The organism is Rossellomorea sp. YZS02, from assembly GCF_033963925.1.
GTDB lineage: Bacteria > Bacillota > Bacilli > Bacillales > Bacillaceae_B > Rossellomorea.
In genome coordinates this window covers 115344-173014 of the sequence record NZ_JAXBLY010000003.1, presented here as the reverse complement: position 1 = coordinate 173014, position 57671 = coordinate 115344, and the positions used below count along the sequence as shown (strand labels likewise).

The following is a 57671-nucleotide window of genomic DNA, read 5'->3' as shown; positions in this document are numbered from 1 at the left end:
GACCCGCTTGGAAGTGAAGGTTCCCGTAGTGGAGAATGAAGGTGAAAAGAATGATTAAAGTAGTATTTGTCGATGATCATGAAATGGTGCGGATCGGGGTGTCTTCCTATTTGTCTGCCCAGGTGGATATCGATGTCGTCGGGGAAGCATCCGATGGTAAGGAAGGGGTCCAACTGGCCCTTGAACTTCGACCGGACATCATACTGATGGATCTTGTAATGAAAGAAATGGATGGCATCCAGGCGACGAAGGAAATCATACAGAAGTGGCCGGATGCGAAGATCATCATCGTCACCAGCTTCCTGGATGATGATAAGGTGTATCCCGCACTTGAAGCGGGGGCAGTCAGTTATATGCTGAAAACCTCCAAAGCAAGTGAGATTGCAGAAGCGGTGCGTAAAACCTATAACGGACAGTCGATCCTTGAGCCCGAAGTAACGGGGAAGATGATGACCCGGATGAGACAGAAGACCGTTTCCCATCCACATGAGGAGCTGACGAACAGGGAACTCGAAATCCTTCTTCTCATGACCCAGGGAAAAACCAATCAGGAAATCGCAGATGAGCTGTACATCGCACTGAAAACCGTGAAGACCCATGTGAGCAATATTCTCTCAAAGCTTGACGTACAGGACCGGACACAGGCTGTCATCTATGCCTTTAAACATGATTTAGCGAAATAATAAAAGAAAGTGACCCAAAGTGAAAACTTTTGGGTCACTTTTTCGTATAGAAAGATGATAACCACTTTGAGACGGACATGAAATGGGAAAACGACCATAGGCATGTAAAGTAGTTGCCGTTCGGAAACAAGTGTAGAGAAATGACAAAATTTTCATCATTTGGAGGAGGAATAATGATAAAATAAGCGATATATTGTCAAATTTTGAAAAAAGAGATTAGTAGGGGGATCAGAACATGGACGCTCAATTCAGCAAACCAAAAAGATTCGGTGAAATTCTGGATCACACATTTCGATTAAGCAAGAACCGCTTTAAAGATTTTTTCCTCATTTTCCTTGTTTTACTTGGGCCTGTATATTTGCTGCAGGCACTCATTGAACTGGCGGCAGGTGTCAGCTTCTTTAGAACCGTCGGTACGGGAGAGACCTGGTTTGAAGGGATCATCAACAGCTTTTCGGGAGAGATTACCACTGAACCCGGGCAGGAAGTGAACCTGGCGGCGGAAATGGGTACGGGTCTTATAGGGCTGATCACCATGATCCTTACGCCGATTGCTCAAGCCGCCATATTATTCAGCCTGAATCATATGAGGAAAAATGAAGATTATTCAGTGAAGCTTGTCCTTAAGGAAGCATTCTCACGGTTTTGGCCGGTCATCGGAAGCAGCATTCTATTCTATTTAATTGTTTTCGGATTGATATTCATCCCGGTTGTTTCAGGTATCTTTGCGGGAGTATTCGGTGCTGCACTCCTTGAACCGGGTGTCGGTGTCATCGTCACTGCGATCATCCTGTTTTTGGTCTTCGCTCTCATCATCGCTTATTTATTGACACGTTGGAGCTTCTACTTGGGAGCAGCAGCGATCGAGCAGGATGCTCCAGGACTCGGAAGAAGCTGGAGATTGACGAAGAAGCGTGTATTTACCATCATTGGATTATATATTGTATTCGGATTGATCATCGGGATTGTCAATACGGCATTCGAGTTCACGTTTGGCCTCGTATTGGGGAACAGTGTCCTCTACGGAATGATCATCAACGTGGTCACGTTATTTACGTCAATGCTTGGTGCTGTCGCGTTCGGAGTCATCTTCTTTGATCTGAAAACAAGACATGACGCAGATGATCTAAATGAAATGATCGATGACTATACGACGATTTAATCAAGGAATTAACCAGTCTGGCCCGGGGTTCCGGGCTTTTGATCTGAAAGCTAGGTGAAGAAATTGTTGAATGAAGACAGAGCAAGGGATCGACTTGAGGAAATCCTGGATGGAGATGAATACCAGGCCTATTTGAGCAATGATAAGGGACTGTTCGCCGGCTGGTGGGAGAAAGCGAAGGAATGGATCAGGGAGCTACTCGGTAACATCAATCCGGCACTAGAACCGACAGGCAGTGGTGCATCCGGTATTTTGATCATATTGATTGTGCTCGTCGTGGTCATCCTCCTGTTGTTCGCCTTTAAGGCTTTCCAGAACGGAGTGAGAAGGAGGAAGTTCCGTAGCAATAAACCCCTGCAGTCCCTCAATGAGATGGAATGGTCCTACTCAAGACACTTAGAGGAGGCCGAGAAGCAGGAGTCTGTTGGGAACTATTCGAAAGCGACCCGTCACATGTTCCTGGCACTGCTGCTTTATTTTCATGAAAAGGAGTATCTGGAGGCAAGGGTGTGGAAAACGAACTGGGAATATTACGACGAACTGCGCAAAGTGAATCAAAAGTGGGCGGATCGATTTTTCCGGCTGGCCCTATTTTTCGACGAGGCTGCCTATGGTGAACGTGATGTAACGGAAGAGGAGTATGTTCACTATAAAGAGGAAGCACAAGGCTTCCTGGAGAGTGAAGATTCATAGACGAGCAGTTTAAGAGAAAGGAGGTAGGAATGAGCATTGAAGTCAACGGTTAAAGCTTGGATGTGGCTCCTGGGGATTCTTGGCTTATTCATCGGGATCGGGGTCATTGTTTCTCCCGAGAAGCTGAAGGAGTATCCGGCATATGTATCGGAATCCCCTTCCCCTACGGGATTGAAAGCACTGTATACGTACTTGGATGATGAAGGAGAATCGGTTCGGCGCTGGACGCTTTCGCCGGATCGTCTAAACAAAAAAGGAACCGGACAGCTGTTAATCATGGCAGGGCCGTTCACCATTCCGGATCAACAGGAGATGGATGAGTACGAGGATTTCATGAGGAGCGGAAATACCATCCTTCTACTAATGGACAATCCGAAAGGGATGTTCGGTACGAAGGCCGTCCCCGGCGGTGAGGGGATAGGAAGTTCCGTCATCCGTGATGGAGATGGTCATACATATCAAGCCGAAATGTTATCGGACGTCCGTTTGGAAGAGGCTGACGGTGATACGGTCTTACTGGACGATGTGTCAGGAACGATTGCATACAAGTCTGAGGTGGGGGAAGGTCAATTGATTGTCTCCACCACTCCGGCGTGGATGACGAATGGGAATATTCTTAAGAAGGATCACCTGTCCATGATTCTCCTCCTGTTAAAAAACGGGGAAGCGAGTGATGGCCCCATCCTGATCGATGAATATCTCCACGGCGGAGAAAGCGGGGCAACCCTTACGACCCTCTATCCTGCGTGGCTATTGCTTCTCCTCCTTCAATTGGCGATCTTTATCCTTCTGACGCTGTGGATGCAGGGGAAAAGGTTTGGAAGCATCCTTGTGCCCCGGGAAGAGATGGTCCGTTTCAGTGATGAACGAATCAAAGCCCTTTCAGCCTGGTATTTGAAAGGGAAACAGTACAAGGCATCTCTTCTAATTCAGTCGGATTATATAAGGCTTCTGTTCCAGGAACGCTGGGGGATCCCAACGAGTAAAGAATGGTCAGAATTGAAAGGCCCATTGGAAAGAAGATTACCCGCTGTTTCAGGCAAGGAAATCGATGCTTTCTTAACAGGAATGAAAGGTCTGTTAAATAGAGAACGAATCAGTAAGCAGGAATATGTATTATGGTCGAAAAAGATTGAGATATTCAGGAAAGAGGTGGAGGATCGTTGAAACCAGAAATCACATCCTTAATGGAGAAATTTGAAGAGCGCATCATCGGGCAGGGGACGAATCTTAAACTCCTCTTGTCTTCCATTCTGGCAGGAGGGCATGTATTGATTGAAGGAGTGCCCGGGACCGGGAAGACCCAGATGGTGAAGACCCTGTCCCATTTACTCGGGGGAAGCTTTAACCGAATTCAGTTCACCCCGGACCTATTGCCGAGTGATATAACAGGCAGTACCATCTATAACATGAAGGATAACAGCTTCCAAACGATCAAAGGACCGATCTTCACCAATGTCCTTTTAGCCGATGAAATCAATCGGACACCGGCGAAGACTCAGGCTGCATTACTGGAAGCCATGGAAGAAAAGCAAGTGACGATCCAGGGGGCGACGTATTCCCTAGAAGAGGTATTCTTTGTCGTGGCAACACAGAATCCGATTGAATTCGAAGGGACGTATCCACTTCCGGAAGCCCAGCAGGACCGATTCCTGTTCAAGCTCACTATTGACTTCCCTTCATTTGAAGAAGAGAAATCTGTCTTGAAACAAGTGATTGAGAACCATGTTGACAGGAGTGAAGTGGAGGCTGTACTCGATATTGACACCTTCTTATCCATCAGAAAAGAAATAGAGGAAGTCACCCTGAGTGATGCAGTGTTGGATTACATCATGCAGATTGTAAGGAAGACCAGGGAGACGGAATCCATCCGTTTCGGAGCGAGCACAAGAGCGGCGATTTCCATTGGGAAAGCAGGAAGGGCGTGGGCCTATCTGTCAGGACGGGACTACGTCACACCGGATGATATCAAGATGGTGGCAAGACCGGCTCTTAGACATCGGGTACAGCTATCGCCGCACGTAGAATTGGAGGGACTGACCATTGACCAAGTCATCCAGGAGCTTATTGGGTCGATTACTGTTCCAAGATAAAGGGATCCTTCCTACGTCAAGGCTTTTGCTGGTGTATGCGGGCTTTTCAGCTCTCCTGTTAGTGGGGACGTTGATCGGATTGACATGGACATGGATCTTCGTATCGAATGCTTTGTTTATTGGATTGAGTCTATTTGATCTACTAACCTCTCCCTCAAAAAAGGAAATCGAGGTGAAGCGGAGCATCCCTGACCAAATGGAGAGGGGTCTTACTTACAAGGTTGGCCTTGAAATAACGAACAACTCTCCCCGTGATATGACGTTTCGCCTTCTGGACGGGACACCTCAAAGTTTTCAAACGTCCTTACCCCTGAAAGGCCCTCTTCACGGCCATTCAGTCGGGACCGGGTCCTATGAAGTGATAACACCCGTCAGAGGAGACTACGTATTGAACAGACTATACTTCCGTTACAGAAGTCCCCTCGGCTTATGGGAGAAACAAAAAACGGTGGAAAGTCATGACCAGGTGAAAGTCATTCCGGATCTCACCGAAACGAGAAAGGTCCTGGAAGACGCCCAGCGGTTTTTATTGTACGAAGGAGTTAAGATCAGGAAGCAGCAGAGTGGTGCAGGGGAGTTCTCGAAGATCAGGAATTATGTCGTCGGGGATGACCCGAGAAAGATCAACTGGCGTCAAACGGCGAAGCTAAGAGAAGTGATGACGAACGAATACGAGCCTGAACATGGAAAGTATATTACGATTCTCATTGATTGTGGAAGAATGATGGGGGCAGAACTAAAGAAAGGGAACCGGTTGGAAAAATCCCTTGAAGCTGCCATGACCGTTGCAGCCGCTGCACTTCAGAACGGGGATTATGTGTCGGTTCTTGCCTATAGTAAGACGGTGAAGGTTTATATTCCCCCTGCCAAAGGGATGGCACATCTGCAGACGATTCTCAACCGCATTTACAATCTTGAGGTGGACGCCGCAGAATCCAATTATGCTGCAGTCCTGCATTATGTTCAGACCGTACAGAAGAAGCGGAGCCTGCTGCTATTATTCAGTGACATCCATACATTCCTCCATGAAGATAACGCTCTATATTATCTTCAGAGGTTAAGAAGGCAGCATCTCTTTTTAATGATTGGGATAGAAGATGAGATGTTGATGAAGCAAATCAAAGCGGAGCCTGTTGACGACATCAAGTCAATGATGAAAAGCATGGCCCAGAAACAGATGCTTGTCAAGAAGAGGGAGAAGGCAAAGTGGGAGAAACAGGGCCTCCTGATGGTGGAGGCCCGTGAAGAGAAACTGGCAAGTACCGCCGTTTCGCATTATATCGATATGATGAACCGCGGGTTAGTGTAGGACTACCTTGTTCAGGCGAAGTTTACCGACGATCATGTACAGGAGCAGGCCGATGACCGTCAACAGGGCAACCATATATTTTGCACCAAGTGGAATCGCGGCCGGTGTGATGAAGCCTTCAATGATTCCTGCGATCACGAACAGCGGAATCGTGCCCAGGAGAAGCTGGACGGAGCGTTTCGCCTGTTCCTTTAATTGATATCCACGGGTGAAACGTCCTGGAACAAAGAGCTTATAGCCCATCAGCAGTCCCGCTCCGCCGGCGATGAAGATGGCCGTAAGCTCGATCATCCCATGGGGCACGATGTACGCCCAGAATTCGTAACTCATACCCTGATGCCAGAAGACGGCTGCAAGGGCACCGACAATGATTCCGTTATACACCAGCATATAGACCGTTAATAAACCAAATGTGACACCGCCTGCAAAAGCCAGGAACGCCACTTGAATATTATTGGTCATGATGCCCGCGGACATGATGGAAGAATCGACCTGACCGTCACTTTTCCCCAGGTTACCCGGATCCACTCCCTGTGACATTTCTGGCGGCAGGATGGAATAAAGGTGAAGGGGATCATTCATCACGGAAAGAAAGGCACCAATGGCACCAACCGTAAATAGCATCATGGCGATGATAATGAACTTCCACTGCCCGAGAAGCAGTCCGATAAACGTGGTGGAGAAAAAATGCCTGACTTGTTTTCCACTGGAGATTTGATCCTTGTATAATAGATTATGAGATTTCGACACAAGTCCGTTCAAATAATCGGTCACTTCTTCATTGGGAAAATACGTCTGGCTGTAAGACAGGTTTTGAGCAGCCTTTTGATAGAGGCGGTTGAACTGATCGATGGAGCTTCCCGTCATGTTCTTCTTTTTGCGAAGGGTTCCGAGGAGATCTTCAAGTGCCTTCCAATCGTCCCGATGCTGTTTGACAAATTGCTTCACATTCATTGTGACACCTACTTGTTTATTTTTCTTATCTCTTATTATAGTAAGTTTAGAAAAAAATAGAAACTGTTAAAGGTAAATTCAACCAAAAGGAGGGCTATCGATGCAAGAAGGACAAGTGGATATCAAGACCCCCGAATATGTTTCCCTGCAGTTCCAGCCAGCTGGTTTAGGAAGCCGGGCAGCTGCTCTGATGATGGATCAAATTATCTTAAGCATCCTCAATATTCTCATTGTAGTAATCCTATTTTTCGCTACCACGGGTAACAACAGCCCATTTGGCTTCTATTTGTTCGAACTCAACTCAACTCTGTGGGGAGTCGCCATCGTTGCCCTGTTTGTCCTGAACTGGGGATACTTCTTCGCCCTGGAATATTTCTGGGGTGGAAAGACGCTTGGTAAACGACTGCTCGGGATTCGTGTGATGCAGGAGAACGGTCACAGTGTGACACTCCTCTCCTGCTTCATCCGCAATCTATTAAGAATCATCGATATGCTGCCGGCCTCGTATTTCCTTGGAATGATCATGATCTTCCTTCATTCAAAGCATAAGCGCGTGGGGGATATCGTAGCGGGAACCATCGTCGTTCATGAGAGGCGTGTGAAAGGTAAACGAAAAGAAATAGCTATTGAAAAGGAAATGCGTAACCGGGGTCTTCGAAAAGAAGATCTGTCAGTGGAAGCGTGGGCGCTTAAACAGCTTGGTACAAAAGAATGGAGTCTGGTAAAAACATATGCCAACAGGTTTTCGCAGCTGCCAAGGTCGGAGCGGAATCAGCTGAGCAAAAAACTGGCGGATATTCTTTTCCCGAAACTTGGGCTCAACATGGAAGGCAAAACGTATAATGAGTTGGAAGATACGCTTCTTCTTCTGTATTTGGAGATGAGGGATGAGTGGGAATATGAATTGTAAAGGCAAAGTCTGAAAAGGACTTTGCTTTTTTGGTTCTTTATACCTAAAAGAAGTTCATTCCAATAAAATTAGGTGTTTCTTTCGGGGAAGTGTGAAAAAAGTAGTAAATATAGTAAGAATCATAGGGATATAGTGTTAGCTGTTTACATGTAATTTATAAAATTTACAAAATTATAAGAAAAGTCATGTCCATTCTCCCCTTACATTACAAAATGCGACAAAATATACTTGTACTGTAATCATTCTTATATATTCGTATTATGAAAGGGGAAAGGGTATGAGGACAAAAAAGGTATCATTATCGATTATCAGTATGCTGTTTTTACTGACTGGAGGATTGGTTCAACCTCAGGGTGAGTGGAACAAACGTGCGGAAGCTGCGACTCAGTCCGCTGTCATCAACGAAGTGGCCTGGATGGGTACAACGGGCTCCTATAACAATGAATGGATCGAATTACATAATCCTGCCTCAGCCGATCTGTCTTTGGATGGATGGGTGCTTGAAGCACAGGATGGATCACCGAGCATTGCCTTAAGTGGAACGGTCCCGGCACAGGATTATTTTTTACTTGAAAGAACAAGCGACAGCACGATTTCGAACGTAGCAGCCGATCAGATTTATACAGGAAGCCTTGGGAATTCCAATGAAGTTCTGTATTTAAAAGACGCATCAGGCGCTGTGATCGATGAAGTGAACAGCTGGTATGCAGGGGATAATACGACGAAAGCTACAATGGCACGAATCGATTCCTCTTTCAGCGGAACCGTTTCTACGAATTGGAGTACCGCAACGACGTCATATGAAGGTGGATTTGGAACACCCAAAGCTGCTAATAATACGGCTGCGTCCGGTAGTGGCAGTGAATCCCTCACGAACGTGAGTGAGGAACTTGGCGCGATCAACGTCTATTTCAATAAGAGTGCTTCGACTCAATATGCGATGCCTGGTAATGAAGCGAATTACAATGTCAATCTTGAGGATCGCTTGCTGAAGCGTTTAAACGCGGCCACGACATCCATTGATTTGGCCACTTATGAAATCAATTTACCACGAGTGATCGATGCGTTGATGAATAAAGCAGCACAAGGGGTAGACGTGCGTATTCTTGCCGATGCAAAGGACGCAACGGACCCTCATTATACTGAACGTTATGAAACGATGCGCTTATATTTGGAAAAGCTTGTCCGCGGTCAGGATGGCGTAGTCGGAACAGGTGATGATGCCCATATCTTATCGGATTCGCCTATGTTTGTCGTAGAAGATCCAACGAAACGGGCGGCATACGATCTGCCGGCAAGTTTCACAGACTTTCCACAACGAAATGTAACAGTCGGAAGCACAGCTACAACCGGCTATATGTTTGTGGAAGGGGAATACAAAGACACGGACAGCTACTATTCTCCCGGCAATCAAATGCATAACAAATTTGCCGTGATCGATGGGGAATGGGTCTTTACGGGCAGCTGGAACTATACAGTGACAGGACTTTATGGCTCAGAAGAAAACATGAATCAGGGAATCCTGGACGGAAACCAACAGCATGTTGTAGAAGTCCACTCTCCGGAACTTGCTGGAATATACAAAACGGAATTCGAAGAAATGTGGGGGAGCGGGACAACAACCCCTGATAATACCGTTTCAAATTTCAGCACCCGTAAAATCGATAACACACCTCATTCTCTTACAATCGGTGAGGATACGGTAGAAATTTATTTCTCTTCTGGTGATGACGCTGTCGGACGCATGACGGAACTTGTAAAAACAGAAGCGGACGAGAATGCATACTTCACCATCTTCGCCTGGAGTGATCAGGCATTAGTGGATGAATTGAAGAACAAATGGGAAGGAAGCTATGTGGATAATCAGGGGACGCTGACAGGCTTTGATGTAAAGGGCTTATTCGACCCAAGCTTCTGGAATCAATGGTGGTCGGCAAGTATAGAAATGACAGGAAGAACAGCTTCGCAAACGAGTACGAATAACCCTAACACACGCTGGGCAAATCCGGCACCAGTGTACGCAGCGAACGAAAGCCGCAAGCTGCATGCCAAAACGATGCTGATCGATGCAGACACAAACAGCGATCCAACGGTAGTGGTCGGGTCCACCAACTGGAGTGAAAACGGCAATAACGTAAATGATGAAAACATGCTTATCATCCATGATGATGCCATCACGAATCAATTCCTTCAGGAGTTTAACGCAAGGTACGTGAATGCCGGCGGAGTTGTGCAGTAATAAATTTGAAAAAGGATGATTCTCATTTCGAGAATCATCCTTTTTCAATTCACTCCATCCCGGGAGCCTTCTGTATTTCAAAAATAAGGACAATTGCAGTGATTGCATGGGCAATCAATCGAATGACCGGGAAGAAATTCAGGAAGGAAGCAAGAATTCCAAGGATACTACTGAGGATCGGCTGATCTTCCGACCTTGAAATATACAGAACGCTTGCATGCCACAGAGCTATTAAACAGAGGAGAAAAGGAATGGATTCTCCGGCGATATTCCCAAAGATGGGTACAGCAAGAAATAATTCAATCGAAAACGATAACCATTTTATACGTGAAAGCACGGACACACACCTCCTTATGTCAGTGTATGAAGGAAAGGGGGGCGTGTGCCTGTTTAGAGGAAATTGTTTTAGAGATATTATTGATATGCGTGAATTCTGCAGATTAGAAGATATATCGGGGATTTGGTAGATAAAATTAGAAACGGCAGATAAAATGAACGTGGGGCAGATAAACCAGGAAAAGCGGCATGAAAAACTTCAAAACGACAGATATATAAAATCCACCGTCCTGACGAAAGACGGTGGACCCTATGATTATGCCAACAGTTTCTCCACTACTTTATGCTCATTCTCATTCAATAAATTCTTCCCGATGGTTTCATGAACTTCTTTATTCATGCTTTCTTCCAAGACAGCGGCTTCTTCCTTATCCCCTACGAGGACGATCCGTTCCCATTTTTCATCCGCGGCCTTTTTGTCGAGGAGGCTGCCGAGACTCTTCCACCAGCGCTGTTGGTTGGCCTTCAGGCGGTTTTCGAACTCTTCCTGCTGATTGGCTTTCCCGCCGCCGCTTCCCATGCTGACATCCGCATGATGGGGTCCTTCATGTTTCCGCCAGTCATCGGTTTCCAAATCGAATTCCATGAACTCACTGGTTTGGATTTCACCGAACGTGGAGGTGACTATCTTGATTTGATTTTGCTGAAGTAGGACAAGGCCCGTTAAAGGATATTTCTTATGAAGGGATTTCAGCTGATCGAGATGAGGATTCTCCTCCCAGTAGAAGTTCGTTTCGACCGGGACTTGAAGCTCGAATGTCTCCCAGATTCCACTGTCCGCTGAAGCGAAGATGATAAAGCTTCGTGGCAGTTCGCGCTCCAGGCTGTGCACGTAGTTTTCCACTTTCGGTCGGATCGCTTGAAGACGTTCTTGTTCTTCAGGCGCACTTTCGAGATATTCTTCGAGCCGGTTAAAACCGTTCTTAAGGGCAATCTTCCACTCGCCACCCTGCTGATCAGGATCGCTCCGGTCCGTGTTTAAGTAGACCGTCAGTAATTTATCGGGTTTCTGTAAGTACAAGTTTTCCAACACATTGAGCGTTTTGCTTAAAGACATGGAACTCCTCCTTATGAATTTCTTACTTTTCATATAAACGGTTGAGGAAGTGTTTAAACATCATTTTGGCAAAAAAGGGAATTGACTGGGGGTGGATATTCAGGAAAAATAGAGTGATAGAGGAGGAATGAAGATGGAAATCAAGAAGCAGTGGGTTCAAGAAGACAGTGATTACATACGGCAAAAATTGATTGAGTACAATATGTCCCAAATCGATGAAGAAACGAAAACACCCCTTGAAAAGGTCAGTTTTGTCATGCGTAATGATGAGGGGGAAATCGTTGGTGGTGTGACCGGTCAAATGTTCTGGCACCATCTCCATGTGGATTTTCTTTGGGTATCAGAGGATTACAGACAAGGTGGATATGGGGCGAAATTACTTCACGAGGCAGAAGAGTATGCGAGGGAAAAAGGGTGCCGTTTAGTGATGCTCGACACGTTCAGCTTCCAGGCGCCGACGTTTTATAAGAAGATGGGGTACAAGGAGTTTGGTGTGCTTAAGGATTTTCCGAAGGGGAAGAGTCAGCATTTTATGGAGAAACGATTGTAACAACCAGCCGAGGCTGGTTGTTTTTCATTTTCCATTACAGGGGCATTTCCTCAGGAGACGATTTTGTTACATACGTTCCAGCAATGAAGTCATGGATCGCACGCTTATCATCACGGAATATGACGAAGAATGCGCTTAGAAGGGCACCGAAACCGAAAGTGATCAGATAAAATATTGCGGCAACCACGTTTCGCATCAACATATTTCCTATATGTACGTTTCTACCATCTTTCTTCACGATTCGTATGCCCATTGTCTTTTTCCCTACATCGTACCCCTTCCAAAAGACGGGTGTCAGTAGAAAGTAGAGAAACATAAGTAATGAAACAATTGGATCATCGGGGTTGAATTCGTCCGTCACAATAGCGAAAAGGACAAGTAGTGGAAGGTTAATAAAGAACCCATTTGCTATTCCTGCGCCTAGCCGGATCCAAAACCCTGCCGGATGATTAATCATATCGCCGCCTCCCTTCGATAGTCTGTGATCATTGTAGCATAGAGAGGCTTCGGCAATGTTCTGTACGATCATTTTCTTCAAGAAATCAAATAAATCACGTTTTATGTTCTCTACATCGGGTAAATATGTACTAAATAACATTCGACGGGAGAGAATATGATGAGCTATATTAATCAGGGAAGAGAGCGAATCCAATTTGATCGCAAAGGAAAGGATAAGGATTTACATATACTGGAGTGTACTCGTTGTGAGAATGAATTCCGTTCCACGATGAATGTCAATCAAATTGAGTGTTCCAATTGCTCCACATCAGACAATCCGAAATTGGACCTTTCCCTCTTTAAAGTCATTGGATTTATTGAAAATCTTCAAGGGAGTGAAGTTCGTTGCTAAATAAAGACAAACTGGCTGACATGAAGATGGATTTTCAGGATATTCTATGGATGAGTTCCGGTGTTGCAATCATTCTATTCTTACTTGCTCTTGCAAACTTCTTCATCATTTCATAATCGATATTAAAGTCCCCTCATCCAGGGGGGCTTTTTTTGTTGTGGTAAATAAGAAAAGCCTGACCGTCCAGGGCCAGGCTTTCTGTTTTATCCTTTATAATTTTCATCATATTCGAGATAAACAACATGCGTTTCGAGATACTCATTCAATCCGTGTTTACCGTCGGCTCCGCCGATTCCAGATTGACCGCGACCGGCATGGAACCCGTTGATGGCTTCGAAGTTCTCCCTGTTGACGAAGGTTTCCCCGTAACGAAGTTCGTTTGCCGCTCTCATGATTTCGTGGAGATTCTCACTAAAGATCGATGAAGACAGGCCGTATTCCGTATCATTGGCAAGCTGGATCACTTCATCAAAATCCCTGTACGTCATGATAGGGAGGACCGGTCCGAAGATTTCTTCCTGGATGATGTCCATATCCTGCTTCACATCGACAAGGACGGTCGGTTCAAAGTAGAACCCCTTGTCTATGTTAACCGGTTTTCCTCCAGTCAGGATTTTTGCTCCGTTTTCAACGGCAGTATTGACCATTTCCGTCACGGTTTCTAGGCGGTCTTTATTGACGAGGGGTCCGATATCATTATCACGATTTGTTGGATCACCAACCGTTGTGTTTTTCATAGCGTCGGTCATCTTGTTGATGAATTCTTCCGCCACATCCTCATGGACATAGACCCGTTCCGCGTTCGTACATGCCTGACCGGAGTTTGTGATCCTGGACGTTTTGATTTTTTCGACGGCAAGGTCGATATTGGCATGCTTGGTGACGATGGCCGGGGCTTTACCTCCCAGCTCCAGGTTCACTTTCGTAATGGACTTGGATGCTGCCTCCATCACTTTTGAGCCTGCGGGATAGCTTCCCGTCATAGAAACCATGCGTACTTTAGGATGACTGGACATTGGATTTCCGATATCAGAGCCTTTTCCGGTCACCAGATTGAATACTCCTTTAGGCAGTTTCACTTCATCTATAATTTTGGCAAATTCACAGGCCGTGTTCGGAGTGTACTGGCTTGGTTTCAGAACGATCGTACAACCTGTCACGAGTGCGGGTGCCACTTTCCTGGCAAGGATGAACATCGGGAAGTTCCATGGAACGATTCCCGCAACGACTCCGATCGGCTTCTTATAAACGAGGATGTTCTCGTTCGAACGCTCACTCTCAAGGATCTCCCCTTCGTAGCGGAGCGCCCAGCCCGCCATGTAGCGGAAATATTCGATGGCAAGATCTACTTCTCCTTCAGAAGCTGCTAATGTCTTTCCGTTCTCCCTTGTCAGCATCTGAACGAATTGATCCCGGCGTTCCTCCAGCTTATCAGCGATTTTATATAAGTACGAAGCCCGTTCTTTCGAAGGAACCTTGCTCCATGAAAGGAAAGCCGTATGGGCAACATCCACTGCGTGATTGACATCGTCTTCCGTACCTAGTGGAATAGATGAAATCGTCTCCTCATTCGCCGGATTAATCACATCCCACGTCTCCTTCGACATACTATCAACAAACTCACCATTCACATACATCTGGTACTTCTCCACTATATTTCCTCCTCAATAAACTGTTTTCTCACATATCAAACTCTTTTCCCGTCCAATGGGGTGGAGTAAACATAGGGATGTGCAAAAGAAGAGGGACGGACACCACTCTCACCTACCTGAATGTTGATATATCAGGGTTTTGGGTGTGAATATGGAGGTCCGTCCCTCAAAAAGGATTATTTGGTTGGGTCGGCGATTTTGACGAGTTGTTTGCCGATGTTTTTTCCTTGGAAGAGTCCGAGGAAGGCGTCGGTTACGTTGTCGAGGCCTTCTGTAATGGTTTCTTCGTATTGAAGTTTTCCTTGGGAAAGCCATTCGCCAAGCTGGGTTGCGCCTTCTTTGAAGCGGTCATTATAGTCGTTGACGACGAAGCCTTTCATGAGTGCGCTTGATTTGATCAATCTGGATTGAACACGCGGTCCAAGGTCGCGATCGGTTTTATTATAGGAGGAAATCGCTCCGCATACTGGTATTCGCGCATGCTTATTTAGTAAACTAAGGGCAGCGTCACCGATTTCACCACCGACGTTTTCAAAGTACACGTCGATGCCATCCGGACATGCTTCTTTTAAAGATGCGTAAATACTATCCGTTGTTTTATAGTTGATACCAACGTCAAATCCGAGAGTATTCGTCAGGTAGCTGACTTTTTCATCAGATCCTGCAATCCCGACGACACGGGCACCTTGGATCTTCGCGATCTGCCCGACGACGGATCCGACTGCACCTGCAGCACCGGACACGACCACGGTTTCACCTTCTTTCGGCTGACCGATGTCCATAAGACCAAAATACGCAGTTAGTCCTGTCATTCCAAGGATACTTAAGTAAGTCGAAATCGGTGCGACATCCGGATCGATGGTGCGGATCTCTTTTTCATTCGCAATGGAGTACTCCTGCCAAGGAAGCATGCCGACCACGAAGTCCCCTTTTTGGAAGTGTGCAGATTCTGATTCCACGATCTCTCCTACCACTCCGCCGGCCAATGCCTCGTTTAATTTGAAAGGTTCAACATAGGATTTGGCATCAGACATTCTTCCGCGCATATATGGGTCCACGGAAAGGTAAATCGTCTTGACAAGCACTTCCCCATTGGACGGCTGTGGCACGTCAATTTCTTTATAAAGGAAATCCTCTTTCACAGGCATTCCTTCAGGACGGGAGACTAATTGAATTTGTTGCTGTTTTTCAGGTAGCATAATGATTCCTCCTTAGAATTTGACTACATTCATTTTTTCCGATTACTTGAAACTTATCACAAGAAGTTCAGGTTCTACAAAGAATAACACTTGAGAAAGGTGTGGTAATGATGGCAAATGTATGGGATGCAGAAGTAGCTGTCAGCACCGGTCAGGCCCGACAGCTGATTGAGTCTCAGTTCCCGGAATTGGTTCTCACGGACCTTGAGATCATTGATTATGGCTTTGATAATACGGTGATGAAAGTGAATGACAACTTGGTGTTCCGATTTCCCCGCCGGGAGATAGCGGTCAGGCTTTTGGAAACGGAAGGAAAACTATTGCCGATGCTTGCAGAAGCTGATCTGGGTCTGCAAATTCCTGTTCCGCTCTATTATGGCAAGCCTTCGTCTGAATACGAATGGCCGTTCATAGGGTACCGGTTTGTGAAAGGGACGATTCCTTCACTGGCCAGAGGAGTGATGAGAGACAGGGAATCTGCGATCAGGCTGGCACGTTTTCTTAAAATACTTCACGGGACGAATGTGAAAAAGGCGAAGGGAAATGGAGTACCTTATGATGAGTTGTCTCGCCTGAGTGTCGAGAAGCGAAAGGCTACCCTGGGGAAAAATACAAATGAAATTAAGAATCTCAACCTGTTTCATCAAGTGGAATTATTGGAGAATTACCTCCAAAATCTACCGAAGGAGACACTGCCGGAAGACATCACCCTCGTTCATGGTGATCTTCATTTTAAAAACATCGTTGTGGATCAGGATGGGATCCTGTCTGGGGTAATCGATTGGGGAGATGTTCATCTCGGTCACAGATCCATTGACTTAAACCTCATGTACAGCTTTCTCTATCCAGCAGCTCGTGAATTGTTTTTAGAGGAATACGGAAAGGTCGGGAAGACCGAGCTTGAATACGCACGATTCAAAGCCGTTTATACAAACGCCGTGTTGCTTCTTTACGGTTATCATGAAAAACAGCCCCATACGGTCACGGAAGCACAGAAATGCCTGGAGCTTGCGCTGACATGAAGAAAAGCCTGGTTGATGGGATTCACCGACCAGGCTTTTTCTTATTTCACGTTTTTTTGAATGTATTTGACGATTTTACGAAGCTCATTGGCATGGGGACGGCCGAACGGGCTTGTTTGTCTTTGCTGATACATGGCCTGTCCCTTTTCATTCACAAGGAAGTAGGCAGGTTCCCCATGCTGACCATGATCCTCATATGGGGCATCTTCTCCATGATAAAAAACATCATAAGCTTTGATGGCCTCTAAATTTTCATCGGCTAAAACCGGGAAAGTGAGATCTTCCTTATTCGCAAATTCCTGTAAATCTTCCATCTTATCGCTGGAGATCGTCAGCAGGTGGACGTTATGTTTTTCGAAGTATTCTTTATTTGCCTGCAGTTCCCTTAATTCTTCCTGACATACCGGGCACCATGATCCTCTGAAGAAGACGATGAGATGCCAGCTTTGATGATTTTTCTGGTGTTCTTCAAACGAGAATGTCTCGCCTGAAACTGCCGGGAGTGTAAAATTAGGTACCGTATCGTTTAATTGGAAAGTTGACATTATTCATTCCTCCTAGATTTTCTTTTACGCTTAGATAGGCATTAGGACAAACCTGACCAGATTGACATACATACAGTATAGTACTTGTATTTTCTTACATAGAGTGTATTTCCCTTTATGTTAGAAATAAAACGTATCAATGTTCAGAAGATGAGCGGAAAGGAAGAAGTCGATGAGAAAAAACAATGCGGGGCCTAAATTATGTATCTTCCCTGAATATAAATGGTGTGGACCGGGATGCAGCGGTCCGGGTGCGCCAATCAATTCGGTGGATGCAGCGTGTAAAGCCCACGACCTGTGCTATGAGCGGTACGGTCCGACCTGTGAGTGTGACCGGATGTTCATGAGGAAACTGGAGAGAGAGATCGATCACGGTTCACGGGAAGGAAGACATGCTTTTCTTTTTTATCAATACATGAAGCTTCAGACGAGCGTTAAGTGCAGGGAAGAGCGATGTGGAAGGACAAGATGCAGAGGGTCTTGGATATAAAATAAAAGAAGGTGCGTCGGGGGACGGACCTTCTATTTGAGGTTAAGAGTGTAATGGTACACGGAGTCATCCTTTTCATAGCCGTTTCTTTCATACAGTGCTTGTGCCTGCACGTTGTCCCAGTCTGTTTCCAGAATGAGTGATTTCGCATTCGTTTGTTCACCATGTTTTTTTGCTGCTTTCAGAAGCATCTGACCGGCACCCAGGTTCCGTGCATGAGAGGATACATAAAGGTCATTCAGCTTCCAAATCCGTTCCAAATATACGGAGGAGTAAGAAGGATAAAGTTGGGTGAACCCTACATAGACACCATTCAGAATGGCGACAAAGATGACGGACTCATCATGTGACAGACGGTCCTCGAGAAACTGCCTGGCCCCAGGCTTATCCGACATTTGATGGTAAAACATACGATAGTCATTAAACAGTTCCACAAGTCCTTCCAAATCTGAAAGGCGGGCGCGGGATATCTTCATACGAATCACTCCTTACATACACTATTGTATGAGCATGGGGGCAGAACATGCCGGTGATGTTCAATATAGAAGGGAAAATCGGGTCAGAGTTGAAAAAGAGGATGCTTGGATTGGAAAAACAGTTCAGGAGTGAAGGTTTCAAAGGGCAATTAAGCTATGAGGTCGGGGAAATAGAGATAATTGCGTCATTCTAGGTTGTGATTGCGTCATTCTGGAATTAATTGCGTCATTATTAAGTGTTTATGCGTCAAAATACATATTATGGTAAAAATATGAAATGGACGCTTTATGATTCTTCCTCAAGCCCATAATAAAACCAGCCTGCGATACAAGCAGGCTGGTGACTCAGATTAAAACGGTTTGATAGACATTAAGATAATAAGAATAATAGCAGCACTATGTATAATGATATTGAATGGTTTTAATTCTGAGTTGATTTTTCCATAAGATTCAGGGACGTCGTTACCTTCGTGGGCATGGATGATTTCTGCCATCTGCTTCACTTTTTTCGGCATGATTCCGGCAACGATGAATTGTACACCGATATAAATCACGATGGATGCAATATACCAACCGGCTTTGAATAAATAAGGGTTCAGGATACCCATAATGAGTCCAGTGATGAGTAAAACGATACTGCCGACCTTTGCAAACACTTCTATTTTCTTGCTAAGCTCCAAAGAGAATCTCGCCTGGTGTGACGTTTCGGGTGTTCTCATCACGACGGGCATAGAGAAGCTTGCACCAAGTCCAGCAACTGCAGCCACAACGTGGACAAGAACCAATAGTCCATAAATTGACATGTTATTCACCTCCATATAAGGTAATTTTGAACAGTTTTCATTGTATAGTGAAATAGTACCTGTTTCCAGGTTTTTTGAAAAAAGGGGGAGGAAAAAGTAATGAGTGTGAAAGATGAAATAAGGCATAAAGTATGGAACCGTCTGACAGAAGAGAAGCTTGGCAGGTTTCCTTTCCCATTAGTGGGGAGGATCCCGAATGTTAAAGGGGCCGAGAAAGCAGCATCATTTGTTCAAAGTATGGATATTTATAAATCTGCCAGCGTAGTGAAAGTGAATCCGGATGCCCCCCAGCTTCCACTCAGGGCAGCGATACTGAAAGACAGAAAAACCCTTCTTATTCCCACACCTCGCTTGAAGGATGGATTCGTCATGATCAAGCCTGAATGGGTCCCGGCTGGAGAGGAAAGAAAAGCAGCGAGCATCAAGCATATGAATACATATGGGAAAGTCGTCCCTTTAACTGATGTCCCAAGCATCGATCTCATCGTTGTGGGGTCCGTGGCCATCCATCCCGACGGAAGAAGGCTAGGGAAGGGAGAGGGATATGCCGATCGTGAATACTCCATTCTCCGTGAAATCGGGAACAAGCCCGTGCCGGTGATCACGACGATCAATAGTGAACAGCTGGTAGAAGACGACATCCCAAGAGACTCCTACGACCTCGCAGTCGACTGGATCATCACAGAAAAAGGCATCAGCGAAACCCACACCCCATACCCAAAACCATCTGGAATCGAATGGGACCACGTAACCGAAGACGAAATGGAAAAAATGCCGATCCTGAAAGAACTGAAGGGTTTATCTGGAGGGACGGACCTCTGATTAGAGTTCAGGAACATTGATATAATAGGAATGTTCAGATAAATAGTAGCGATTTTGGAGGTCCGTCCCTCTGAGTAATTAAAAACCCCCTGCAGGCGTAACGCCTGCAGGGGGTTTTTATAGTTATGCTTGTCGGGGCTACCCAAGACGCCTCCGCTTTTCATGGATCCAGCTCCGGCGGCTAGCCCCTCGAGGTCATAACTGAAAAATCCCTAAAGGCAAAAAGCGCCTTCAGGGATTTCCCAGTTATGCTTGTCGGGGCTACCCAAGCCGCCTCCGCTTTTTTTCTCAATACCCCTCTACAACAAGATCCAACTTCCCTGTTTCTGGACTGATGACAAGCCCGTGGACAGGGATCTTTTTATCCATCAACGGATGGTTCTTGATCATGTCGACACTGTGGGCGACGCTTTCCTGTACGGAGTTGAAGCCTTTCAGCCAGTCGTGAAGATCGATTCCTGAGTAATTGACGGTGTCGAGAGTATCTTCCGTAATCCCGCGGTCCTTCATTTTGCTCAGGATTTGATCGCTGTTGATGGCGCTCATGCCGCAGTCGTGGTGACCGATTACAATCACTTCGTCTGCCTGAAGTTCGTAGACTGCCACGAGCAGGCTGCGCATGATACTTCCGAACGGGTGGCTTACGATGGCGCCTGCATTTTTGACGACCTTTACATCCCCGTTTTTCATGTTCATGGACTTAGGTAATAGCTCTACTAAACGAGTATCCATACAAGTAAGAATCACTAGGCGCTTGTCCGGGAACTTAGTTGTCCGGTACTCCTCATACGAATGTTCTTCTACAAATTGTTTGTTGTAATCAAGTATGTTCGTTAATAAAGTCATATCGTCTCTCCTATAAAATAAAGTTATTTCACATTTTGTTGAATGTGATGTTCTATCTCTTTTATTTTATCCATAACTTCTTGTCGATTCCAATCAGATGTGTTGGCAAGTTTTAAATATAATGAAGAAACTTTCGCTAGTACTTCTGTGAGGTTCGGTTCTTTTCTTGGATAAGTGGACTTACCCATAAGGTCGAACAAGCCGTTCATTTGCTCTGACACCTTTTTATACTGGTTGTCCTTTGCAATGATGGCTACATGAAAATACTGTTGCAGGTCTGAAAACTGAAAGAAGAGGTCGAAAAGCTCAAAAGAATCGTTCTTCTTCAAATTCAGTTCCATTTCACCCTGGGTATGTTTATGGATGATGCGGGCAAATTTCGGTGAACTTTCTTCTTCTACAATGGACATGAAATTTTCCCCTGGCATTAAAAAATCATAGCCTGAATTAGAAGCATCTATTAAATTAAACTGCCTATCCAGTAATAGGTAGGGGATAGGGCATAAATGTAAGTTTTCCACATGATCACTCCTTTGTGAAAGATTCCGGACGTCATTGCCCTATGTCGCCACAAAAGACGAAATTACCATGTGGGTTAACAATCTGTAGAACCTCATTTTGTTCGGTTGATGATGGTTAATGAGTTAGCCCTTTAGGGAAACAAGCCCGTCGGACATATCGGTCAGATATTCATTTAGCTCCAACAAATCGTGAAAGCTGGTCACCTTGAATTTATCCAGAAAATCAAGGGAATAGTTGGAAATCAATCTGCCGCCAACGAGTATTTCAACCTCTTCATGATGAGATCTGATTTCTTCTATACACTCTTTTAACCTAGTCAGTTCAGTCGTCATACCGATGGAGATCCCGATGGCATCGGGTTCCCATGCACTGATGAAAGCCAGTGCATCCTTGACAGGGACATTGGAGCCCAGGTAGCGGGTATTCCATTGCTTCTCCTTGAATACTTCGTTTGCAAGTTCGAGCCCCAGACTGTGATGCTCGCCCTCTATACAGAATAAAAGGGCTTTCGGGTGGTTTTCAAAAGCTTCCTGATGGGTAAAAACAGTAGCAAGCAAATATTTAAGGGTTGCAGTGGCCAGATGCTCATCTGCAACGGTAATTTGATTTTTCTCCCAAAGGTCACCTATTCTATACATAGAAGGTTTAATGATTTTCTCGTAAAAAGTAAAGTTATCTATTTTTGAGTGAATGGAAGAGGAATGCAATTCCAATAATGAATGCACGTCTCCCTCGAGAATAGACTTGGTGAAAGCCTTTACCAGTTGATTCATTTACGATCACTCCTAGCAAAAATACCATTTAATATATTCAATGAATTTAATCGAAATTCCTTCTGGAAATTGGATTGACTTTCGCAAAATTCTTATTTATTATTACCTCTATAACACCAATGTGTCACTGGGTTAACTGAGAGAGGTTCATAGCATTAACCCTCTATAAAAAACTATGGTACTATGAATCTGACTTGGACTAATCTGTGCCAAGTTATCCTTTAAGCGTAACAGGATTCAACATATTTTGCAATTTTCCTGCCTGTTCCGTCGATTCTTAGGCTAATGCTATGTCCTCCTTCATTCGTGTCACTATGAAGAGGAGGATTTTTACATGTCTGGACGTAAAGACGAAGATTTAACAGATTTATCATTATTAGGGAATCAAGGGACAAATTACTTATTCGAGTATGCGCCCCATATCCTGGAGGCATTCGACAACAAGCACCCGAATCGGGACTATTTCGTGAAATTCAATTGCCCGGAATTCACGAGCCTGTGTCCGAAGACCGGTCAGCCGGATTTTGCTACCATCTACATCAGCTATATCCCTGGTGAAAAGATGGTCGAAAGCAAATCACTCAAACTGTACCTGTTCAGCTTCCGTAATCACGGGGATTTCCACGAAGACTGCATGAACATCATCATGAATGATCTCATCGAATTGATGGATCCGCGCTATATCGAAGTATGGGGTAAATTCACCCCGCGTGGCGGAATCAGCATCGATCCGTACTGCAACTATGGAAAGCCAGGTACGAAATACGAAACGATGGCCGATCATCGTTTGATGAATCATGATTTGTATCCGGAGAAAATTGATAACCGATAAGCTAGAAGAGACGATTCCTTGGAAGGAATCGTTTCTTTTTTTTGTTGAATGGTAATTATTGTTTATTGGCTGAAATAATCATTGAAACGGCTGTATCTTGCATCAAATCAGCTGGAATAGATGTGTTTTCCGCTGGATACTGAAAGATTCCGGTTCAATTCACCATTAATTGAAAAAACAATTCTCCTCTAAGTATGATGTCATCATTTCTCTAGAAAATGGAATCATCTTGTATAAAAATCAACAATAACTCCCTTTCTTATCCTAACCGGGTGTCTACACCCACCCCATCTGCAAACCCTTCCAATTTTCACAATTATTAAACCTTATTTTTTTAACCGGATTCCCTTTACAAAGGGTCTTTATGGGCTTTATAATCCCGTTGTTCAACCATTTACGGAAAACCAAAAAAATCTTAAAGAAAAAGGAGGTTGCGGTGATGCGACAAAGAATATTTTCCTTCTTAATGATGAATCTGGGTGCATTTTTAGTTTCGGTGAATGTCCATTTTTTCTTATCGCCTAATAATTTAGCGACAGGGGGAGTCAGTGGATTGTCGATCATCATGAACGATCTGTTTCCAGGAATGTCTCTTGGTTTGTTCATGATTATCATCAATGTGATTCTGTTTATCGTCGGTGTGATCTTTCTCGGCTTTAATTTCGGCGCAAAAACGATTTACGCGAGCTTTGCCCTTTCATTCTATGTCTGGTTATTAGAGAGATTTGCTCCAATGAGCGCGCCACTTAGCAATGATATCTTGATTCAATTGATCATTGGTCAGTGCATTGCCGCAACCGGTATGGCCATCGTGTTCAACCAGCAGGCATCAACAGGTGGAACGGATATCATCGCCTTGATCTTTAATAAATATTTCAATATAGATGTGGGCCGCGGCGTACTGTTGGCGGATCTATCCATCGCACTGTCATCGGCAGTCCTGTTCGGTCCTCAAGTCGGTATGTATGCATTCTTCGGTGTCATCCTGAATGGACTTGTCATAGATTATGCATTGCAGCAATTCAATTCGAATAAGGAGATTGTCATCATCAGCCGTTACAGCGATGAAATCAAATCCTATATCGTTCATGAACTTGGGAAGGGTGCGACGATTCATACAGCTACAGGGGCTTTCACGTCCGACGAGAAAGAAGTCATCACGACGATTCTTGGTCGCAAGGACTTCTCAAAGCTGAAAGGATTCATCACTCAGGTGGATAACCGTGCATTCATCACGGTTCACACCATGAACGAAATTCTTGGTCAAAACTTTAAACGATTAGCATAGAAGAGACTCCACCTTATATAAAAGGGTGGAGTTTTTTCGTTTGGTTGAAAAATAAAGGAAAATATCCCAGTCTTCCTGTATAAATAGAAGTAAGGGGGTGGGGATATTGGAAAAAGAAGAATTTGAACGACTGGAGAAAAAAATCAGCTTTCTGGAAAAAGAACTGTATATCGTAAAAAGGCAGCTGATTCAGGCGAAGCGTGAAAACGAATCATCCGTCATACAAAAAGCAGAAGTCTACACAGAGCCGCCAGAAAAGCAGGTGCTTGCCAACGAAACGGAGCACTCCATAGAAAAAGAGCCATTTGACTTTTCAGTGGAGCGCTGGCTTCCAAAAGTATTCCTTTTCGTCCTATTAATAGGAAGCATCTGGGGATTCATGGCAGCTTCCCAAAACGGCTGGGTCACGCCGGGGTTAAGGGTGTTGAGCGGTGCCCTGATCAGTATCGTGATGTATCTATTAGGAGAGAAATACAGCCGGGATCAGCGTAAACTATCCATCACTCTCCTTTCAGGAAGCATTGTCCTTGCGATCATAACACTATTTTCGGCTAACATCTTATACGGTTATATAGGAGGAGTCACCACAAATCTATTTTTGATCGTCATCATATCCGTCGGGCTGTGGGCATCTCATAAGCACGGTTCTCAGTTGATCCTTTGCTTGATCGGGTCCGGAGCCTATCTGTTTCCGTTCATCTTTGCAGGGGACGAACGGAATGAATGGCTTTTTTACGGCTATGAGCTTGTGCTGTTCTTCGTGTTGATGACTTTCAGCACGTTGAAGAGGTACCGGATAGCATGGAATATTCATTATTATTTACTTTATTTTTCCCTGTTCTTCTTTGCGGCATTTGGAGTTGGGGAGATCACATTGACCGTACTGATCCCGTTTGCGATTCAGCATGGGTACATTCTGTTGCTGATTGTCCTTAATCGGGATGAACGGGTGAGTGCCGAGATGATTCCGGCCCTCGTGACAGGCAGCTTCATTCTTCTTGGATTGTTGAATGACATTTATGCAGAGATTCCCCTTCTCTACTATGTGGCGTTCGCAGCTGTGTATATCGGGATTTCCTTCGTTGAACCCAAGGAGAAGAAGCGGACGAAGGATGTCCTGCTTGTCCTTGGATTCCTGCATGTGCTGCTTTTCTTATTTGAATGGTTTGAATACGATTGGCGCTTTGTGCTGGTTGCGATCGAGGCGAATGCCCTGTTGTGGCTTGCGGGTAGAAGGGAAAGTTATGTCAGCCTTGCCGGTTCATTTCTCTTAATGATGTTTTCTTTCTTGGGAATGATGACCAGTGCGTCGGAGGATTTCTTCAATGTGGAATTGCCGATTTTCATCTTTGCATTTACTTATGTATACCTGTTCTCCCGTTTTAACAAAGAGGACTCTTCTTTCTTGAATGTTCCAACGACCACGGTGAAAGTCTTTCTGACCGGTCTCGTCATGTTCTTTGTCCTGCGCTTGACGGATTTCATCGTCATCGGCTGGGAGTACACACCTCGGACGACGGCCTTCACGGTTGCGATCGCATCACTGTCCATCGGCTATCTCATCTACGGGGAAAGCAGGAAGGATGTGTTCTACCGCTGGGTGGGGATCAGCTTCCTGGCTCTTGCCTTAGTGAAATTTTTCCTTGCCGATCTTGTATTCCTGGACTTCACGATCCGTGCCATGATCCTGATTCCAATCGGAGTCATCGGTCTTGTGCTATCGAGGATACTGTATAAAAAGGAATAAACACGTTGCAAAAGCTTTCAGAATAATTATATAATAGAAATATAAAATTTCGTTTATTGATAGAAGGAGGTGGAATTGAGATGGATCGTTCTGTAGGATTGCGTGGGAAGTATTTAGATTTTATTTACCTTTGCCGTGCAATTTTTCATGCATTTGCGTTCAAGGGGACACGTATGCCCTTTTTCAGCAAGTGAATATGAATACTGAACGGTAAGAGGTCTCAATTCCAATCACTTTTCTATGAAAGAATCGGAAAAAAGGGGGCGTTTTCGCTCTCTTTTTTATTTTCTTTTATAAAAGGCGGAGTGCGGTGAACAATCCGCATTTCCATCGGCCATGGGGGAGCCTTCTGCTTCTCCATGGTTTTTTTATTGAATCTCTTACCTCTATATAAAGATACCCGAAAGGAAGAGGACAATGATTATTTGCAGCGCACAGGAATTAAGTAAGATGTTTGGCGGAAATCTCATATTTGAGGATTTATCCTTTGAAATACCGGAAGGATCCCGGATCGGACTCGTCGGTCGTAACGGGACAGGAAAGACGACGATATTTAAGCTTCTATCAGGAGTGGAAACACCGGATAAAGGGCTCGTTCATTTGAAGAAGGGTGCGAAGGTAGGCTACCTCGCACAAATCCCTCAGTACGAAGAAGGAACGAAGGGGAACGACGTCCTAAGATCCGCGTTTTCTGAGCTGATTGGAACAGGCGAGCGGTTAAAAGACCTGGAAAGCAGGATGGGGGCCGAGCATGATACTGAAAAGCTCAACCGATTACTAGAGGAATACGGAAAACTTCAAGATCAATTCACTCTTTCAGGAGGATATGAGATCGAGTCCAATATCGCGAAAATCGTGAACGGTCTTGATATTGAAGAGCTTGTGGAAAAAGACTTCAATGACTGCAGTGGGGGGGAGCAGACGAAGCTATGCCTCGGGCTGATCCTGTTGCAAAAGCCGGACTTATTGCTTCTCGACGAACCGACGAATCATCTTGATATCGGGGCAGTCGAATGGCTGGAAGACTTTCTGAAAGAGTATGAAGGAACCGTGATGTGCATTTCCCATGACCGTTATTTCCTCGATCACGTCATTAACAAAGTATTTGACTTAGAGGACGGCGAGCTGACGGTTTATCATACGAATTACTCCGGGTTTGTGAAGGAAAAGGAAGAACGTTTGATGATCGAGTTCCAGGCCTATCAGGAGCAGCAAAAGAAAATCAAGAAAATGAAAGAGGCCATTAAAAGGTTGAAAGAATGGGCGAATCAGGCCAATCCCCCGAATGAAGCCCTCCATAAACGGGCACGTAATATGGAACGGGCCCTGGAGCGGATGGAGAAAATCAAGAGGCCTATCCTTGACCGTAAAAAGATGGGATTGGAATTTGAGGAAAGTGATCGAAGCGGGAAAATCGTGTTTTCCATGGAGGATGTTTCGAAAGCCTATGGAGAGAAGATCTTATTTGAAGATGCCGGTCTTCACGTCCATTTCAAGGACCGTACAGCCATTGTCGGTCAGAATGGAACCGGGAAATCGACGATCATCAAGATGCTCCTCGGGGAGGAATCCGAGGATAATGGTGTAGTGAAGCTCGGAAGCAATGTGAAGCTTGGGTATTTATCTCAGCACTTTACAGTGGCAGATCCCGCTGTCAGGTTGATTGATGCCTTTAGGGAAGAGGTACCTGTAACGGAAGGGGATGCCAGACATATTCTTGCCAAGTTCCTGTTTTACGGCCCGAATGTGTTCAGGAAGGTCGGCCAATTGAGCGGTGGGGAAAAGATGAGACTCAGACTTGCACAACTCATGCATCAGGACATCAATTTCCTTGTCCTCGATGAGCCGACGAACCATTTGGATATCGATTCGAGAGAGGTGCTTGAGGACGCACTGGAAGATTTCAAGGGCACGATCCTCGCCGTATCCCATGACCGTTACTTTTTAAATAAGCTGTTTCATAAAACGTATTGGATTCATAGGAAGAAGCTTTACTACTTTGACGGCCCGTACAGCTGGGCGAAAGAGAAGCTTCCTGAAATTGCACCTGAAGAGCCTGAGGTGAAAGTAGTCAAGGGAGCGGAGCCTAAAGCGGTCCAGGAGAAACCGAAACCTTCCCGAAAGATGGAAGAAATTGAAGCGGATCTTGAACGGGTGGAAGAGGAAATCTTCTCCATCGATGAAAGGCTTCTCTCCGTGGAAGATCTGGACGTCCTTCAAGAGTTGTACAAGGAAAAAGAACAGAAAGAACAGGAACGAAACCGGATGTATCAAGATTTAGAAGAATTTTTGGCGTAATGAAAGGGAGATGACGACAGGAGTCATCTCCCTTCCATTTTTCCAGATGAAATTCGTATAATGAAAGCAAAGAGAGGATGAGAATACATGACAACCAAAGAAGTGATCATTATCGGAGGGGGCCTGTCGGGAATCATGGCGGCGAGGGCACTGTTCGAAAAAGGGGTAGAAGATATCCTCATAGTAGAGAAGAGCAGAAGCGTCGGAGGGAGGCTAGCCACAAGGCGAATAGGAGAAGGAAAGGCCGACCACGGAGCCCAGTTCTTCACCGTCCGCTCCGGAGAGCTCCAACAGAATGTAGATAAATGGCTCGAGGAAGGGTGGGTGAAGCGATGGTTTGGAAACCCCTATCCCCGATACACATCCACGGGCGGTATGAATGCCCTTGCCAAACAACTGGCCGAAACCATCCCCGTCAAACTGAACACGAAGGTATCTGCCATTCGCGACGGGAGGGACGTACCTCTTGAAATAGAACTGGAAAGCGGAGAAAAAATCCTCACGAATCATTGTATCGTAACGGCTCCCGTACCCCAGGCATTATTGCTGTTGCCGGGGATGACTGAACCACTGGTTTCCACTATTTCATTTGCCCCTTGCTTTGTTGGTATGTTCACATTCAATGGATTAAGCAGCATCCCCTCACCGGGACATACGGATGAGAATCTGCCTGAAGGGGTTGAGAGGGTGGTGGATCACCATAAGAAAGGTATTTCCCAGTCGGTCACTGTCAGTGTATATATGACGGGGGAGTGGGCGAAGAAGAATGAAACGCTCGAGGACGACGGAATACTGACTGAAATCCAAAGGGTGGCAGAACATTATCTTGCAGAGGGAAGTGAGATTGCAACAGCAGAGTTGAAGCGTTGGAGATATGCTGAAGCAGAGACGGTGATGCGCAGCCCGTTTGTCGAAGTCGGGACAAGTAAAAGGATCATCATCTGTGGGGATGCGTTTCTCCGTGAAGATGACGAAGCAGGGAGGACGCGCTTTGAGAGCGCTTATTTATCGGGGATTTCAGCTGGGGAAAGGGTTGCCTGCAAGGGGAAGGGAATTTGATCCGTCCGCATAACGACCCTGCTCAGGACAAAGACTATAATGGATACATAAAAATCAATGGATGAGCAGGAGATAAACGATGAATATACACTTAATCAAGGCAGCCCGTGAACAGCTCGACACCATAATGGACGTTTATATCAGGTGCAAAAAGGATCTGGATGAGAAAGGCCTTCTTCAATGGAACGATGAGTATCCAAGCAGGGAGTACTTTGAAGAAGTGATGGATAACGGGAACCTCTATGTGCTCATGGTGGACGAAGAGGTGGCAGGATCCGCCACTCTGAATGAATGGCAATCCCCTGAATGGTCGGAAATAGATTGGCAGCTTGATGACGAATGGGTGATTCACGCCCTGTTTCTCGATCCCCTTCAACAGGGGAAGGGCCTTGGCAAGACGTTCATGGAAAAATGTGAGGAACTTGCCGGGGAAAAAGGCTACAGAAGTATCCGGCTGGATGCATACTACAGAAACACAGGAGCCAACACTCTCTATGAAAAAATGGGGTATGAGTATAGGGGCTCTGTTTATTTCACCTCTAAACCTGAAGGACATCAGGAATACAGATGCTATGAGAAAGCCGTGAATCTCTAGAATTCAAGGGTTGTTCAAATGTACCAAGGAAAAAGGTATGGGAAAAATGGTATACTTGAAGGTACAGTATGCGCTGAATAAGATAGTAGGGAAGCGATTATATTGACACCGATTATGGATGAGGCGAAAGCCTTCATTGAACAAGTGTTTATGGAACTGAATAAAAGCGAAGCAGACATCGCGTTTCGATTACAACAAATAGAAAATGAAATTGCTACAGAAGGAACTTATACCCATACAAACGAAGAGCTTGTCCTTGGCGCCAAGATGGCCTGGAGGAACAGCAATCGCTGCATCGGCCGATTGTTCTGGAATTCGTTGAACGTATTTGACGAAAGGGAAGCTGCAACCGAGGATGAGGTGTTCCAGGCGTTAGAGCGCCACTTGGAATTTGCGTCCAACGGTGGAAGAATCCGCCCGACGATCACGGTATTCAGACCGTCCCATCCCAATAAGCCTGACATCCGTTTATGGAATCACCAATTGATCCGGTATGCGGGTTATGAGGATGATGGTCACTACAGAGGGGATCCCCATTCTGTCGAGTTTACGAATAAATGCCTGGAGCTTGGATGGAAAGGGCAGGGGACGGACTTCGATGTTCTGCCTTTCGTCGTGCAAATCGGGGACGAGCCCCCGCGAATGAGTAACATTGAGCCCCATCTTACACTGGAAGTACCTCTCCGTCACCCTGAATTTGCCTGGTTTCGGGATCTCGGATTGAAGTGGTACGGCGTCCCAATCATTTCTGACATGGAGTTGAAAATCGGCGGGATCTCTTACAAGGTTGCCCCGTTTAACGGCTGGTATATGGAAACGGAAATCGGTGCACGGAATCTTGCCGATGAGAACCGCTACAATTTGATCCCGAAAGTCGCAAGCTGCATGGGACTTGATACATCAAGAGCGGCTACATTATGGAAGGATAAGGCAATGATCGAATTGAATATCGCCGTGCTTCATTCGTTTAAAGAAGATGGGGTAAGCATTGTCGATCATCATACGGCTGCTCAGCAGTTCCGCCTGTTTGAAGAAAATGAAAAACAAGCTGACCGTGATGTAACCGGGGACTGGACGTGGCTGATCCCGCCTGTTTCGCCGGCGACGACCCATATCTTTCATAAAGAATACGAGAATACGTGGAATTCGACCAATTACTTCTATCAGGAGAAACCATATTGAAGAAAAGCTGTTTTCTGTGAATGTGCAGAGAACAGCTTTTTTTGAGGACTATAATGTAAAAGGCGGACGCTTCGAAACTTCGTAATATTGGAACCAGAACCTGAACTCGTCGAACAAAACAGTACAATCGAACTTGAAATTCTCAAAGAAATCCTCGAGTAATTCGGCGTCGGCATCGTCCATGATGCCGGTCACATAAAGGGGAGTCTTGAATCTCTTGTATAAATCCTCATATCCATAGAAGCCGAACAGATCTTCCAACTGCTCCTCGTTCATGGTATCACCTTCCTTACTGATAGGATTTCTATTCCTTCTAAAAATATCCATAAAAAAACAGCATCGGAGGGATTCCGTGCTGTTTTCATCAGGATTTCAATTCGGTGTAGACGACAAGCCGCTTGCTATAATTTCGTGCAGAGTGGTCAAAGTCTCCTGTACAGGTGATGAGATTGAGAGAACTTGCAGCGGAATACCCAAAGATTGATTTCAAAGGGGCGTCGTCCCAGGGATATTCTTTCTTATCCATGACAATAAACGTTCTCTTTTCTCCAGCCTTATCTTTAACGATGATTTCGTCACCTTTTGAAAGCTTGTTGAGCTTATAAAAAACAGCTGGACCATTTCGGCTGTCCACATGACCACCAATCACAGCATTACCGGGTTCGCCGGGCTTGTAGCCTCCCTGATACCAGGCAGTGGTCTTAAAACTTTCCGTTACGGCCATTTCGCCATTTTCTTTCAATCCAACTGCTTCTATGGATGTGGAAACACCAATGGCAGGGATTTCGATGGTAGCAGGTACGATTCCGCTTCTTTCATCTTTAATGATCGTATCTGCAAATGGAGAAGGGGAGGTTGTGGTACTGGCCATCTGAGTTGTTGGTTTTTCCTGCTTCTCTGCTGTTTGAGTAGTTGCCTTATCTCCTGTGGAATTGGAACTAATTCCAGCGGAACATGCAGAAATGGGCAATAGTACAAGCACAAGCAGTACAACCCTCATAGTATACATTATGTGAAGCCACTCCTTTCATCTTCACACTGGGGGACGGACCTATTATAGGTCCGTCCCTCTCATGTTAAAGATTATTGTTTATGTGAAGCGTATTTTTTCATTCCGAGTGTTGTTCCACCAGCGATGATCAGAAGGGCTGCAAGAAGGAATTCGAATGGGAATCCGTTTTCATCAGCGGTTCCGCCCATACCTGTGTTAGGCATTTCTGAAGGCATGTTGGCTTTGAATTTGTCAGGGAATTGATCAGCGAAAGCACCTGATAATCCTTTTGCCGGGTTCAGCATATGCTCATATGCCATACGGATTCCGTCCCATGCTTTTTCATAGTCACCTGCAGCGTAGCTGTCGAATGCGCCAGTCAGTTGTTCTACGTGCATTTGAAGACCGTCTGCTAAGGCATCGGATTTCAAGCGGCCGTCTGTAGCTGTTTCAAGGAATTTAGAGAATTCAGCGCGGTATCCATCAAGATTCTTGATCGCTTCTTGTTTGGCAGCTTCATCTTCAGCACCCGTTGCTTTTACATAGTCCACGAAGAATCCGATATGCTTCGTCCACATTTCTTTGAATTGGTTACCGGCCTCTTCACCATATACTGATGCGATGGCTGCAGAAAGATCTTCTGTGTTGGCATTCAGCGCATTAACCGAAGCGTCAAAGTCTTTGGACCCGTCGATTCCGTTTTGCATCGCCATCGTCGCAAGGGCAGCATGCTCGGTTAACAGATGATTAAGAGTAGAGCGTAAGTCCGTTGCCGGAGTCACGGCCATCGTGTTTTCAAATTTGTCCGGATATTGGTCTGTAATCGCACTGGATAGTCCTTTTGATACCATGGCCATATGACCGATCGCTTCACGCTCGTATTCGTAAGCCTTTTCATAGTCTCCTGCAACATAGCTGTCAAATGCGCCGATTAACTGGTTGATATGCATTTGAAGCCCTTCTGCTAAACTATCAGATTTCAATCTTTCACCAGTAGCAGTCTCAAGGAAATTAGAGAACTCTTCTTTATATCCTGCCAGATTCGCAAGAGCTTCATCTTTGGCAGCCTGGTCATTCGCACCTGTAGCTTTTACATAATCAACGAAGAATCCGATGTGATTTGTCCAGATTGTGTTGAACTGATTCCCGGCTTCTTCACCATATACAGAAGCGATTGCGCCTTTTAAATCGGCAGCGTTATCGTTCAGTGCACCGGCTGCCGCATCGAAATCTTCTGCGCCTTCTGCTCCACGTCTCATGGCTTCAACGGCTAAGTATGCATGTTCAGTAAGTAAGCGATCCAAAGTTGTTCTTAATTCTCCTGCCGGTGTATCCACTTTGGCATCATGAGAATGATCTTCACCGTTATGTGCTGATACTGCACCTGCAGTTGGAATTAGTAGTGTCATACTTAATGGGACGGCTAAATAACTTTTTTTCATTTTCATAAGTAAATCTCTCCTTTTGATTTTTTTATATTTTCATAGAGCTAACGACAGAAGTTTTAACATGGATCACTTTTTTAAAAACTTTTTTCAATTCTTTTGAAAAGGCTGTTTTCGCAAAGATTGTTGCATTGCATCCAAACTTAGATTTACGATGCTCTGTCATTTAGGTTGTGGTGCAGGAGGGTGAAGGGAACTGCTCCGCTTTCCACGGACGTTCGGCCGAGCCTCCTCAGCACAATTCGCTTCCGGGGTCTCGGCACGCCCGTTTTCCGTAGGAGTCTACGCAGTTCCCTTCACCCTCTAGAGTAGTAAGTGTTGACAGAGCAAAACGGTGTGTGACCATCCGTTTAAAAAGAGTAAAGGACTATTAAATAAAATCAGTCACTTCATCGAATGAAAAAGCAGTGGCATACGCAATCTCTCCATTTCCTTTGTGATAGTCAAACTTTTCGTCAGTTGATTGGAGCGGAAAGCGAGCACCTGTAGCGGAAATCAACCGCCACTCGCTACATCCAAAAGCAACAAGTTTACGAAAACAGCCTTTGAATAAAGGAAAAATAGGGTGTGGAATGATAGAAAGAGTGAAGAGTCTTTACTAAGCGGCCCTTTAAAAGAAGAGAAATTTTTGTTTAATATTTGTACAACTTCTGTTACATAGGACTATGTTCCCTAGTTCGAATACCTCAAACATTTGGATAGGCGCTTTTATTCAAATAAAAGAAAAGGGGATTGAAAAAATGCCCGTCAGTAAAGGGCTGACGGGCAAAACATAATGGGTAAAACTTTTTTTAGATTTCCGACGCTAACACGATGTCCCCCTGGGGAAGCTGACTATCAGCATCCGGTTCAAGGGTGATGGCCACCGTATCCCAATCTTTCTTCGTAAATTCTTCATTGAACTTGAATACGACGGAGCCTTTTCCATCCTTACTGGTGACAAACGTTCCGGCTCGTTCTGGCTTTTCATCTTTAATGAGCCATACCTGATACACTTCTTCATCTGAAAGATCCTGAAGTTCAGATGCCTGGACCACCATGCTCGTTTGTGCTCCTTGCTTGATGATGCTGGCAGTTCCCTTAGCATTGCCATTGACGGCAGCGAGATCGACATATTGGACGACTTGATCGATCGTTGCTTGTTCAACTACTTCATTCTGGTCCTCAAGCTGGGTAAACAGATAGGCATTGCCGATAAGGGAAAGGGCTAATGCTGCCGCAACAGAAGGGAGGAACCATGTCCTGTTCTTCTTCGCTTTCTTGATTGATTCAACGCCTGCCGATTTCTCATCGCCTAGAATATGAGCGAAAACACGGTCTTCCAGGTCTTTGGGAGGTTCAACAACATCAGATGCGAACGGCATATAGTCCGATAACTGCTCCAGTTCATGAAGTTCTTCAAGACACTGGTCACAGCTTTTTAAATGCTTCTCAAATTGAGCTTTCTCTAGTTCAGATAAATGACCGTTGTAGTAATCCAGTAATTGATCGCATGGTTGTATCGTCATTCGAACGTACCTCCTTTCCCTTTTAGACACGTGTGTAAATGCTTCAGGGCTAAACGGATTCTTCCTTTGACTGTTCCAAGTGGAGTATCGGTTGATTCAGCGATGGATTGTTGAGTCAATCCTTTGAAATAGAATAATTGCACGATTCTTTGCTGGTCATCCTTCAATGATTGGATACACTCTCTGATCGCGGTCCCTTTTTCCTTCCACTCTAATTGATCGGCGGGAGTTTCATAGGTTACCTGAAGGGAGTCCTTCTCTATATATTCAACAGACTCATGTTTTTTGCGTCTGCGTAACGCATCAAGGCACGTGTTTCTCGTCATCGTTAACAGCCATGATGAGAATTTTCCTTTACTGTGATCGTAAGGAGAGTGCTTCTTCCAGAGTTTCATGAAAACCTCCTGGATCACTTCCTCCGCGATTTCACGGTCTCCAGTCATTTTATACGAGAACGAATAGATCAGTTTTTCATATTGCTGATAGAGCTGTCGTAATGCAGTCGAGTCTTTTGCCAAAACTTGTTGATACAGTTCTACATCCTGCAAATCATTGGGCATAATACGCTCCTTATCTTTGACATATAAAATAAGGATACTAAACAACGGGTAGGAACTCAATTGTAATAAGCTAACGAGGGGAATAAGAATTTGGATCACATATGTTTGAAAAAAATGTTAGTGGGGTAAATAGATGGGTTTGATGCTGGGCATAAAAATATCCCCCAACCGAATGGGGGATAGAATCTTCTTATTTTACTTTTTGTAATTTGTGAATCACGGATAGGGAACGTCCTGTTCCGATTGCCACAGACTCAAGAGGGTTTGGAGCTAAGTGAACCGGTACAACGATCTCCTGGCTCAACCAATCCTGAAGTCCGTTCAGAAGGGCTCCGCCACCTGTCAGGATGACTCCGCGATCAACAATGTCCCCACTCAGTTCAGGAGGACAATTTTCCAATGTTGCACGGATGGTTTCCAAGATGTGTAGAAGAGACTCTTTCAATGCATCCTGGATTTCGTTTGATGAAAGTTCAATCGTTTTCGGAAGACCTGTCACAAGGTCACGTCCACGGATATCCATGGTTCTTTCTTCGTGATCGATCAGTGCTTGGCCGACTTCGATTTTCACTAATTCAGCCGTTCTTTCACCGATCAGGAGATTATAGCGTTTGCGCACATATTGCACGATGTCTTCATCCATTTGGTCTCCGCCGATACGGATGGTATTACATGACACGACGCCACCGTAAGAGATGATCGCCACTTCCGTCGTTCCTCCGCCGATATCAACGATGACGTTGGCAACAGGCTCACCTACAGGGAGGTCAGCACCGATTGCAGCAGCAACAGGCTCTTCAATAAGCGTCACGGATTTCGCGCCGCTTCCTCTTACCGCATCCTGAATCGCTCTTCTCTCAACACTTGTCGCACCGGATGGCGTACACACAACCACGGTCGGCTTGCGGATAGAAAATCCTAATTTTTTACTCGCCTTCTTCATGACTTGCTTCAGCATTTCAGTTGTCACATCAAAGTCGGCAATCACACCATCTTTAAGAGGGCGTACAGCCACGATCTTCCCAGGTGTTTTCCCGATCATGCTCTTGGCTTCGGTTCCGACAGCCAAGACCGTTTTGTTTTCAGTGTCGATGGCCACAACAGATGGCTCGTTAAGTATAATTCCTTTATTTTTACTATAAACAAGTATATTTGCAGTTCCTAAATCGATCCCAATTTCAGAGTTTGATAACATCAGTATTCCTCCAACTATAAGAATTCTAGACAGTATAACCTTCTATACAGTATAGGAGATTTTCGGGGGTTATGTAGGTGGAGATATTTACCACCGACAAATTGTTACAAAGTATGACAGAAGTGAAAGCGTTCATCAAAAAACAAAACGTCTTCATAAAAGGATTTATTATACCCTGTGATGTATAGAGGGACGGACCTCTACTTTTTGTTCGTTAAAAAAATTTAAACGTTCTGTAATAATAAAAGGGGTGTTTTGACTAGTGAGAAAGGGTGGGGGAAGGTAGTCGTAGTGGAATGGTGTGAGGTTATTGTCGGAATTTGGGAGGTTGATTCACACTATCGTGGGCATTACTATACCTGGATACCGGCGGTAATCTCATTTATCAGCGATTTTTTCTTGAAATTTTTAAAAAGGAGAATGCCTCTGCACGAGGCATTCTCCCAGTCAATCAAAGTGTAAATTGTTCCAGTTGTTTCTTCATTTCCATCGTCATGTTGTTCAGCTCGCCCACCTGCTCATTCATTCGTTCAAAGTATCGAAGCTGTTCTTCTGTTGAAGACGAAATTTCTTCCGTTCCGGCGGCTGTTTCTTCCGTGATGGCCGAAATATTTTCAATGGCGGCAATCACCTGGTTGGTCCGCTCGGAAGAGGCATGCATCCCGGTTTCGAGTTTGGCGAGATTATCAAATATAGTAGAAACATTTCCGGAAATCTCTTCAAAAGAACGCTCCGTCACGCTCATGGAATCCAGCTGCTGGTTAGATAGGGTCTTTCCTTTTTGGGAAGCATCCATGATGGACTGTATGCCCTGTTTGATGCTCCCGACCATGCTGCCGATGCGTTCGGTGGCAATGGAAGAGTCCTCAGCAAGCTTACGGACTTCCTGGGCCACGACGGCGAAACCTTTCCCTGCGTCGCCGGCACGGGCGGCTTCAATGGCTGCATTCAGGGCAAGGAGGTTTGTTTGATCGGCAATTTCACGTACCGCCTGGGCGGCATCCTCGATCTCCCCTGTATATTGGGCAAAGGATTCAACAGAATCCATGATAGAGGAGGAAGATTCGGCGATCATTTCGGCAAATTCCTGTTGCTGATTTAAGGATGTACGACCGTTTCCGACAGATGATAGTGCGACTTTACTGCTTTCTGATGATTCAATACTCTGTTCGACAGTCTGAGAGAAATCATCACCCATCACCGCCATAAGGGCAGCGGTGGATTGGATATCCTCAGAAATCGATTGACTCCCTTTGGCAAGTTCCTCTGTGGAGAGTGCTACCTGATTGCTGCTTTCCGTCAGACTTGCCATCTGGGTGCGCACATCGTGGGTAAACCGTTCTACATTGGTTCCGATGTCATGGACGGATTGGACCGTACTTCGCAGATTCTCGACCATATGTTGAAAGGCTGTTTGAAGCTTATCGACTTCGAATCGGCTGTTCTTCTCTTTGACCGAATCGATGGTGATCGTTAAATCCCCATTTGCCATCTTCTCGGCATTATCCACCATCCGGTTCAATGGTTTGACGATTCTTCGGCTGAGCAGGTTCGATGCTATCAGAGAGAGGAGTACCGTCACGATGAAACCGATGATGGAGGCCCAGATGATAAATTGGATCTGACTCTTATTTTCTTGCAGTGAATTTTCATACCATTCGTTTGTTTGCTTATGCAATAGATACATATCGTTCAACACACCTGAAATACGTATTGATTGCCGTTTGATTTCCGCTTTGTCCATTTCACTGAGAGCTGCATCCGATGCCGATTTCAAATCGGTGAATTTAGACTCAATGGAAGAAAGGGTCTGTTTTTGATTTTTTACTGAAACGAGCTTCTTCAGATCGGTGATTTGAGCAGAGGTTTGCTTTAGCAAACTTTCGACCATCTGCTTATTTTCCTCTGTTGAATTCACCGAGTAATTCGACAGTGCCTGCTTCGTCACAATGAGATCTCCGCGCAAGGATTCGGTCTCGAGCAGCACCTCTACATCTTCTTTGGCAGAATTCTGCAAGAATACCAATTGCGAGACGATATAGCCGATGATGATGGTGGACAGGACAAGGGGGATCAACCCCAAGATCAGTAAACGTTTTTTTAGTGCCATGACATTACTCCTTAAGTAGATTTATTGCATATTGACGGTAATATCACCAGAGATGATTTTGTTCTTGGCATCTTCCAGCTTTTTCGTTTCTTCCGGTGAAAGATTCACGACACGGATTGGGGCAAGTCCGACACCGTCTTCTTTAAGGCCCAATTCATAGGCGTGCTGAGAAATCTTATGTTCGTTCATAAGTTCATCCGTTATGTTGAAAACGGCGTTGTCGACTTTTTTGACCATAGAAGTGACGACAGATTTTTCCGCAATGAAATACTGATCCGAATCGACCCCACCCGATAAAACGCCTGCTTTCTGAGCAGCCTGGATGGCCCCGACTCCTGTGAAACCTGCAGCAGGGTAAAGGAAATCCGCACCCTGTTTCATTTGTTTCTCTGCGATTGTCCTCCCTAAGTCGGCGTCACCGAAATTGTTCGCATTGTTTTTGATGACCTTAATGGAAGGGTTGATATATTTAGCCCCTTGAATATAACCTTTTTCAAAGCGCTCAATGACTGGAACATCGGCCCCACTAATGAACCCGATCGTACCTGTCTTGGATTTCATCGCGGCCACCATACCGAGAAGGAAGCTTCCTTCATGTTCTTTGAACGTAATCGAAGTAATATTATCGAGTTCTGAAAATCCGTCGATCAATAGAAATTGTTGATCGGGATTTTCGCTTGCCACCTTTTCAAGGGCATCCTGGATTGAAAACCCCAGTCCAATGACAAGTTCATGATCCTGATCGACAAGTTCCTTAAGGGCTCCTTCGAAATCCCCATCCGGCGCTTCTCTATAATCAAATAAAATCCCCAATTCTTCACGGGCACGTTCGAGTCCCCTGAAGGCGGAATCATTAAAAGAACCATCCCCAAGACCTGTATCAGAAAGAAGGATTCCGATACTCTGCTGTTTTTCTGTGCTGGTTTCTTTCGTCATAGGCGTAGAACACCCTGCCATCACAAGCATGACAAGAAGAAACATACTGACTATTTTTTTCAAACCGTAACCTCCAAAAATAAAAATAATAAGACACTTCACATGTCCGTACCTCTGTATTATCGGAGGGACGGACCTATTTTGAAGGGGGTGGGGAAAAAGAGTTAGGGGGAATCATAATTATTTGTTGGGAATAATTCTAGAGTGGATCAGAGAGAGAAAGGGGACTCGTACCGGTGGATGATGGATGACGGCGGATTTTATCGGCGAATGCCGGGCGTACCCACACAAAAAGAGGCTGGGACATAACTAAATCTATACACTCTAAAGACGAACAATGAGATTACTTGTAACACCGCTGTTGATTTCCGTGCAAGACTTCGCTTTCCTCGGGCGGAAGGCGAGCCTCCTCGTCGCTGTCGCTCCTGCGGGGTCTCACCTATTCCGCTTTTCCCGCAGGAGTCTTCGTCTTGCACTCCAATCAACAGCTAGAACCTGCTAAATAAATGGATTATAAAAAATAAAAATCCGAACGAGTTAGATTTTTATCAAATCACTCGTTCGGATTCTTCCTTATCTGAAACCCTTTTGTCCCAGCCTCCTAAACTAATAAGCTTTACGGAAAAACTCCGCCAGCTCTTCACTATGTTTTTTACGGGCTTTACGGTGTTCAGCCCGATTTTTAGCTGTTTCGTTCAGCCATTTCTCTTCTTCCGTTTCTGGAACCACTTCAGGAATCACGGCTGGTTTGTTTCCTTCCAATGCTACAAACGTTAAGAAGGAGATGGCAGCCACATTGGTTTCTCCAGTCAGGAGCACCTCTGATGTCACTTTCACACAGATTTCCATGGAGCTTCGTCCCGTGTACGTGACGATGGCTTCCAGTGTAACGGCGTCGCCGACTTTAATGGGTTGAAGGAAGTCGACGGAATCCGTGGATGCCGTTACGACAGGCTTTCGGGCATGTCGGGTTGCGGCGATGGAGGCTACATCGTCTATATAGGCCATCAGTTTTCCACCGAATAACGTACCGTGATGGTTCGTATCAGGTGGAAGAACGTGGGTCGTTTTACTGGTTTTCGTTTCTTTCATGGTCTTTTTTTCTCTCAATGGTTTCACCTTCCGTTGTCAATGTGAAAAAAGATTTCTACCTTATACTATTCACTAAATGGCTCGGGAAGAAACATAAATGACGCAAAAAATTATAGAAATATACTAATGATGATGGCTGTGATAAAGCTTGCGAGTGTTCCTGCAAGGATGGCTTTCAAGCTTAGTTTAGACACCATCGGTCGTTGCGTCGGTTCTAATGAACCTAGTCCGACGATCAGCTGTCCGATGGAAGAAAGGTTGGCGAAATTACAAAGGGCAACAGAAAGGATCGCCACGGTCTTGGGTGAAAGCTCGTTCATCATGCCAGAGAGCTCTTTGTAAGCCACGAACTCGTTTACAGAAAGCTTCGTCCCGATGATGGATGCGGCACGGAATGCTTCATCCATCGGGATGCCGACGAGTAGTGCAAGAGGATAGAATACGTAGCCAAAGACTGTTGATAGGCTTGTATCCACTAATCCAAGCAGTCCATTCACGGCCGCCAGTATCCCGATGAAAGCGATCAATAGCCCACCAATATTAATGGCTAATTGAGTTCCGCTCAGTGCGCCTTCGGAAATCGCTTCAAATACGTTCGTATGAGTAGTTTTTCCTAACGAAATATCTCCGTTCGTCGCCGATTCTTCTGTTTCCGGTTCAATGATCTTCGCGATGACGAGGGAGACGATGGGAACACTGAATACAGACAGAAGAAGGAATTTCATATCGATCCCCATCAGTGAGTATCCAATCAGGATGGCACCACTCGCTGAAGCCGTTCCCCCTACCATGACGGCAAATAATTCAGAACGGGTCAGCTTCACTAAGTAAGGCTTGATCAACAGGGGAGCTTCCGCCAAACCGAGGAACGAATTCCCGATCGCGTTAAACGACTCGACCTTCGTCGTACCAAGGATCTTTCCTAATCCAATCCCGATGTATTTTACAAAGAACGGGATGATGCGCAAATAGTAAAGAGCGGAAATAAGGGCAGAAATAAAGATGATGGCGCCTAACACATTGATGGCAAAAACAAATGAGATGTTCGTCCCTTTTTCAAAGAATCCGCCGAACACAAACATGATTCCTTCATTGCTGTAATCAATGACTTTCTGGACACCGAGTGCCGCTTTCTTCAGGACCGTTTGTCCAAACGGAACCTTCAATACGAAAAGAACAAGTAGAAATTCGAGGCAGATGCCGATGACGATCGTCCGCCATTGAATGGCCGAGCGGTTGCTGCTCAACAACCACGCTAGAAATAAAACGCCAAGTAAAGATAAGATGCCATACACTAAACTCACAATACCATTCCTCCAAAAAATGATTTCTTCATCGAATCCTCAAGGTATATGTCGTATGATGTCAGACTTCTCAAAAAAGCAAATAAAAAAGTGCATGAAGACATTCTCTAATAAACATAGGGAAAGTCTCCATACACGTAGCATATAGAAAAGACTTTCCTTATAGTCTAGCAATTTACGGCTGCCAGGTAGAGACTTATGGTCCATATCACCATAGATATATAAGGAATTCGTATGAAGTTATTTTTAAAATATGTTCTTTACTTTATCACAGGAAGAAAGCCCTCCACAACCGTTTTTTCAAAAGTATTTCAATGGAAAAACGTGGTGGTTCCTTATGACTATTTTTAATAATTTTCCAAAAATAATAGTTTACTAGTATAACTTTTGGGGAACTTTCTCAAACACATATAATAAATATGAAGGGAAGAAGTCCGATGTTTGAGAATGGTTTACTGTTTACACTAGTATCCTGTGTCTTTTTTATGGGATTGGTTGCGTGGGTTTCATACATAAAAACAAAGGGGTCCCTGAATGACTCCACGGGTTATTTTCTGGCAGGGAGGGGGCTGACAGGAACCTTTATTGCAGGGTCGCTGCTACTCACCAATTTATCTGCAGAACAATTGGTGGGTTTGAATGGGCAGGCGTTCCGTGCGAACCTGTCGAACATGGCGTGGGAAGTGACCGCCGCATTTGCCATCATCATCATGGCCCTGTATTTGCTCCCGAAATATTTGGGGAGAAGTTTCACCACATTACCTGAGTTTCTCAATCAACGATATGATAAGGGTGTCCGCCAATATACGACCATTCTCTTTATGCTGGGATATGTGTTTGTGACGATTCCTTCTATGCTTTATTCAGGGGCTCTGGCCGTTCTGAAGTTATTCGATGTTCCTGAGCTGCTCGGCATATCCTATACGCAATCGATATGGGTGATTGTGTGGACAATCGGCATCATTGGCAGTATTTATGCCATTTTCGGGGGACTGAAGGCTGTTGCGATTTCGGATACATTAAATGGAGTGGGACTCTTGATCATTGGAATCCTTGTACCGATTTTAGGATTTTATGCGCTTGGAGATGGAAACATCCTCTCCGGCGTGAAGGAGATTGCGACGAAGAACCCGGAGAAGCTTAATTCCATTGGATCTGCATCGGATTCCGTCCCATTTTCGACTATTTTTACTGGCCTGCTTTTTGCGAATTTATTCTACTGGGCTTCCAATCAATATGTGATCCAGCGTACTTTAGGTGCAAAGAATCTGGCGGAAGGGCAGAAAGGCGTCATCATTTCGGGCTTCTATAAACTGCTGGTCCCATTTATGATGATGCTTCCGGGCGTCATCGCCTTTCATCTGTATGGAGATTCTTTGAAAAGTGTGGACTTGGCATATCCTGCATTGATCAACGCCGTGCTTCCTTCTTATTTGACGGGATTTTTCCTGGCTGTATTGCTTGGAGCGGTGCTAAGCTCCTTTAACTCATTGTTAAACAGTGCAGCAACACTATTCGCCCTTGATATTTACAAGCCTCAATTCAATCCGGGAGTGAGCGATCAGAAGTTGATCACCATCAGTAAATGGTTCGGTGCACTGCTGGCCGTTGTATCCATGTGCGTTTCTCCATTACTGATCCATGCAACAGACGGGTTATGGGACTTGATCAGGCGATTTACAGGCTTTTTCAATATCCCGATCATCGTCGTCTTGCTAGTCGGGGTGTTTTCAAAACGGATTCCGGCAGTGGCTGCGAAAACGGTCATCATCCTTCACGTCATCACGTATTACATGCTTGTATGGGGGACGGGACATCTATTCGGATTCAGTATCGACATCAACTTCATTCACATCTATGGAATTCTGTTTGTGGCAGAAGTGTTCTTGATGCTAATGATCGGCTGGTGGAAACCGATGCAGAAGCCATATGAATACCGCTATAATCCGAAAGTGGACATGATGCCATGGAAATACAGCATCCCACTTTCCATTGTATTGATGGCTTCAGTCGTACTCACATATTTCATCTTTTCACCGATTGGACTGGCGTACGAGTCAGGTGTCATTTCACCATACTTCTGGCCGGCCACCGGAGGATTGTCCCTCCTGACAGCAGGACTGATCCTTTGGTCCCTGAAAAGCTGGAACCAAAAATACAAAGCATACCTGCTCAAAAACAAAACATACAAACTGAGCCGCACCAAAAGATACTCTGTCAAACCAAACCTGAACCCCATCTACTCATCGAAACTACTGAAATAAAAAAAGGGACGGACCTTCATTCCTATGACCTGGTCATAGGAATCGAGGTCCGTCCCTCTCATGTTTATTTTGTACGTTCTAATAGGTTTGCAAGAACGTGTTTTTTGTATGATTCGACATAGCGTTCTTCATAGTGGCGTACGCCTGCTTTTTTTAGTTCTTGTACGTACCAGCCTTTGCTTCCGATATGCATTGAAATCAACATCCTTTCTTTGCGTAGTATTGATTGGAATCTCCGACTAACTCTTGAAAGAGCTACGTTAAGATTGCTTACGGTTGTACATTGTAACATCTCACTTTTTATGGGAAAAGGGGGTAAACGGAATTTTTCGGATTCATCCTTTTCTGACAATTTTTCAGAAGAAAAATAAATTTTTTTGAAAAAAAGTGATCCAAATTTGAACCCCTTTCGTTAGCTTCGTGAAAATGGGATGCAGGGTGGGTGTCGGACAAGATTTTTTCAACACCATGTGTACCTGGTACAATCAATTCATTTTGTACCAGGTACAACAGATACAGCACCACTCAAAAGAACATTTTAGCATCCGCTATTTGAATCGGAAGGAGGTGACAAGACGCAGTGCAAAAATGCTTAATTCAGGCTTTGCTTTTTCTTGGAGTCATCAGTATTCCAACCTTTGCTTCAGCAGAGGGGGGACTTCTCTCCAATGTGACGGATGAAGTCAACGCTGTCACGGACAGCGCGACAACGACCGTGAATGAAGCCGTGTCCGCTCCTGACGAGGAGAAGGACAAACCTTCAGAGGAGGATCAGCAATCCAAAGGGAATATCCTTTCCAATACGGTTGATTCGGTGACAGATACGGTCGATCAGACGACAGAATCGGTTACAGGTACAATGAACACCGCAACGAAGTCCGTTGGTGATACGGTGAATAAAACCGTTGAACACACGACAAAACCAGTTACTGATATTGTAGGGGACTCAGCGGCTCCTGTAACGGAAACGGTGAACAACACCACCAAAGCGGTTACCAATACCGTTGAAAAAACAACGAAATCTGTAACGGGTACAGTGGATTCAACGACGAAGACGGTTACCAACACAGTTGTAGAAACAACGAAACCTGTGACGGAATCATTGTCAGACGATAAACCTCTGTTGGAAGTGGATCTGTCAGATGATCCTGAAGTAAAAGTGAATACAGGGGTCGTCGATGTCGAAGTGTCCAAAGATCCACAGGTCAAAGTGGATACCGGTGTAGTCGACGCCGATGTTTCAAAGGAACCAGCTGTCAAATTGGACATTGAAACAGAAGTGCCCGACGAGCCTTTGGTCGACACAGAGGATAAAGATCGTGACGTCGAAATGGAGAGAGCAGATGTTCGAAAGGAACCGGTCAAAGAAGAAGTTCCGGTCGAACCTGATCAAAGCTCCATTGGAATAAGCAAAGCCAAAAACCAAATTGAAACCATACTTACAAAACCGGTTGAAGTGGAGAAAGAGCGTTCCGTTAAGATGGAAGTACCTGAAAATCAGAATGAACAGTCTTCTCCACCCCGTAATAAGATGGAACCGGTCCTGACGACGACAACGATGAATTCAACAAGTCAGTCATCCAGTACAAGTGGAATGAGCGGTCAGGTAACAGGGGCATCTTCTCTATGGGTTGTGTCGGAGCAATATGCAACGGCCGTCAACTTACAAAAAACCAATATGTACGAGAAAAATAATCTCTACTATGATCAGTGGTTAAACGCACCACCGTCCCAACCACCTCAAGATTCTCTTCTTTTCAAAAGTATATAAACTTAAAAACTTTTAAAAGGAGAGAAAAATAAAATGAGAAAAAGCGTATTTAGAACATTGGTAATGACAGGTGGATTAGCAGCAAGTCTTGCAATCGGAGGTCACACAAGCTTTGCGGCAGGGAATGATTCACTGCTGGGTAGCAATGATGGGTTATTGGAAAACGTCAACATCCTTGATTCAGAAGATGGTTTATTAAATGGACTTAACATCGGAGGATCAGACGAAGAATCGAATACGGATGCAAACGCCGATGCTGATGCAAACGTCGTCAATGAAACGGTTGTGGATGAAGAAAATGATTCTGTCATGACCAAGAACGGTGCAGAAGCAACTTCAGATGTAAACGCAAACGTTGAAGGAGAAGACGAATCAGCAGAAGTGAACGCTGATACAGACGCAGCTGTTATGAATGAAACGACAGTAGAAGATGATTCAGCGACTTCAAAGACAGAAGCGGGAGCATCCCAGGATGTGAATGCAGCAGTTGAAGGAGAAGACGAGTCGGCAGAAGTGAATGCTGATACAGAGGCTGGTGTCATGAATGAAACAACGTACAGCGAAGAGGACGATTCATTTACTTCAAAGACAGAAGCAGGAGCATCTCAGGTTGTAAACGCAGCGGTTGAAGGAGAAGACGAATCAGCAGCAGTAAATGCTGATACGGAAGCTGGTGTCATGAATGAAACGATGTACAGCGAAGAAGACGATTCTTTCACATCCATGACTGAAGCAGGAGCATCTCAGGATGTAAACGCAGCAGTTGAAGGAGAAGATGGATCAGCAGCAGTGAATGCTGATACAGAAGCTGGTGTCATGAATGAAACGACGTACAGCGAAGAAGACGATTCTTTCACATCCATGACTGAAGCAGGAGCATCTCAGGATGTGAATGCAGCGGTTGAAGGAGAAGATGGATCAGCAGCAGTAAACGCTATGACTGACGCTGGAATCATGAATGAAACGATGTACAATGAAGAAGATGATTCTTATGCTTCTACTACTTCCGGAAACCTTGCTTCTGGTCTTAATGCTTCTGCATCTGATGAAGAGAATGAAGTGAGTGCTGATGCGATGACTGATTCCAATGTATGGGTGATGACAGAAGGCAGTGAAGAAAACGATTCTTCTAAAACGTCAATCGGTACTGAATCTGCAAATGGTCTGGTACTTGGAACAATGGATAAAGAAGATGGTGATTCTTCTGAAGTAGAAGCAATGAACGATACTTCTGTTATGACAACTGTTGAAAACAGCGACGACTATTCCAAGTTCGAAGCGAATGCAGCGAATAACCTAATGCTTGGTGCTATGACAAACGATGAAGACAATGAATCTGCAGCTACTGTCATGAACGCAGTGAATGCGGGACTATGGGCTGAATCAATGGATTCTGAAGAAGAAGAGTATACGAGTGCAGGATTAAATGCAGGTACGGATACTGCTCTTGGATTTTTATCTTCTGACGAGGACAACGAATCGTCTCTTCTATCAAACCTTGGTGTAAATGCAGATGCAAGCTACACACGATGGGAAAATGAAGAGTCTTCAGATTCAGAATTCAACCTTGGTCTTTCAACAGATCTTGGTCTAAATACAATGCTGCAGTCTGATGATGAAGGATTTGATCTGGGACTGTAATAGAAAAGGAAAAGGAATGATCCATTGCGGATCATTCCTTTTTTTAATGAGCAGCTTTCTTCAGTTTCAATTCTTCCTTCTCAAAACGATCGAACATGATGAAGAAGAGTCCAGCACTGACAAGAGCAAGAATCGAAAGGATGATGAACGTCCAATCATATCCTACATAAAGAGACAGGGTGATGGACAGAGGTGCAATCGTCCTTGCAATCGTGAAGCGCAGACTGGCTGCGGCAAAATACTGCCCACGCATATGTTCCGGCGCAAGCTTTGATACGAAGCTCTGCTGGATACCGGCCGTCATCAACTCCGCAAATGTGAACACCGCCATGCTGATCACAAACATCCATACGGAACTCGTTTGACCAAACATGAAGATCGAAACCGCATAAATGACCGAAGACAGAATGAACACATTACGCTCGCGGAATTTTGTGATCCAACGTGTAATGACCACTGTAAGAAGGGCCACCAGGAATCCATTTTCTGATAGGATTAAACCGAATACCTGCTCACTCACAAGGGTCAATGACCAGTCCCCGAAGCTGAACAGAGTGGCTTTATCCATCACATCTTTAATATATACAGGAATCAAGAGGTCCAATTGCATGAATGTCTGACCTACCAAGACCCCTGCTAAAATAAACAATAAGAACGTTTTGTCCTTGAATATGACACTATAATCTTTAAATTGATCAGACAATACACTATGCCATGCTTTCTTCTTTCCTTCAGTGACGAGGAGCTTATTCTTATCGGCGGGTGCCGTTTCCCTCGTCATTTTAGATAGCAGAAGAGCTAAAAGGATACAAATAAGTGCCGCTGCAATCAATAATTGAAAGCGGTAGTGGACGTAGAAGATGCCCCCTAATATTGGTCCTACGACGACGGCGATATTGATAGACGTATAAAAGACGGCAAACACATGGCTCCGGTCTTTCTCATCCACGACATCTGCGACCATGGCCTGACTTGCCGGCCAATAAAATGAGCCGAACACACCTACTAAACTGAAACAGATAAATCCGATCATGGCAGAATCGAGCCACGGTGAGCTGGCGAGTCCAAAGATTAGAAATGCCAATCCTTGTCCAAATGCCGATATGACCATCATCCGTTTACGCCCGAAGCGGTCCGCACAATATCCTCCCATTAAGTTCGCCACGACGGCGAATACCTGTGAAAGGACCAATAATAAACCTGCCGTCTGCTTTCCGAATGACTCTGTAAAATAAATCGTCAAAAACGGAAAGAACATCCAGAAGGTAATATTTATCGCTGCTTCCCCAAACAGCCGGACCTTCAAATTACGATCCCAATCCCTAATTCTCACCTAAATCCCTCCCCCTTATGAAACTCTAGATGAACTAGAATATCATAGCCTGATGGGACAAATTAAACAAGACTGTTTTACTGGTATTTGTAAAAATACAATCATGATGGTCCTGAGTCCAAAGATACCAATTACAATTCTTTGAATACATTGAATGTATGAACGATGAAAGGATCGGTGGACGGAGGTGATCGATAGACTAATACTCATTACGGGAGTGTGGACTCAGGTAGTCGGGACGGTAATTGCAGCCATCGGTGAAACCATGATCATCCGAGAAGAAAGATTGAATCAGGAGCCTGTCGGACTTCGGTTGGTCTCCATCGGAAATGGATTCGAGGCGGCGGGAAATGCCCTTCAGGCTGTCGGTGCCGAAAAATTGTCAGATGGATCGATAGGGGAAACCTATCGTGTGATCGGTGACTGGATCCAAGCCTCCGGAAACGTAACGAATGTCTATGCGGCCGAGCTCCAATTTTCAGGAAAAGAGCTGGAAGGATTGAATCTGGATATCTTTGGAGATACCGTTCAATCTATCGGTGCGGGACTTGAGGCATACGGAGCTACCTTAAGTACGCGTGCCTATTCACAGCTACTCGCTTATGGGAATACGCTTCAATCCCTGGGTGCAGCCCTTGAAGCGGTGGGAGAAGTATATATTTTAAAGGAAATGAAGGATCTCGGACTTCAGATCACGACATTCGGGAGCTATGCACAGGCAGCAGGAGCGACAATTGCTGCGATTGCGTTGACGAAACAATATGGATAGTGGTGATTTGGAACTGATATTGGCTGGATGCCTGACTACATAGCAGGTGGAAGGAGAATCAGATGGGGTATGAAACGGGAATTGCGTCATTTCTTTAGGTGATTGCGTCAAAATTAAGTTTATTGCGTCGTTTTAATCATATTTGCGTCATTTTCCATTGGGGTTGCGTCAAAAATATGGTTAATTGCGTCTTTTTACAAATTAATCCATTTGATTGAGCGCTCAGTCAAAAAATGCAGCCAAGCCACCCATCAAAAAAAACAAAACCCCCAAAAAGCAGCCAAGCTGCCTCTCAGGGATTTACACTACATAGTAAACTTAAAACGCCCAACCGCCATCACGGAATACTGCTTCCGTCGAGCCGTCTTCTTTTACTCCATCGATGTTCATTTTGTCAGAACCGATCATGAAGTCAACGTGAGTGATACTGTTGTTCAAGCCGTTTTTCTCAAGCTCTTCTTCACTCATTTTCTTTCCGCCTTCGATACAGAATGCATAGGCATTACCGATCGCAAGGTGGTTTGATGCGTTCTCGTCGAATAGTGTGTTGTAGAATAACACGTTCGATTGAGAAATCGGTGATTGATGAGGCACAAGGGCGATTTCCCCAAGATAGTGAGATCCTTCATCCGTATCTACCAGGCGCTTCAGGATTTCTTCGCCTTCTTCAGCCTTCACATCCACGATGCGTCCATTTTCGAATGTGATCGTGAAGTTGTCGATCACGTTACCACCGTAGCTAAGTGGTTTTGTGCTTGATACTGTACCATTTACACCGGTTTTAAGTGGAACCGTGAATACTTCTTCCGTCGGCATGTTGGCCATGAAAGTCGTTCCTTCTTCGTTCACGCTTCCAGCTCCAACCCAAAGGTGCCCTTTCGGAAGTTCGATGGTAAGGTCCGTCCCTGGTGCTGTGTAATGAAGCTTTTGGTAATTCTTTTCGTTCAGGTATTCGACTTTTTCGTGAAGGTTTGCGTCGTGATCCTTCCAAGCCTGTACAGGGTCTGCCTGGTCAGCGCGTACGGCTTTGAAGATCGCGTCCCATAATAGGTCCACTTGCTCTTCTTCAGAAGCATCAGGGAATACTTTTGCAGCCCAGTCTTTAGAAGGAGCGGCAAGTACACACCAGCTCACCTTGTCCGATTGAATGAACTGACGGTATTTGGACATCGCTCTACCGGCAACCTTCTGGAAGTTCGAGATTCGTTCAGGATTTACCCCTTTTAGCAGGTCAGGACTTGAAGAAACGATGCTCATGAATGCAGCTCCGCCTTCAGCAAGCGTTTCTACTTCACGTGCTTTCCACTCAGGGAACTCCTGGAATGCTTCGTCAGGGGCAAGGTCGTATTTCGTACGGTTGACAATATCGTCACTCCAGTTGACGTATACGTGCTTAGCTCCTACTTCATAGGCTTTCTTTACTACTAAGCGGACGAATTCTGCCGAGTCGAGTGAAGTGTTGATGACAAGGGTCTGACCCTTCTGGACGTTCACTCCGACTTCCACTGCAAGGCTTGCGTATTTTTCAAGATTTTGTTGGAAGTTAGTCATATGTATTCTCCTTTTTTTCAGAATGTTCTATTACATTCTTATTGTATCAGTGATGGCACCGTTTGCAAATGTTTACACCTATCTTTGTATCCTGTGTAACAGCGGTGGCAATTATTTGTTCATCACACCGGAAATTATGAACGTTCTATGGAATTGGACGAAGAATCATAGCAACGTTTCGGACAACTATACTATAATGATGGAAGTATGATTTTAAAAAAAAGGGGGAGTACTAAATGCGGTGGCATGTCCTTTTATTACGTATGGCCGCCATCTATGGGTTTATCGGAGCATTTCTCGGGTCTCATATGGCAGGGGCCGGATCATATGCATTCAAGCCGATTCACGCTCATATTTTAGTTGTGGGCTGGTTGAGTTTATTTGCGTATTCTTCCTATTACCGTTCCTATCAGGTGCCGAAATCTTCTAAACTGGCATTTGCCCATGTCTGGTCAGCGATCATAGGGTCGATTGGATTGACCGTCGGGATGTGGATGTATAATCTAAATCCATTCAACCTGCCGTCAAGCTTTACAACGGTATTCTATATTGTCGGGGGAAGCACGTTATTACTCAGCTTTTTCTTATTTATGTTAATGACGTTTACATATAGTGAGAGCAAAGAGTGAAGCGTTCAGCTGCTGATTATTTAACTTTATTCAGCAGCTGAATTTTTGTATGAAATCGGCTGCTGAACTTCTGATACGGTGTAAAACGGATCGTAACCAATCATCTCTTTATACTTACAAAAAAACTCCCCACCCTCCACAGGTGAGAAGTTTCTTCAGGTTGACGTTTCATCCCGCTTCTGTTCCTGAAAAAGGAACCGGTAATCCATCGGGTTCTGAATCAAATCGGACAGGCTATATTCATCGAGTACAGAGAGGTAGGCATTCAATGCTTTGCCGAGTACATGCTTTAATCCGCATACAGGTGTAATGATGCAGGAATTATTTTGGGCATCAAAGCATTCGACAAGATGGAAATCCTCTTCGGTGACCCGGACAAGTTTCCCAATATTTATTTCTTCAGGGGATTGTGCCAGTCTGATCCCGCCGTTTCTGCCCCGGATCGTTTCGATCATCCCCATTTTTCCAAGTTCATACGTCACTTTCATCAGGTGATTCTTTGAGATGCTGTAGGCATCCGCGATTTCTTTTATATTAGAGAGTTCTTCTTTCGGTTTGGAAGCCAGGAAAATCAGGACCCTCAGTGAGTAGTCGGTGTATAAAGTTAGTCTCATGTATCTCACCTTTCCGTTCCGTTATCCCCATTATACAGAAGGAAGTAAGTTTGTGTCTAAATGTGACTGTTTTGTTAAAGGTGTATTTTATATATTGCTTTAATGGTGGAAGAGGAGTAATTTAAAGATGTATTCAAAATATATCTTTAGAGGTGACCATTATGCTATCTCAAAAAACCATTGAAATCGTGAAATCCACTGCTCCTGTCTTAGAAGTGAAAGGAACGGAAATAACGTCCACTTTTTATAAAAATTTATTTAGGGACCATCCAGAATTATTAAATATCTTCAACCATGTCAATCAGAAAAAGGGAAGACAGCAGACGGCATTGGCCAATACGGTTTACGCTGCGGCTCAAAATATCGATAAGCTCGAGAGTATTCTTCCGGTTGTAAAGCAGATTGCCCATAAGCATAGAAGTCTCGGAGTCAAACCGGAGCATTATCCAATCGTTGGAGAGCATTTGCTTCAAGCAATCAAGCAGGTTCTGGGAGAGGCAGCGACAGATGAGATTATTGAAGCATGGGGAGAAGCATACGGAGTCATCGCCGGAGTATTTATCGATGTAGAGGAAGAAATGTATCAGCAGGCGGAATACAGGCACTTTAAACCATTTAGGGTGGCAAAAAAGGTAGTGGAAAGTGAGTGCGTGACTTCTTTCTATCTTCAACCAAAAGATGGAGGTACTGTTCCGACCTTCATGCCTGGGCAATATATCTCTGTCAGGGTGACGATTCCTGGTGAAGAATTCACCCATATCCGCCAATACAGTTTATCAAGTGCACCGCTGGAGAAATTCTTCAGGATTTCCGTAAAAAGAGAAGCAGAACATGATCCAAAAGGGAAAGTGTCTAATTTCTTACATGACCAGATGACAGAAGGAAGCGAGATTGAGGTCAGTGCACCGGCCGGGGATTTTTATTTAGAAGATGGAAGCTCCCCTGTAGCGCTCATTAGCGGAGGTGTCGGCATCACGCCTATGATGAGCATGCTTGAAAGGGTGGCAAGGAACGCGCCTGAACGAAGAACGGCGTTTATTCATGCAAGCAGAAATGAAGGAGTGCACCCTTTTAAAGAAGAGGTCGACAACATCATGGGTGAATTTGAAAATGGGCAAGCCTGCTATATATATGAAAATCCCCGTGATGAATCCGGTGCTCATTTTACAGGCTACGTGAACAAAGACATCCTGAAGCAATATGTGGATGCGGCAACGGAATGCTATGTGTGCGGACCTGCACCGTTCATGAAAGCTGTCATTCAGATGTTACAAGAAATGGGCGTATCTAAGGTCCGTTATGAATTCTTCGGTCCGGCGATGGATTTATCAAAGAAGGAAAGTGTGTCGGTTTAACCTTTTGAAAATAATGGGAATGTGGAGTCTGATGCACCTCCAGATTCCCCGTCCTTTCAACAGGGGCAACAAAAAAACGCTAGGAATCCTAGCGTTTTTTTGTCTTTAATAGCGATGTTCATCATTGTCTTCACGGTTTTTAAACGCTTCTTGTGTCACGATCAGTTCTTCATCGCCCACTGCATCTTCAGAATGTTTAGCGGAAGTACTATTTTGAGGGAAATTCCCTGGATGACCCTTTTTCTTTGATTCGAATGATTTACCACGTGCCATGTGCGCCACTCCTTTTCGTTCGTGATACACGTAGTTTTTCCAGGAGGACTGAAAATATGTGTAAAGGAATTGTCAGAAAATAGACGCATCCTTTACACTCAAAAAACGTGCAAATTGGATATAATGATAGTAACGAGTTACTTGCTGCCAAGAATCAACTGATTCCACTGAATGGAGGGGTAAAGTTGGATTTTTCAATGATTGTATCGGAGCAACGGATCAAGAAAGCGTATGAGGACGGAGAGTTTAGTCATTTGCCCGGATTTGGCAAGCCGTTGAATCTGGACGATGATTTGGGGGTGCCGGAGGAATTGAAGATGGCCCACCGGATGATGAAGAATGCAGGGTACACGATGGATGAAATGAATGTGAAAAAAGAAATGATGCGGATTGAGGACATGATCAGGGCGTGTGAGAATGAGGATGAAAAGCGGGACCTCCAGCAAAGCCTGAATGAGAAGATGCTGAAGTACAACGGCATGCTTTCTAAAAAGCGGGTCAATACAAATAGTTCGCTCTTCAAGAATTATGAACATAAATTAGAAAATAAGCTTCTGAAATAACAAAAGACCACTTTCTTCCCGGAAAGTGGTCTTTTCCTTATTTCGGCTCCTTGTCTTCTTTAAATAAGAAGAAGGAAATCACTCCGGAGAGGAGCGTGCCCCCGATGATGAGCATGATCTTAGAGCCAAGCTCGATCTCGGAATAGTATTTGCCTAGCATCCAATAAGAAGCAACGGCTACAAGGATCATGATGGGAATGATCATGGTGAATCGTTTATCCAAAAGTGCCACATCCTTTAAATCTGCTTCCTTTAGTTTACCACAGATTAGGCGTTGACACTGTTCTGAATCCGTTCTGCACTTGTGGCAGTATCTTGAACATATTGAGCGATCGTCCGGTTGTCACCATGAAGGGTTTCTATGGTGGCACTGATTTCTTCAAGGCCCGCAGATGTCTGTTGGATGACGGCTGCCAATTCCTTCGTTGACAGCTCGGCTTGTTCCGTCTCTCCCCTTACTTCAGAAGCGGTGGACGTTAGGCGTTGAAACTCGTTTGAGAGTGCGTCAAGCTTCTCGCGGAGTGTCGTGAAATAGGATGTCACTTCTCCTGTTGCCCCTACGTTTTCATTGAGTTTTTCAGAGCTCAGATTCATGATTTCAACGGCAGAAGAGTTCACGGCGTTCACGGAAGCCAGGTTGTCGTTGATGCGTGTCGCTGTGTTCCGCGTGATTTCCGCCAATTTCCGGATTTCATCGGCCACGATACTGAATCCGCGCCCTGCTTCCCCTGCCCTTGCAGCCTCAATGGATGCATTTAGAGCCAGTAGATTGGTTTGATCCGTAATATCCTGGATGCTTCCGATAAAGGTATTGGTTTCTTCGATTTTACTTGTTAACTCTTTAAAGGTTTGATGAAGGCCTTCAATAATATTTTTCAGCTCGATCATGTTTTCCTGAAGATCTATGACTCGTTCGCTTCCTGAAACGGCTAAGCTATTCGCATCGTTGGAGTGTGAGGTAAGATCGTCCGAAAGCCTTGCCACTTCTTCCATTTTACTCATCGTCGTTTCCGTCACGAGAGCGATGTTATTGATTTGATCGCTTTGAGTGACACTTCCAGCAGAAATTTCATTCACAGCTGTCTTCATCTCATCATGTGAGACCAGGTGGGTTTGGACCTGTTGGTTGATTTGGCTGATGCTCGATGAGATGGTCGCTAATTCTTTTTGTAAAAAGTTTCGCTGATCTTCTTTTTTCTTACTTTCATTTTCTGTGGTGTGGATAAATTCCTGCAGCTGCTTAAATTGCCCTCGATTCAGTTGGATGACGACTGCGAGGACGATGCCGAGCAGCACATAGCTCAATAGCGCAGGGACGAATAATTCGGCGAAAATCGGATCTCCCTCAGGTGCCAGCACACCATTCATCACGAGCAGTACGAGACCGGAAGTAAAGCCGATTCCGAAGATAACAGGATTAAAGTGAATGGCGCTGATCACAGCTAAAAATAAAAGAATAACTAAATCGGGAGGATTGGATCCTTCAAGAAATAGCCAGATTCCCATGATGAGATAGACTGTAGGGATGCTGAAGTATACAAAGAGATTCGGTTTTTTAAGAATTAATTGAATGACAACAAAATATCCGGCCAGTACCAGGATCTGTGTAGCAAATACAGCTACTGTGATGGTGCCCGATTCATGTAGTATGGAATACATAAGGGCAGCTGCCAGGCTGATTCCGTACGTAATCAGTAGCAGAAGGTTCTTTCTTTTACTATCGACTTCTTTCAATTGCTTAGGGGTCATGACTTTCTCTCCTTTTAATAAAATCCCGTATATTCCATATATCGACAAAAACGGTTGCGCTTACATAGGGTTTTACAGTGATTTGAAAGAAAATTTCGAATCAAACTTTCCTCAATAATCAGTAGTTCCATCCGATATTAGTAATAGACTACGATGAGTAAGGTGGAGCGATCAGATGGATAAGACGTCTTTAATAGGAGTCATTTTAGGATTGATAGCGGTTGGAGTGGGGATGGTGTTCAAAGGTGTAAGCCTTGTGGCCTTATTGAACCCTGCAGCCATTTTAATTATTGTACTGGGCACGGTTGCCGCTGTGACCATTGCCTTTCCGACACATGAGATTAAAAAAGTACCGAAGCTTTTCGGGATTCTGTTTAGAGAACAAAAATTGCAGGACCCGAAACAAACGATTCAATTCTTTTCACAAATAGCCGACCTTGCCAGGAAGGAAGGATTACTTGCCCTTGAAGCAAAGACACAGGAAGTGGACGATCCATTCCTTAGGGACGGACTTTCATTGGCGGTGGATGGACAAAGTGGTGATTACATAAGGGATGTACTGCATGAAGAGATCGACGCAATGGAAGAGCGGCACTCAGCAGGAGCCCTCATCTTTACACAGGCAGGAACGTACGCACCCACTCTTGGGGTGTTGGGGGCGGTCATTGGATTGATTGCGGCCCTCAGTCATATGGACAACACGGAAGAACTTGGACATGCGATTTCAGCGGCATTCGTTGCCACACTCCTCGGGATTTTCACGGGATACGTTCTGTGGCACCCTTTTGCCAATAAGTTAAAAAGAAAATCGAAGGTGGAGGTTCAGATGAAAATGATGATGGTGGAAGGAATCCTGTCCATCATCGAGGGAGAGTCTCCCCGTGTCATTGAACAGAAGCTGGCTTCCTATTTACCTGCAAGTGAACGAATCATGTTACTAAAGGGGGATGAGGATGAGGCGGCGTAAAAAGAAACATGACGACGAGCACATGGATGAATCATGGCTGATTCCATATGCCGACTTACTTACC

62 protein-coding genes and 1 riboswitch (2 of these 63 cut by a window edge) are annotated in these 57671 nt (G+C 44.9%); of the genes, 33 read left to right on the top strand and 29 right to left on the bottom strand.

What is annotated here, in order from left to right; translation table 11 throughout:
- The 7 genes from SLH55_RS04935 to SLH55_RS04905 form a co-directional block, all read left to right on the top strand.
- Window positions 1-58 carry the 3' portion of a sensor histidine kinase gene (locus SLH55_RS04935; RefSeq protein ID WP_320322839.1) on the top strand. The gene continues 992 nt to the left of window position 1, outside the view, so only the last 58 of its 1050 coding nucleotides appear in the window; the start codon falls outside the window, past its left edge; the stop codon is at window positions 56-58.
- Entirely contained in the window at window positions 51-683 is a 633-nt protein-coding gene (locus SLH55_RS04930; protein ID WP_226671812.1) for a response regulator transcription factor, read from the top strand. The genes SLH55_RS04935 and SLH55_RS04930 overlap by 8 nt, the downstream gene beginning before the upstream one ends.
- Before the next feature lie 235 nt (window positions 684-918).
- Window positions 919-1845, top strand: coding sequence for a hypothetical protein (locus tag SLH55_RS04925; RefSeq protein WP_320322838.1), 927 nt, complete (start codon window positions 919-921; stop codon window positions 1843-1845).
- A gap of 66 nt (window positions 1846-1911) precedes the next feature.
- Window positions 1912-2538 (top strand): DUF4129 domain-containing protein, encoded by a 627-nt coding sequence (locus tag SLH55_RS04920; protein WP_257474997.1) that lies wholly within the window; start codon window positions 1912-1914, stop codon window positions 2536-2538.
- 36 nt (window positions 2539-2574) lie between these two features.
- Window positions 2575-3705, top strand: coding sequence for a DUF4350 domain-containing protein (locus SLH55_RS04915; protein ID WP_320322837.1), 1131 nt, complete (start codon window positions 2575-2577; stop codon window positions 3703-3705).
- Entirely contained in the window at window positions 3702-4631 is a 930-nt protein-coding gene (locus SLH55_RS04910) for an AAA family ATPase (protein WP_219167783.1), read from the top strand. The genes SLH55_RS04915 and SLH55_RS04910 overlap by 4 nt, the downstream gene beginning before the upstream one ends.
- Window positions 4582-5940, top strand: coding sequence for a DUF58 domain-containing protein (locus SLH55_RS04905; RefSeq protein ID WP_320322836.1), 1359 nt, complete (start codon window positions 4582-4584; stop codon window positions 5938-5940). Before SLH55_RS04910 ends, SLH55_RS04905 begins: the two co-directional genes overlap by 50 nt.
- Here the strand turns inward: SLH55_RS04905 and SLH55_RS04900 are convergent.
- Window positions 5932-6894 carry a stage II sporulation protein M gene (locus SLH55_RS04900; protein WP_320322835.1) on the bottom strand — a complete coding sequence of 321 codons (963 nt, stop codon included), beginning with the start codon at window positions 6892-6894 and terminating at the stop codon, window positions 5932-5934. The genes SLH55_RS04905 and SLH55_RS04900 overlap by 9 nt on opposite strands.
- A gap of 100 nt (window positions 6895-6994) precedes the next feature.
- On the opposite strand from SLH55_RS04900, the gene SLH55_RS04895 reads away from it, so the two are divergent.
- Window positions 6995-7804: an RDD family protein gene (locus tag SLH55_RS04895; protein WP_320322834.1), complete on the top strand. Its 810-nt coding sequence runs from the start codon at window positions 6995-6997 to the stop codon at window positions 7802-7804.
- 277 nt (window positions 7805-8081) lie between these two features.
- Complete coding sequence (locus SLH55_RS04890; RefSeq protein WP_320322833.1) at window positions 8082-10043, top strand: phospholipase D-like domain-containing protein; 1962 nt, start codon at window positions 8082-8084, stop codon at window positions 10041-10043.
- Window positions 10044-10092: 49 nt separating this feature from the next.
- On the opposite strand, the gene SLH55_RS04885 is transcribed toward SLH55_RS04890, so the two are convergent.
- Window positions 10093-10380: a hypothetical protein gene (locus SLH55_RS04885; protein WP_320322832.1), complete on the bottom strand. Its 288-nt coding sequence runs from the start codon at window positions 10378-10380 to the stop codon at window positions 10093-10095.
- Window positions 10381-10635: 255 nt separating this feature from the next.
- The gene (locus SLH55_RS04880) at window positions 10636-11436 is read right to left on the bottom strand and encodes a VLRF1 family aeRF1-type release factor (RefSeq protein WP_219167776.1); all 801 of its coding nucleotides are present in this window, start codon (window positions 11434-11436) and stop codon (window positions 10636-10638) included.
- 133 nt (window positions 11437-11569) lie between these two features.
- On the opposite strand from SLH55_RS04880, the gene SLH55_RS04875 reads away from it, so the two are divergent.
- On the top strand, window positions 11570-11986 hold the full coding sequence (locus SLH55_RS04875; protein WP_320322831.1) for a GNAT family N-acetyltransferase: 417 nt from the start codon (window positions 11570-11572) through the stop codon (window positions 11984-11986).
- Between the two features lie 34 nt (window positions 11987-12020).
- Here the strand turns inward: SLH55_RS04875 and SLH55_RS04870 are convergent, their stop codons facing one another.
- A complete protein-coding gene (locus tag SLH55_RS04870) occupies window positions 12021-12443 on the bottom strand; it encodes an RDD family protein (protein ID WP_219167773.1) in 423 nt (140 codons plus the stop codon).
- 159 nt (window positions 12444-12602) lie between these two features.
- Here SLH55_RS04870 and SLH55_RS04865 point away from each other — a divergent pair, with 159 nt between their 5' ends.
- Window positions 12603-12836 carry a hypothetical protein gene (locus SLH55_RS04865; RefSeq protein WP_320322830.1) on the top strand — a complete coding sequence of 78 codons (234 nt, stop codon included), beginning with the start codon at window positions 12603-12605 and terminating at the stop codon, window positions 12834-12836.
- Entirely contained in the window at window positions 12830-12952 is a 123-nt protein-coding gene (locus tag SLH55_RS04860) for a hypothetical protein (protein ID WP_257474994.1), read from the top strand. The genes SLH55_RS04865 and SLH55_RS04860 overlap by 7 nt, the downstream gene beginning before the upstream one ends.
- Before the next feature lie 87 nt (window positions 12953-13039).
- On the opposite strand, the gene aldA is transcribed toward SLH55_RS04860, so the two are convergent.
- Both aldA and SLH55_RS04850 read right to left on the bottom strand, forming a co-directional pair.
- Window positions 13040-14488: an aldehyde dehydrogenase gene (gene aldA / locus SLH55_RS04855; protein WP_320322829.1), complete on the bottom strand. Its 1449-nt coding sequence runs from the start codon at window positions 14486-14488 to the stop codon at window positions 13040-13042.
- A gap of 176 nt (window positions 14489-14664) precedes the next feature.
- Window positions 14665-15687, bottom strand: a complete 1023-nt coding sequence (locus SLH55_RS04850; protein WP_219167767.1) for an NADP-dependent oxidoreductase — start codon at window positions 15685-15687, stop codon at window positions 14665-14667.
- 110 nt (window positions 15688-15797) lie between these two features.
- Here SLH55_RS04850 and SLH55_RS04845 point away from each other — a divergent pair, with 110 nt between their 5' ends.
- Window positions 15798-16709 carry a phosphotransferase gene (locus tag SLH55_RS04845; protein WP_320322828.1) on the top strand — a complete coding sequence of 304 codons (912 nt, stop codon included), beginning with the start codon at window positions 15798-15800 and terminating at the stop codon, window positions 16707-16709.
- Window positions 16710-16750: 41 nt separating this feature from the next.
- Here the strand turns inward: SLH55_RS04845 and SLH55_RS04840 are convergent, their stop codons facing one another.
- Complete coding sequence (locus SLH55_RS04840) at window positions 16751-17254, bottom strand: peroxiredoxin family protein (protein WP_219167764.1); 504 nt, start codon at window positions 17252-17254, stop codon at window positions 16751-16753.
- 172 nt (window positions 17255-17426) lie between these two features.
- Here SLH55_RS04840 and SLH55_RS04835 point away from each other — a divergent pair, with 172 nt between their 5' ends.
- Entirely contained in the window at window positions 17427-17744 is a 318-nt protein-coding gene (locus tag SLH55_RS04835) for a phospholipase (protein WP_219167762.1), read from the top strand.
- 32 nt (window positions 17745-17776) lie between these two features.
- Here SLH55_RS04835 and SLH55_RS04830 read toward each other — a convergent pair whose 3' ends face one another.
- Window positions 17777-18220, bottom strand: a complete 444-nt coding sequence (locus SLH55_RS04830; RefSeq protein WP_219167761.1) for a GNAT family N-acetyltransferase — start codon at window positions 18218-18220, stop codon at window positions 17777-17779.
- A 47-nt stretch (window positions 18221-18267) separates the two neighbouring features.
- Between SLH55_RS04830 and SLH55_RS04825 the strand changes: the two genes are divergently transcribed.
- Window positions 18268-18414 carry a hypothetical protein gene (locus tag SLH55_RS04825; protein ID WP_219167760.1) on the top strand — a complete coding sequence of 49 codons (147 nt, stop codon included), beginning with the start codon at window positions 18268-18270 and terminating at the stop codon, window positions 18412-18414.
- A 156-nt stretch (window positions 18415-18570) separates the two neighbouring features.
- On the opposite strand, the gene SLH55_RS04820 is transcribed toward SLH55_RS04825, so the two are convergent.
- A complete protein-coding gene (locus tag SLH55_RS04820) occupies window positions 18571-19023 on the bottom strand; it encodes a DUF2269 family protein (protein WP_320322827.1) in 453 nt (150 codons plus the stop codon).
- A 99-nt stretch (window positions 19024-19122) separates the two neighbouring features.
- Between SLH55_RS04820 and SLH55_RS04815 the strand changes: the two genes are divergently transcribed.
- Complete coding sequence (locus SLH55_RS04815; protein WP_320322826.1) at window positions 19123-19845, top strand: 5-formyltetrahydrofolate cyclo-ligase; 723 nt, start codon at window positions 19123-19125, stop codon at window positions 19843-19845.
- 288 nt (window positions 19846-20133) lie between these two features.
- Here SLH55_RS04815 and SLH55_RS04810 read toward each other — a convergent pair whose 3' ends face one another.
- The 3 genes from SLH55_RS04810 to SLH55_RS04800 form a co-directional block, all read right to left on the bottom strand.
- Window positions 20134-20691, bottom strand: a complete 558-nt coding sequence (locus SLH55_RS04810) for a beta-class carbonic anhydrase (RefSeq protein ID WP_219167755.1) — start codon at window positions 20689-20691, stop codon at window positions 20134-20136.
- Window positions 20692-20714: 23 nt separating this feature from the next.
- Window positions 20715-21101: a hypothetical protein gene (locus SLH55_RS04805; protein WP_219167753.1), complete on the bottom strand. Its 387-nt coding sequence runs from the start codon at window positions 21099-21101 to the stop codon at window positions 20715-20717.
- Window positions 21102-21335: 234 nt separating this feature from the next.
- Window positions 21336-21986: a B12-binding domain-containing protein gene (locus tag SLH55_RS04800; RefSeq protein ID WP_219167752.1), complete on the bottom strand. Its 651-nt coding sequence runs from the start codon at window positions 21984-21986 to the stop codon at window positions 21336-21338.
- A 334-nt stretch (window positions 21987-22320) separates the two neighbouring features.
- On the opposite strand from SLH55_RS04800, the gene queF reads away from it, so the two are divergent.
- The 8 genes from queF (at window position 22321) to SLH55_RS04760 (ending at window position 30987) form a co-directional block, all read left to right on the top strand.
- On the top strand, window positions 22321-22818 hold the full coding sequence (gene queF, locus SLH55_RS04795; protein ID WP_034761195.1) for a preQ(1) synthase: 498 nt from the start codon (window positions 22321-22323) through the stop codon (window positions 22816-22818).
- A 439-nt stretch (window positions 22819-23257) separates the two neighbouring features.
- On the top strand, window positions 23258-24106 hold the full coding sequence (locus SLH55_RS04790) for a YitT family protein (protein WP_219167751.1): 849 nt from the start codon (window positions 23258-23260) through the stop codon (window positions 24104-24106).
- A gap of 106 nt (window positions 24107-24212) precedes the next feature.
- Window positions 24213-25853 carry a DUF2339 domain-containing protein gene (locus SLH55_RS04785; RefSeq protein WP_320322825.1) on the top strand — a complete coding sequence of 547 codons (1641 nt, stop codon included), beginning with the start codon at window positions 24213-24215 and terminating at the stop codon, window positions 25851-25853.
- Window positions 25854-25933: 80 nt separating this feature from the next.
- Window positions 25934-26047 (top strand): RAxF-45 family protein, encoded by a 114-nt coding sequence (locus tag SLH55_RS04780; protein ID WP_307513897.1) that lies wholly within the window; start codon window positions 25934-25936, stop codon window positions 26045-26047.
- Between the two features lie 223 nt (window positions 26048-26270).
- Window positions 26271-28151, top strand: a complete 1881-nt coding sequence (abc-f, locus tag SLH55_RS04775) for a ribosomal protection-like ABC-F family protein (protein WP_320322824.1) — start codon at window positions 26271-26273, stop codon at window positions 28149-28151.
- An 87-nt stretch (window positions 28152-28238) separates the two neighbouring features.
- Window positions 28239-29210: an NAD(P)/FAD-dependent oxidoreductase gene (locus SLH55_RS04770; protein ID WP_219167748.1), complete on the top strand. Its 972-nt coding sequence runs from the start codon at window positions 28239-28241 to the stop codon at window positions 29208-29210.
- Between the two features lie 79 nt (window positions 29211-29289).
- Window positions 29290-29805 (top strand): GNAT family N-acetyltransferase, encoded by a 516-nt coding sequence (locus SLH55_RS04765; protein WP_219167747.1) that lies wholly within the window; start codon window positions 29290-29292, stop codon window positions 29803-29805.
- 114 nt (window positions 29806-29919) lie between these two features.
- Window positions 29920-30987 (top strand): nitric oxide synthase oxygenase, encoded by a 1068-nt coding sequence (locus tag SLH55_RS04760; protein WP_320322875.1) that lies wholly within the window; start codon window positions 29920-29922, stop codon window positions 30985-30987.
- Between the two features lie 48 nt (window positions 30988-31035).
- On the opposite strand, the gene SLH55_RS04755 is transcribed toward SLH55_RS04760, so the two are convergent.
- The 10 genes from SLH55_RS04755 to SLH55_RS04710 all read right to left on the bottom strand — a co-directional run bounded on the left by SLH55_RS04755 (window position 31036) and on the right by SLH55_RS04710 (window position 42128).
- Window positions 31036-31263, bottom strand: a complete 228-nt coding sequence (locus SLH55_RS04755) for a hypothetical protein (protein WP_219167745.1) — start codon at window positions 31261-31263, stop codon at window positions 31036-31038.
- Window positions 31264-31351: 88 nt separating this feature from the next.
- Entirely contained in the window at window positions 31352-31996 is a 645-nt protein-coding gene (locus tag SLH55_RS04750; RefSeq protein WP_226671837.1) for a class F sortase, read from the bottom strand.
- Between the two features lie 74 nt (window positions 31997-32070).
- Window positions 32071-33426, bottom strand: a complete 1356-nt coding sequence (locus tag SLH55_RS04745) for a copper amine oxidase (protein WP_320322823.1) — start codon at window positions 33424-33426, stop codon at window positions 32071-32073.
- Window positions 33427-34214: 788 nt separating this feature from the next.
- A complete protein-coding gene (locus tag SLH55_RS04740) occupies window positions 34215-34931 on the bottom strand; it encodes an anti-sigma factor (RefSeq protein ID WP_320322822.1) in 717 nt (238 codons plus the stop codon).
- On the bottom strand, window positions 34928-35491 hold the full coding sequence (locus SLH55_RS04735) for an RNA polymerase sigma factor (protein WP_226671840.1): 564 nt from the start codon (window positions 35489-35491) through the stop codon (window positions 34928-34930). The genes SLH55_RS04740 and SLH55_RS04735 overlap by 4 nt, the downstream gene beginning before the upstream one ends.
- A 190-nt stretch (window positions 35492-35681) precedes the next feature.
- A complete protein-coding gene (mreBH, locus tag SLH55_RS04730) occupies window positions 35682-36686 on the bottom strand; it encodes a rod-share determining protein MreBH (RefSeq protein WP_034761217.1) in 1005 nt (334 codons plus the stop codon).
- Between the two features lie 451 nt (window positions 36687-37137).
- Window positions 37138-38796 (bottom strand): HAMP domain-containing methyl-accepting chemotaxis protein, encoded by a 1659-nt coding sequence (locus SLH55_RS04725; RefSeq protein WP_320322821.1) that lies wholly within the window; start codon window positions 38794-38796, stop codon window positions 37138-37140.
- A 21-nt stretch (window positions 38797-38817) separates the two neighbouring features.
- Complete coding sequence (locus tag SLH55_RS04720; protein WP_320322820.1) at window positions 38818-39795, bottom strand: BMP family ABC transporter substrate-binding protein; 978 nt, start codon at window positions 39793-39795, stop codon at window positions 38818-38820.
- 543 nt (window positions 39796-40338) lie between these two features.
- Entirely contained in the window at window positions 40339-40842 is a 504-nt protein-coding gene (locus SLH55_RS04715; RefSeq protein ID WP_219167735.1) for an acyl-CoA thioesterase, read from the bottom strand.
- A gap of 92 nt (window positions 40843-40934) precedes the next feature.
- Window positions 40935-42128, bottom strand: coding sequence for a NupC/NupG family nucleoside CNT transporter (locus SLH55_RS04710; protein WP_219167734.1), 1194 nt, complete (start codon window positions 42126-42128; stop codon window positions 40935-40937).
- A gap of 143 nt (window positions 42129-42271) precedes the next feature.
- Window positions 42272-42373: riboswitch (purine riboswitch) on the bottom strand.
- Window positions 42374-42565: 192 nt separating this feature from the next.
- Here SLH55_RS04710 and SLH55_RS04705 point away from each other — a divergent pair.
- Entirely contained in the window at window positions 42566-44392 is a 1827-nt protein-coding gene (locus SLH55_RS04705) for a solute:sodium symporter family transporter (protein ID WP_320322819.1), read from the top strand.
- 64 nt (window positions 44393-44456) lie between these two features.
- Here the strand turns inward: SLH55_RS04705 and SLH55_RS04700 are convergent, their stop codons facing one another.
- Window positions 44457-44585, bottom strand: a complete 129-nt coding sequence (locus SLH55_RS04700; RefSeq protein WP_082386245.1) for a YflJ family protein — start codon at window positions 44583-44585, stop codon at window positions 44457-44459.
- A gap of 387 nt (window positions 44586-44972) precedes the next feature.
- Here SLH55_RS04700 and SLH55_RS04695 point away from each other — a divergent pair, with 387 nt between their 5' ends.
- Together SLH55_RS04695 and SLH55_RS04690 are read left to right on the top strand one after the other, a co-directional pair.
- On the top strand, window positions 44973-46163 hold the full coding sequence (locus tag SLH55_RS04695; RefSeq protein ID WP_320322818.1) for a hypothetical protein: 1191 nt from the start codon (window positions 44973-44975) through the stop codon (window positions 46161-46163).
- A 33-nt stretch (window positions 46164-46196) separates the two neighbouring features.
- Window positions 46197-47804 (top strand): hypothetical protein, encoded by a 1608-nt coding sequence (locus SLH55_RS04690; RefSeq protein ID WP_320322817.1) that lies wholly within the window; start codon window positions 46197-46199, stop codon window positions 47802-47804.
- Window positions 47805-47847: 43 nt separating this feature from the next.
- Here SLH55_RS04690 and SLH55_RS04685 read toward each other — a convergent pair whose 3' ends face one another.
- Entirely contained in the window at window positions 47848-49137 is a 1290-nt protein-coding gene (locus SLH55_RS04685) for an MFS transporter (protein WP_320322816.1), read from the bottom strand.
- Window positions 49138-49324: 187 nt separating this feature from the next.
- Between SLH55_RS04685 and SLH55_RS04680 the strand changes: the two genes are divergently transcribed.
- Entirely contained in the window at window positions 49325-49906 is a 582-nt protein-coding gene (locus SLH55_RS04680; RefSeq protein ID WP_320322815.1) for a DUF6944 family repetitive protein, read from the top strand.
- 318 nt (window positions 49907-50224) lie between these two features.
- Here the strand turns inward: SLH55_RS04680 and SLH55_RS04675 are convergent, their stop codons facing one another.
- Complete coding sequence (locus tag SLH55_RS04675) at window positions 50225-51457, bottom strand: aminopeptidase (RefSeq protein WP_320322814.1); 1233 nt, start codon at window positions 51455-51457, stop codon at window positions 50225-50227.
- A gap of 236 nt (window positions 51458-51693) precedes the next feature.
- On the opposite strand from SLH55_RS04675, the gene SLH55_RS04670 reads away from it, so the two are divergent.
- Window positions 51694-52086, top strand: coding sequence for a hypothetical protein (locus tag SLH55_RS04670; protein ID WP_219167721.1), 393 nt, complete (start codon window positions 51694-51696; stop codon window positions 52084-52086).
- A gap of 155 nt (window positions 52087-52241) precedes the next feature.
- Here SLH55_RS04670 and SLH55_RS04665 read toward each other — a convergent pair whose 3' ends face one another.
- A complete protein-coding gene (locus tag SLH55_RS04665) occupies window positions 52242-52700 on the bottom strand; it encodes an RrF2 family transcriptional regulator (RefSeq protein WP_219167719.1) in 459 nt (152 codons plus the stop codon).
- A 161-nt stretch (window positions 52701-52861) separates the two neighbouring features.
- On the opposite strand from SLH55_RS04665, the gene hmpA reads away from it, so the two are divergent.
- Window positions 52862-54055: an NO-inducible flavohemoprotein gene (gene hmpA, locus SLH55_RS04660; RefSeq protein WP_320322813.1), complete on the top strand. Its 1194-nt coding sequence runs from the start codon at window positions 52862-52864 to the stop codon at window positions 54053-54055.
- Window positions 54056-54160: 105 nt separating this feature from the next.
- Here the strand turns inward: hmpA and SLH55_RS04655 are convergent, their stop codons facing one another.
- Window positions 54161-54328, bottom strand: coding sequence for a hypothetical protein (locus SLH55_RS04655; RefSeq protein ID WP_179886427.1), 168 nt, complete (start codon window positions 54326-54328; stop codon window positions 54161-54163).
- Between the two features lie 185 nt (window positions 54329-54513).
- Here SLH55_RS04655 and SLH55_RS04650 point away from each other — a divergent pair, with 185 nt between their 5' ends.
- Window positions 54514-54891, top strand: coding sequence for a DnaJ family domain-containing protein (locus SLH55_RS04650; protein WP_219167713.1), 378 nt, complete (start codon window positions 54514-54516; stop codon window positions 54889-54891).
- 37 nt (window positions 54892-54928) lie between these two features.
- Here the strand turns inward: SLH55_RS04650 and SLH55_RS04645 are convergent, their stop codons facing one another.
- Window positions 54929-55114: a histidine kinase gene (locus tag SLH55_RS04645; RefSeq protein ID WP_226671853.1), complete on the bottom strand. Its 186-nt coding sequence runs from the start codon at window positions 55112-55114 to the stop codon at window positions 54929-54931.
- Between the two features lie 44 nt (window positions 55115-55158).
- Window positions 55159-56640, bottom strand: a complete 1482-nt coding sequence (locus SLH55_RS04640) for a methyl-accepting chemotaxis protein (protein WP_320322812.1) — start codon at window positions 56638-56640, stop codon at window positions 55159-55161.
- 175 nt (window positions 56641-56815) lie between these two features.
- Between SLH55_RS04640 and motA the strand changes: the two genes are divergently transcribed.
- Both motA and motB read left to right on the top strand, forming a co-directional pair.
- Window positions 56816-57607, top strand: a complete 792-nt coding sequence (motA, locus tag SLH55_RS04635; protein WP_219167709.1) for a flagellar motor stator protein MotA — start codon at window positions 56816-56818, stop codon at window positions 57605-57607.
- On the top strand, window positions 57594-57671 hold the beginning of the coding sequence (gene motB / locus SLH55_RS04630; protein WP_219167707.1) for a flagellar motor protein MotB. 714 nt of this gene lie beyond the right edge of the window; only the first 78 of its 792 coding nucleotides appear in the window; its start codon is at window positions 57594-57596; the stop codon falls past the right edge of the window. The genes motA and motB overlap by 14 nt, the downstream gene beginning before the upstream one ends.

Coding starts and splice junctions, on each gene's coding strand:
- SLH55_RS04930 (WP_226671812.1), top strand. CDS start 51: ATGATTAAAGTAGTATTTGTCGATGATCATGAAATGGTGCGGATCGGG.
- SLH55_RS04925 (WP_320322838.1), top strand. CDS start 919: ATGGACGCTCAATTCAGCAAACCAAAAAGATTCGGTGAAATTCTGGAT.
- SLH55_RS04900 (WP_320322835.1), bottom strand. CDS start 6,894: ATGAATGTGAAGCAATTTGTCAAACAGCATCGGGACGATTGGAAGGCA.
- SLH55_RS04895 (WP_320322834.1), top strand. CDS start 6,995: ATGCAAGAAGGACAAGTGGATATCAAGACCCCCGAATATGTTTCCCTG.
- SLH55_RS04890 (WP_320322833.1), top strand. CDS start 8,082: ATGAGGACAAAAAAGGTATCATTATCGATTATCAGTATGCTGTTTTTA.
- SLH55_RS04880 (WP_219167776.1), bottom strand. CDS start 11,436: ATGTCTTTAAGCAAAACGCTCAATGTGTTGGAAAACTTGTACTTACAG.
- SLH55_RS04875 (WP_320322831.1), top strand. CDS start 11,570: ATGGAAATCAAGAAGCAGTGGGTTCAAGAAGACAGTGATTACATACGG.
- SLH55_RS04870 (WP_219167773.1), bottom strand. CDS start 12,443: ATGATTAATCATCCGGCAGGGTTTTGGATCCGGCTAGGCGCAGGAATA.
- SLH55_RS04865 (WP_320322830.1), top strand. CDS start 12,603: ATGAGCTATATTAATCAGGGAAGAGAGCGAATCCAATTTGATCGCAAA.
- SLH55_RS04850 (WP_219167767.1), bottom strand. CDS start 15,687: ATGCTACCTGAAAAACAGCAACAAATTCAATTAGTCTCCCGTCCTGAA.
- SLH55_RS04845 (WP_320322828.1), top strand. CDS start 15,798: ATGGCAAATGTATGGGATGCAGAAGTAGCTGTCAGCACCGGTCAGGCC.
- SLH55_RS04840 (WP_219167764.1), bottom strand. CDS start 17,254: ATGTCAACTTTCCAATTAAACGATACGGTACCTAATTTTACACTCCCG.
- SLH55_RS04835 (WP_219167762.1), top strand. CDS start 17,427: ATGAGAAAAAACAATGCGGGGCCTAAATTATGTATCTTCCCTGAATAT.
- SLH55_RS04830 (WP_219167761.1), bottom strand. CDS start 18,220: ATGAAGATATCCCGCGCCCGCCTTTCAGATTTGGAAGGACTTGTGGAA.
- SLH55_RS04825 (WP_219167760.1), top strand. CDS start 18,268: ATGCCGGTGATGTTCAATATAGAAGGGAAAATCGGGTCAGAGTTGAAA.
- SLH55_RS04820 (WP_320322827.1), bottom strand. CDS start 19,023: ATGTCAATTTATGGACTATTGGTTCTTGTCCACGTTGTGGCTGCAGTT.
- SLH55_RS04815 (WP_320322826.1), top strand. CDS start 19,123: ATGAGTGTGAAAGATGAAATAAGGCATAAAGTATGGAACCGTCTGACA.
- SLH55_RS04810 (WP_219167755.1), bottom strand. CDS start 20,691: ATGACTTTATTAACGAACATACTTGATTACAACAAACAATTTGTAGAA.
- SLH55_RS04805 (WP_219167753.1), bottom strand. CDS start 21,101: ATGTCCATTGTAGAAGAAGAAAGTTCACCGAAATTTGCCCGCATCATC.
- SLH55_RS04800 (WP_219167752.1), bottom strand. CDS start 21,986: ATGAATCAACTGGTAAAGGCTTTCACCAAGTCTATTCTCGAGGGAGAC.
- queF (WP_034761195.1), top strand. CDS start 22,321: ATGTCTGGACGTAAAGACGAAGATTTAACAGATTTATCATTATTAGGG.
- SLH55_RS04790 (WP_219167751.1), top strand. CDS start 23,258: ATGCGACAAAGAATATTTTCCTTCTTAATGATGAATCTGGGTGCATTT.
- SLH55_RS04780 (WP_307513897.1), top strand. CDS start 25,934: ATGGATCGTTCTGTAGGATTGCGTGGGAAGTATTTAGATTTTATTTAC.
- abc-f (WP_320322824.1), top strand. CDS start 26,271: ATGATTATTTGCAGCGCACAGGAATTAAGTAAGATGTTTGGCGGAAAT.
- SLH55_RS04770 (WP_219167748.1), top strand. CDS start 28,239: ATGACAACCAAAGAAGTGATCATTATCGGAGGGGGCCTGTCGGGAATC.
- SLH55_RS04765 (WP_219167747.1), top strand. CDS start 29,290: ATGAATATACACTTAATCAAGGCAGCCCGTGAACAGCTCGACACCATA.
- SLH55_RS04760 (WP_320322875.1), top strand. CDS start 29,920: ATGGATGAGGCGAAAGCCTTCATTGAACAAGTGTTTATGGAACTGAAT.
- SLH55_RS04755 (WP_219167745.1), bottom strand. CDS start 31,263: ATGAACGAGGAGCAGTTGGAAGATCTGTTCGGCTTCTATGGATATGAG.
- SLH55_RS04750 (WP_226671837.1), bottom strand. CDS start 31,996: ATGTATACTATGAGGGTTGTACTGCTTGTGCTTGTACTATTGCCCATT.
- SLH55_RS04745 (WP_320322823.1), bottom strand. CDS start 33,426: ATGAAAATGAAAAAAAGTTATTTAGCCGTCCCATTAAGTATGACACTA.
- SLH55_RS04740 (WP_320322822.1), bottom strand. CDS start 34,931: ATGACGATACAACCATGCGATCAATTACTGGATTACTACAACGGTCAT.
- SLH55_RS04735 (WP_226671840.1), bottom strand. CDS start 35,491: ATGCCCAATGATTTGCAGGATGTAGAACTGTATCAACAAGTTTTGGCA.
- mreBH (WP_034761217.1), bottom strand. CDS start 36,686: ATGTTATCAAACTCTGAAATTGGGATCGATTTAGGAACTGCAAATATA.
- SLH55_RS04725 (WP_320322821.1), bottom strand. CDS start 38,796: ATGGCACTAAAAAAACGTTTACTGATCTTGGGGTTGATCCCCCTTGTC.
- SLH55_RS04705 (WP_320322819.1), top strand. CDS start 42,566: ATGTTTGAGAATGGTTTACTGTTTACACTAGTATCCTGTGTCTTTTTT.
- SLH55_RS04700 (WP_082386245.1), bottom strand. CDS start 44,585: ATGCATATCGGAAGCAAAGGCTGGTACGTACAAGAACTAAAAAAAGCA.
- SLH55_RS04690 (WP_320322817.1), top strand. CDS start 46,197: ATGAGAAAAAGCGTATTTAGAACATTGGTAATGACAGGTGGATTAGCA.
- SLH55_RS04675 (WP_320322814.1), bottom strand. CDS start 51,457: ATGACTAACTTCCAACAAAATCTTGAAAAATACGCAAGCCTTGCAGTG.
- SLH55_RS04670 (WP_219167721.1), top strand. CDS start 51,694: ATGCGGTGGCATGTCCTTTTATTACGTATGGCCGCCATCTATGGGTTT.
- SLH55_RS04665 (WP_219167719.1), bottom strand. CDS start 52,700: ATGAGACTAACTTTATACACCGACTACTCACTGAGGGTCCTGATTTTC.
- hmpA (WP_320322813.1), top strand. CDS start 52,862: ATGCTATCTCAAAAAACCATTGAAATCGTGAAATCCACTGCTCCTGTC.
- SLH55_RS04655 (WP_179886427.1), bottom strand. CDS start 54,328: ATGGCACGTGGTAAATCATTCGAATCAAAGAAAAAGGGTCATCCAGGG.
- SLH55_RS04640 (WP_320322812.1), bottom strand. CDS start 56,640: ATGACCCCTAAGCAATTGAAAGAAGTCGATAGTAAAAGAAAGAACCTT.
- motA (WP_219167709.1), top strand. CDS start 56,816: ATGGATAAGACGTCTTTAATAGGAGTCATTTTAGGATTGATAGCGGTT.